Source organism: Bradyrhizobium sp. LA2.1 (genome assembly GCF_040547725.1).
In the GTDB taxonomy this organism is placed as follows: Bacteria; Pseudomonadota; Alphaproteobacteria; order Rhizobiales; family Xanthobacteraceae; genus Bradyrhizobium; species Bradyrhizobium barranii.
Window position 1 is genome coordinate 1 of the sequence record NZ_JBEPQI010000011.1, and the last position, 56761, is coordinate 56761.

The window sequence follows — 56761 nt, forward strand, 5'->3', positions numbered from 1 at the left end:
GGGTTGGGGCGGGGCCCGGCCGGGCCCGTGGTTTGCGCGGCCCGCGCCCGCCCCCCCCGCCGGCCCGGCCCCCCCCCCCCCCGCGGGGGGGGGGGGGGGGCCGCCCGGGGGGGGGGGGGGGGGGGGGCCACCTCTCAACACGGGTGGTGTTCAACGCGGAGAGACCGTCACGCCACCTCGGTCCGCTTTCCGCTTCGCTGCATCCGAACCGATCCTCGACCTCCAGGGGAGGATGGGGACCGCACGTGTGGCAACCATCGGCATGGCAGGCGATGATGGAATATTACCGGTGTTTTGCCCGACGGAGCAAGTCGTTTCGGTAAGACCGAAATTCTTCAAGCCTTTCAACCCCACCTCTACTGTGCATGGGGTTGTTTTTCACTTTTTAGTCTTGGGAAGCGAAGGCGGGCTGGGAAGCGAAGGCGGGCCTACCCCGCCCCCGCGCGCTTCTTCTGCCAGACGAGATGCACCGCGCAGGTGCAGCCGGGCGGATGCGAGGCGAGGTCCTTCGACGTCTCGTCGTTCGCGGGCGTTGCCACGAAGGCCTTGTCGGTCTGCTGCGACGGGATGTAGTTCAGCACCGGCGCGAGCCAGCGCTCGGTTTCCGCCACCGTCATTCCCTTGCGTGCGGCATAGTCCTCGACCTGGTCACGCTCGATCTTGCCGACGCCGAAATAATAGCTCTCGGGGTTCGCGAAATAGAGCCCGGACACGGAGGAGCCCGGCCACATCGCAAAGCTCTCGGTCAGCTTCACGCCGGCAGTGGCTTCCGCATCGAGCAGCTCGAACAGCGTCGCCTTCTCGGTGTGATCGGGTTGCGCGGGATAGCCCGGCGCTGGACGGATGCCCTGGTACTTTTCGAGGATCAGATCGTCGCAGGAGAGTGCTTCGTCCGGCGCGTAGGCCCAGAACTCGCGGCGCGCGCGGGCGTGCATGCGTTCCGCAAAGGCCTCGGCGAGGCGGTCGGCCAGCGCCTTGCACAGGATCGAGGAGTAGTCGTCGTTGGCCATCTTGAAGCGGTCGGCGACCACGTCCTCGCCGATGCCGGTCGTGACGACGAAGCCGCCGACATAGTCGGGCACACCGGCACCAACGGGCGCGACGAAGTCGGCGAGCGCCGCGTTGAACCGGCCCTCGCGCTTCTCGAGCTGCTGCCGCAGCGTGTGCAGCGTCGCGATCGTCTTGGTCCGGCTCTCGTCGGCGTAGAGCACGATGTCGTCGCCCTGCGCATTCGCCGGCCAGAAGCCGACGGTGGCGCGCGCCCTGAACCATTTTTCTTTGACGATCAGGTCGAGCATTTTGCGCGCATCGTCATAGAGCGAGCGCGCGACCTCGCCGACCTTGGCGTCGTCGAGGATGGCGGGGAAGCGGCCGGCGAGCTCCCAGGTCTGGAAGAACGGCGTCCAGTCGATATAGGGCACGAGCTCGGCGAGATCGTATTCGTCAAAGCTGCGGGTGCCCAAGAAGGTCGGCTTCACCGGCTTGTTCTTGGCAAAGTCGACCGGCACGCGGTTGGCGCGCGCGGCCGCGAGCTTCAGGCGCTTCTTGTCCGCCTGCGCGCGCAGATGCGCGTCCGAGATTTTTGCGTATTCGGCGCGCACCTCGGCGGCGTAAGCCTCGCGCTTCTCGGGCGAGAGCAGCGAGGAGGCGACGCCGACGGCGCGACTTGCGTCATTCACATGCACGACGGGACCGGCGCGATAGCTCGGGTCGATCTTGACCGCCGTGTGCACGCGGCTCGTGGTGGCGCCGCCGATCAGCAGCGGCAGCTTCAAACCTTCGCGCTGCAATTCGCCGGCGAAGAACGCCATCTCGTCGAGCGAGGGCGTGATCAGGCCTGATAGCCCGACGATGTCGGCCTTCTCCGCCTTCACGGTCTCGACGATCTTGGCTGCCGGCACCATCACGCCGAGGTCGATGACCTCGAAATTGTTGCACTGGAGCACGATGCCGACGATGTTCTTGCCGATGTCGTGGACGTCGCCCTTGACGGTCGCGAGCACGATCTTGCCGGCGGACGAGGAGCCTTCGGTGCCGATGCCGTTGGCGAGGTTGCGCGCCTTCTCTTCCTCCATGAACGGCATCAGCCACGCCACCGCCTGCTTCATCACGCGGGCGGACTTCACCACCTGCGGCAGGAACATCTTGCCGTCGCCGAAGAGGTCGCCGACCACGTTCATGCCGGCCATCAACGGTCCCTCGATCACGTCGAGCGGACGCTTGGATGCCTTGCGGGCCTCCTCGGTGTCCACTTCGATGAACTCGGTGATCCCATGCACCAGCGAATGCGACAGCCGCTTCGCCACCGGCCATTCGCGCCAGGCGAGATCGGCTTCCTTGGTCTGGGTCTTGTTGCCGCGGAATTTCTCCGCAAGTGCCAGCAGGCGCTCGGACGCACCGGGGTCGCGATTGAGGATGACGTCCTCGCACACCTGGCGCAGCTCGGCGTCGATGTCGTCATAGACGATCATCTGCCCGGCATTGACGATGCCCATGTCCATGCCCGCCTTGATGGCGTGATACAGGAACACCGAGTGCATCGCCTCGCGCACCGGCTCGTTGCCGCGGAACGAGAACGACAGATTGGAGACGCCGCCGGAAATATGCGCGTGCGGTAGGTTCTGGCGGATCCAGCGCGTCGCCTCGATGAAGTCGACGCCGTAATTGTTGTGCTCTTCGATGCCGGTCGCGATCGCGAAGATATTCGGATCGAAGATGATGTCTTCCGGCGGGAAGCCGACGCGGTCCACCAGGATGTCGTAGGCGCGCTTGCAGATCTCGGTCTTGCGCGCGAACGTATCGGCCTGGCCGACTTCGTCGAACGCCATCACCACCACGGCTGCGCCATGGCGCCGGGCGATCTTGGCCTCGTGAATGAACCTCTCCTCGCCTTCCTTCATCGAGATCGAGTTGACGACCGGCTTGCCCTGCACGCATTTCAGGCCGGCCTCGATCACCGAGAATTTCGAGGAATCGACCATCACGGGGACGCGGGCGATGTCAGGTTCGGCGGCGACGAGGTTGAGGAACGTCACCATCGCGGCTTCTGAATCCAGAAGTCCTTCGTCCATGTTGACGTCGATGATCTGCGCACCGTTCTCGACCTGGTCGCGGGCGACCTGCAGCGCGGCGGTGTAGTCGCCGGCGGTGATCAGCTTGCGGAAGCGGGCGGAGCCGGTGACGTTGGTGCGCTCGCCGACGTTCACGAACGGGATGGCGTCCGTCAGGATGAACGGCTCGAGGCCGGAGAGGCGCAGGCGCGGTTCGATCTCCGGCACGATACGCGGCTTGTGCGGGGCGACGGCCGCCGCGATCGCCGCGATATGGTCCGGCGTGGTGCCGCAGCAGCCGCCGACGATGTTGACGAGGCCATCGCGCGCGAATTCGCCGACCAGGCGCGCCATGTATTCCGGGGTCTCGTCGTACTGGCCGAATTCGTTGGGCAGGCCGGCATTCGGATAGGCGCACACCAGCGTGTCGGCGACGCGGCCGATGTCGGCGATGTGCGCGCGCAGATCTTCCGCGCCGAGCGCGCAGTTGAAGCCGATGGTGACGGGTTTTGCGTGCCGCACCGAATTCCAGAACGCTTCCGGCATCTGGCCGGAGAGCAGGCGGCCGGATTTGTCGGTGATGGTGCCCGACACCATCACCGGCACGTCGATGCCGCGCTCTTCGGTGATTTCGGCGATCGCATAGAGCGCCGCCTTGGCGTTCAGCGTGTCGAAGATGGTCTCGACCAGCAGCAGATCGACACCGCCGTCGAGCATGCCGTTGATCTGCTCGCCATAGGATTTGCGCAAATCGTCGAACGTGACGGCCCGGTAGCCGGGATTGGAAACGTCGGGCGAGATCGAGGCGGTGCGGTTGGTCGGGCCGATCGCACCGGCAACGAAGCGCGGCTTGCTGTCCTCGGCCTCGACGCGACGAGCGGCATTGCCGGCGAGGCGGGCGCCTTCGCGCGCCATCTCGTAGACGATGTCGGTGAGGTCGTAATCGGCCTGCGCGATCGAGGTCGTCGAGAAGGTGTTGGTCGCGACGATGTCGGCGCCGGCGCGCAAATAGGCGGCGTGGATGTCCTCGATCGCCTGCGGCTGGGTCAGGATCAACAGATCGTTGTTGCCGCGGAGGTCGCGGTGGAAATTCTTGAAGCGCTCGCCGCGGAAGGCGGCCTCGTCGAACTGCAGGTTCTGGATCATCGTGCCCATGGCGCCGTCGAGCACGAGGATGCGCTCGCGCGCGGCATTGAGCAGGGCAGTTCGCTTGGGAGAAACGGGAGTGGTCATTTTATCTTAAGCCGCCTTCTGCGCGCTCTTGGCGCGGATGCCGAGCAAATGGCTGATCGCGAACACGAGATCGGCGCGGTTCATGGTGTAGAAATGGAAGGTGTCGACGCCGCGCTTCGCCAGCTTCTGCACCTGGCCGGCGGCAACCGTCGCAGCCACCAGCTTGCGGGTCTCGGCGTCGTCGTCGAGGCCGTCGAATTTCTCCGCCAGCCAATCCGGCACGGAGGTGCCGGCGCGGGTGACGAAATTGCGGGCCTGCTTGAAATTGTGCATGGGCATGATGCCGGGCACGATCGGAATGTCGATGCCTTGGGCACGGACGCGATCGAGATAGCGGAAGTAGAGGTCGTTATCGAAGAACACCTGCGTGATCGCGCGCGTCGCACCCGCATCGACCTTGGCCTTCAGCGTGTCGATATCGGCGTCGAAGTCGCGCGCTTCAGGGTGCTTCTCGGGATAAGCGGACACGGACACTTCGATGTCGCCGTGCCGCTTCTTGATGCCCGCAACGAGGTCGGCAGAACTCTGGTAGCCGTCGGGATGGCTGGAATAGGGCGTGCCGATGCCGCCGGCGGGATCGCCGCGCAGGCCGACGATGTGGCGGACGCCGACCTCGTGATAGCGGTCGACGATCTCGTCGATCTCCCCGCGCGAGGCGCCGACGCAGGTCAAATGCGCGGCCGGCAGCAGCGCGGTCTCCTTGAGGATGCGGGTGATGGTTGAATGGGTGCGCTCGCGGGTCGAGCCGCCGGCCCCGTAGGTCACGGAGACGAATTTCGGGTCGAGCGGGGCGAGCCGGTTGATGGTCTCCCAGAGATTGCGCTCCATCTCCTCCGTCTTGGGCGGAAAGAACTCGAAGGAGATCGCAGGCCGCTTCGAGGAGAGGTGCCCGTTTTGGAGGTGCCCGTCTTGCCCTTCGGCTCGGGCAGGCGTCGTCAGATCAGTCATGGCACCACTCACTCCAGGGGCTCGTCCGGCTTTCGGCGGCCGGCAGTCAGGTCTCGATTGGATGTGGGCAAGATAAGCCAAAGCGGTCGCACTCGACAGCCCATCGGGGATGGGAAGTAGCCCACTTTCATCAGTAACGGTGGAAATATTGAACGGATGAGGGTGTGAGTGGGAAGTGCGTAGATCTAACAAAATGTTATATAAATCAACAAATTGAAACGGTTTTGGCGGCGAGCAGAAGCAAGTAAGGGGCGTGGGCAGTGTGAAGATGGTGTTGCCACGACAAGTCTTGTCCCATCGCCTCAACTGGCGCTGCCGTGCGGGTTCGCGGCCCGCACACGCCAGACCTGCGCAGTCTGCCCATTGCCGCCGCGCCGGCCTTCACTACCTTAGCGCGCCATGATCCCGCTCTCAGTTCTCGACCTCTCCGTCGTCACCACAGGTACAAAACCCGCCGCGGCGCTGCGCAACAGCATCGATCTGGCGCGCCATGTCGATGGGCTTGGCTATGTCCGTTACTGGCTCGCCGAGCATCACAACCTCGCTTCGGTGGCGAGCCCGGCGCCCGACGTGATGATCGGGCAGATCGCGGCGGTGACGAAGCACATCCGCGTCGGCTCCGGCGGGGTGATGCTGCCCAACCACGCCCCGCTCGTCGTGGCCGAGCGCTTCAAGATGCTGGAGGCGCTGTTTCCCGGCCGCATCGATCTCGGTCTCGGCCGCGCCCCCGGCACCGACGGCGCCACGGCCTACGCACTGCGCAGCCGGCTCGACCGCCGCGAGGGCGACGACTTCCTGGAGCGGCTGCACGAACTGATTCTGTGGGAGACCCGCGAATTCCCCTCGGGCCACCCCTACCACAACGTCGTCGCGATGCCCGACGACACCAAGCTGCCGCCGATCTGGCTGCTCGGCTCCAGCGACTATTCGTCGGAGCTCGCGGCGCAGGTCGGCATGGGTTTCGCCTTCGCCCATCACTTCGCATCCCATGACGCGATCGATGCGATGGTGCATTACCGCAACCGTTTCCAGCCCTCGGCCTGGAGCGCGAGCCCGCGCGCGATCCTCGCCGTCGCCGTCATCACGGCCGACACGGATGAGGAGGCCGAAAAGCTCGCCACCTCGTTCGATCTCAACCGCCTGCGCCGCGACCGCGGGCAATATCTGCCGCTGCCGAGTGTCGAGGAGGCGCTGGCCTATCCCTATACGGACGCCGAGCGCATTTCGATCTCGCGCAACCGTTCGCGCCTCTTCGTCGGCAATCCGGCGACGGTGCAGAAGAAACTGCAGCCGTTGATCGATGCGAGCAAACCGGACGAGCTGATGGTGATTACGGCCGTGTACGATCACGACGCACGGAAGAAGTCGTATTCGCTGCTGGCGGACGCGTTCGGGCTAAGAGCAGCGGCGTAATGGTCTCGTGCCCCGGACGCTGCGCAGCACGCAGTGATGCGCTGCAGAGCGGGGGCCCATCGAAGTTCTGTGAATTGCGGCCCCTGGGTCCCGGCTCGCGCTTCGCGCGTCCGGGACACGCAATCAATCCTGCTGCGTTTCGCTGAACGTCGCGCGGAAGGGGTGTCCCGGATACACGCCGACGATGCGGAATTCGCGCGAGAAGAACTTCAGCTCCTCGATCGCGAAGGCGAGCCCCTTGTCATCAGGATGGCCGTCGACGTCGGCATAAAACTGCGTGGCGAAGAAATTGCCGTCGACCATGTAGCTTTCGAGCTTGGTCATGTTGACGCCGTTGGTGGCGAAGCCGCCGAGCGCCTTGTAGAGCGCGGCGGGCAAGTTGCGCACGCGAAATACAAAAGTCGTGACCAGCGGGCCGGAGCCTTGCGCTGCCCATTTCGGCTCGCGCGCCAGCACTACGAAGCGCGTGGTGTTGTGCGCCTCGTCCTCGATGTCCTCGGCCAGAATGTCGAGACCGTAGATTTTTGCCGCAAGCCGCGAGGCGATCGCGGCGACGGCCTTGTCGTTGCGCTCGGAAATGTCGCGGGCGCTGCCGGCGGTGTCGGCGTGCACGATCGGCTTGACGCCGAGCTTTCGGATGATGCGCCGGCACTGGCCGAGCGCATGCACGTGGCTCTCGACGCTTTTGATGTCCTCAAGCTTGGTCCCCTTCACCGCCATCAGCTGATGGCGGACCGGCAGAAACCATTCGCCGATGATGAAGAGGCCGGAGGCCGGCAGCAGATGATGGATGTCGGCGACGCGGCCGGCGACCGAATTCTCGATCGGGATCATGCCGAGATCGGCCTCGCCCGACGAGATCGCCGACAGCGCGTCCTCGAAGGTGGCGCAGGGCATCGGCTCGGCGTCGGGATAGGCCTCGACGATGGCGATGTGGGAATTGGCCCCAGGTTCGCCCTGGAATGCGATTTTCAGCTTGCTCATGATCGGCCTTGTAACAGCGGCTCAGGATTTGGAAAGGATGCTGCGGGCGGTCTCCAGGTCCGCCGGCGTGTCGACCCCGCGGGGCACGGTATCGACGATGGTGAAGTCGATCCGCATCCCGGCCTCCAGCGCCCGGAGCTGCTCGAGCTTCTCCTGCAATTCCAGCGGGGATGGCGGCAGCGAGACGTAGCGCTCCAGCGCGGCGCGGCGATAGGCGTAGAGGCCGATATGGTGGTAGCGCGGTCCGTCGCCGGTCGGCGCGGTCGCGCGGGTGAAATAAAGTGCGCGCATGCGTTTCCCGCCGAGCGAGGTTCCGATCGCCTTTACAACGCTCGGCGCGAGGTCCTCCTCCTCGGTAAGGATCTGCGAGGCCAGCGTCGCGATGTCCACGGCCGGATCTTGCAGCGGCGGCAGCACCTCGCGGATGTTGTCGATCGTGATGGTCGGGAAATCGCCCTGGAGATTGACCACGATCTCGGCCTTGCGTGAGGGATCGAGCTTCTGCATCGCCTCGTGGATGCGGTCCGAGCCAGAGGGGTGCTCCGGGCGGGTCATCACGGCTTCGCCGCCATGGGCGGTGACCACGGAGGCGATCTCGTCCGTATCGGTCGCGACCGCGACCCGGCCGATGCCGGCGGCCTCTGCCCGCCGCATCACGTGCACGATCATAGGCAGGCCCGCGATGTCTGCGAGCGGCTTGCCCGGCAGGCGGGTGGCGGCCATGCGGGCGGGGATCAGCACCAGGATGCGGGGATCGATCATCGGGTCAAGGGCCTGGAAACGAGAGGTTTTCCGCGTCGAGAAATGGGGTGGGGACGGGCTGAAAGCCGGGTCGCTTATACGGGTTGCCAGACCCCGGGCAAACCGATATCTCAATGGCAAAACTCGGGGAAACAACAAGGAACGTTTGATTCTCCCGAGGCTCGTCCTGGCGGCCGCTTGGCCGCTATTTCCTTACTGTGGTGTGGGGCCTGGCCGGAAATGGACTCTTTCGAACTGAACAAGATCCTCGGTGCCGTGCTTGGCACCTGTCTCATTCTGCTTGTGACGAGCTTTGCCGCCCAGGCGCTGTTCACACCGAAGCCGCTGGCGAAGCCTGGTTTCGAGATCGCCGTGAAGGAAGATGCCGGCCACGGCAAGGAAGGTGGCGCCGCTGCTGCGCCCTCCGAGCCGATCGAAAAGCTGCTCCAGACCGCTTCCGTCGAAAAGGGCGCTTCGGCTGCCAAGAAGTGCGGCGCCTGCCACACCTTCGAGAAGGGCGGCCCGAATCGCGTCGGTCCGAACCTCTATGGCGTCGTCGGCGAAGCCAGGGGCGAGGGCCGCAACGGCTTCAACTTCTCAGCCGCCATGAAGGCCAAGGGCGGCACCTGGTCGTTCGACGATCTCAACAAGTTCATTGCCAACCCGAAGGGCTTCATCCCGGGCACCGCGATGGGCTTCGCCGGCATCCCGAAGGACTCCGAGCGCGCCGACGTCATCGCCTATCTGAATTCGCTGTCAGAGCATCCTCAGCCGATCCCGACGGCGTCGAAGTAAGGCCGTCAAAAACCGATCTTGAATGTGCGGCCAGGCTGAAAAGCCTGGCCGTTCGCTTATCCGGGCCTCGCGGTGAGTTTATCGGGGCGTTTGGCCGCATCCGCTGGGCCGCCCGGGCTTCCAACATGAGGAAAAAGCAACATATTCCGTCGAAACCTCGCCTATATTGAGCACTTAAAGGGGTAACCTCCTTCAAGACCAGGAATGTTGATTTGGCCATTACCCGACGCGATCTCCTGCTCACCGGCACTGCTGCCGTAGCGCTCCCCGCCCTCGGTTCCGTAGGGGGCCTTCCCGTCATCGGCACGGCCGCGGCGCAATCCGCCAGTGAGGCGCCCTGGCGCCACGCGCTGTCGCTGTTCGGACAGGTCAAATATCCCGCCGACTTCAAGCGCTTCGATTACGTCAATCCGGAAGCGCCCAAAGGCGGTGTCGCGCGCCAGATCGCCGTCGGCACTTTCGATAATTTCAATATCGTAGTGGCGGGAGTGAAGGGGCAGGTCGCCGGTGCCGTCGCGTTCATCTACGAATCCCTCACGACGCCCTCGCTCGACGAAGTCTCGACCGAATACGGCGCGCTGGCCGAGGCCGTCAGCCACCCGGCCGACTTTTCCTTCGTCACCTATCGTTTGCGGCCGCAGGCCAAATGGCATGACGGCAAGCCGGTCACTGCGGACGACGTGATCTTCTCGCTGGATGCCTTCAAGAAGCATCACCCGATGTACTCGGCCTATTACAGCCATGTGGTGAAGGCCGAGAAGGTCGGCGAGCGCGAGGTGAAGTTCGTGTTCGACGCACCGGGCAACCGCGAACTGCCGCAGATCGTCGGGCAGCTCACGGTTTTGCCGAAGCATTGGTGGGAGGGGACCGACGCGCAGGGCCGCAAGCGCGATGTCTCCGCGACCACGCTCGAAATACCGCTCGGTTCCGGCCCCTACAAGGTCAAGGAATTCGTGGCGGGACGGTCGATCGCGCTGGAGCGCGTCAAGGATTATTGGGGGCGCGATTTCGCCACCAATGTGGGCCGCAACAATTTCGACGAGATGCGCTACGAGTATTTCCGCGATGCCACCGTGGCGATCGAGGCTTTCAAGGCCGATCAGGTGGACTGGCGCACCGAGAACAGTGCGAAGAACTGGGCGACAGCCTACGACTTCCCGGCCGTGACCGAAAAGCGGGTGATCCTCGAGGAGTTCGCCAATCGCAGCTCGGGTGTGATGCAGGCTTTCGTGCCGAACCTGCGCCGCGCCAAATTCAAAGATCCTCGCGTCCGTCGCGCGCTCAACTATGCGTTCGACTTCGAGGAAATGAACAAGCAGATCTTCTACGGTCAGTACAAGCGCGTCAGCAGCTATTTCGACGGTATCGACGAGCTCATGGCGACCGGGTTGCCGCAGGGGAAAGAGCTCGAGATCCTCGAGACCGTCCGCGCCGAGGTCCCGCCGGAAGTGTTCACGACGGCCTACACCAATCCGGTCGGCGGCAGTCCGGAAGCCGTGCGCGACAATCTTCGCGAGGCGCTGCGCCTGTTCAAGGAGGCCGGCTACGAGGTGCGCGACCGCAAGCTGGTCGACGTCAAGACCGGTGCGCAGTTCACCCTGGAGCTGCTGAATCAGGATCCGAGCTTCGAGCGGGTCACGCTGTTCTACAAGCCGTCGCTGGAACGACTCGGCATCGCGGTCAGCGTGCGCACGGTCGACCCGACTCAATACGAGAACAGGACTCGGGACTGGGATTTCGACGTCGTCACCAACTCATGGGGCGAGTCGCAGTCGCCCGGCAACGAGCAGCGCGAGTTCTGGTCGTCCAAGACGGCCGACATCGCTGGTTCGCGCAATATTGCCGGCATCAAGAATCCGGCGGTCGACAAGCTGATCGAGCGGCTGATCTACGCCACGGGTCGCGACGATCTCGTCGCGGCAACCAAAGCGCTCGACCGCGTGCTGCTGTGGAATAACTACGTCGTTCCGCAATGGACCTATTCGAAGATCCGCACCGCGCGCTGGGATCGCTTCGGCCGACCGGCGGAATTGCCCAAATACGGTCAGTCCGGCTTCCCGTTCATCTGGTGGTACGACGCAGACAAGGCGGCACGGATCGCAAAGAAGTCGTGAAGGACATCCCCCGCATGACGCAGATGTCACGCCGCCATGTGCTGGTCTTGGGTGTCGGCGGCACTCTCGGTGCGTCCCTCGGCGCGCTGATGTTGCCCGGCGCACGCGCATCGGAGGCGGGGATCGAGGCGCACGGTATCTCGGCGTTCGGCGATCTCAAATATTCCGCCGACTTCCACCATTTCGACTATGTCAATCTCGATGCGCCGAAGGGCGGCACGTTCTCGCTCATTCCCTCGGTGCGGGCCTACAACCAGTCCTACCAGACCTTCAACTCGCTCAACGCCTTCATCCTGAAGGGTGACGGCGCGCAAGGCATGGACATGACGTTTGTGCCGCTGATGGCGCGTGCAAATGACGAGCCTGATGGAATGTACGGCCTTGCCGCCAAATCCGTGCGGATATCGCCTGATAGGCTGGTCTATCGCTTCACCATGCGGCCCGAGGCGAAATTCCACGACGGCAGCAAGCTCACCGCCCACGACGCGGCGTTTTCGCTGACATCGCTGAAGACCAAGGGACATCCGCTGATCATCGTGCAGATGCGCGACATGGTTAGTGCGGAAGCGATCGACGACGCGACGCTCGTTGTGACCTTCGCCAAGGGGCGCGCCCGCGACGTGCCGCTTTATGTCGCGAGCCTGCCGATCTTCTCGAAAACGTATTATGCGTCGCGCGCCTTCGACGAAACGTCACTCGATATCCCGCTCGGCTCGGGTCCGTACAAGGTCGGCAAGTTCGAGGTCAACCGCTATATCGAGTATGAGCGCGTCAAGGACTGGTGGGCCGCCGACCTGCCGGTTTGCCGCGGCAGCTACAATTTCGACGTCGTGCGCTATGAATTCTATCGGGATCGCGATGTCGCGTTCGAGGGGTTCACCGGCAAGAACTATCTTTATCGGGAGGAATTCACCTCGCGCATCTGGGCGACGCGCTACGACTTTCCGGCGGTGAAGGACGGGCGCGTCAAGATGGAGGTGGTCCCCGACGACACGCCGTCCGGTGCACAGGGCTGGTTCATCAACACGCGACGCGACAAGTTCAAAGATCCGCGCGTGCGCGAGGCCTTGATCAATGCCTTCGACTTCGAATGGACCAACAAGACCATCATGTACGGCGCCTATGCCCGCACCGTGTCGCCGTTCCAGAACTCGGACCTCATGGCAAGCAATGGGCCTCCGTCGCCGGAAGAGCTGAAGCTGCTGGAGCCGTTTCGCGGCCAGGTGCCCGACGAAGTGTTCGCCGCACCGTTCACGCCTCCGATCTCGGACGGCTCCGGCCAAGATCGCAGCTTGTTGCGCAGGGCTCAGCAACTTCTGACCGAGGCTGGCATGCCGATCAAGGATGGCAAGCGGGTGCTGCCGAATGGTGAGGTCTTCAGGATCGAGTTCCTGCTGGACGAGCCTTCGTTCCAGCCGCACCACGCGCCCTACATCAAGAACCTGGGCACGCTCGGTATCGAAGCGAGCGTGCGCCTCGTCGATGCCGTGCAACACAAGGCGCGCCAGGAAGATTTCGACTTTGACATGACGATCCAGCGTTTCAGCATGTCGGCGACGCCGGGCGACGCGATGCGATCGTTCTTCTCCTCGCAGGTCGCGGCAACCAAGGGCTCGTACAATCTTGCGGGCGTCGCCAGCCCGGCGATCGATGCCATGATCGAGAAGATCATGGCGGCTGACAACCGCGAGGATTTGACCGTCGCCTGCCGCGCCTTCGACCGCCTGTTCCGCGCCGGCCGTTACTGGGTGCCGCAATGGTATAACAAGACGCACCGGCTCGCTTATTGGGACCAATTCGCTCATCCGCAGAAGCTGCCACGTTACGCCAACGGCGTCGGCGCTCCCGAAATCTGGTGGCACGATAATGCCAAGGCGGCCAAGCTCGAGCAGGCGAAATAATCATGAGCGCCTATATCGCCCGCCGCATCCTCCTGATGATCCCGACCCTGCTCGGGATCCTCTTCGTCTCCTTCGTCGTCGTGCAATTCGCGCCGGGCGGCCCGGTCGAGCGCGTCATCGCGCAGCTCTCGGGCGCCGACACCGGCGGCAGCTCGCGCATCTCGGGCGGCGGTGATTTTGCTCAGCGCGCGCCCGGTCAGCTGGGCGCTGGTGGCGATGCCATCAATTCGAAATATCGCGGCGCGCAGGGCCTGGACCCTGACTTCATCAAGAAGCTGGAGAAGCAATTCGGCTTCGACAAGCCGGCCCCCGAACGCTTCGCGCTGATGGTGTGGAATTTCGCCCGCTTCGATTTCGGCAACAGCTATTTTCGCGATGTCAGCGTGCTCCAGCTGATCAAGGAAAAGCTCCCGGTCTCGATCTCGCTTGGCATCTGGCTGACGCTGCTGACCTACCTGATCTCGATTCCGCTCGGCATCCGCAAGGCGGTCAAGGACGGAACGCGCTTCGATACCTGGACGTCGAGCGTACTCGTGCTCGGCTATGCGATTCCCGGCTTCCTGTTCGCGATCCTCCTGATCATCCTGTTTGCCGGAGGCTCGTTCTTCAACTGGTTTCCATTGCGCGGACTTACGTCGGACGGCTGGTCGCAATTTCCCTGGTACTGGAAGATCATCGATTACTTCTGGCATTTGACGCTGCCGCTGATCGCCATGGGGCTCGGCGCGTTCACCACCATGACGTTCCTGACCAAGAACTCGTTTCTGGACGAGATCCGCAAGCAATACGTGATGACTGCGCGCGCGAAGGGCTGCAGCGAGAATCGGGTGCTCTATGGCCACGTCTTCCGCAACGCGATGCTCATCGTGATCGCGGGCTTTCCCAGCACCTTCATTCACGCTTTCTTCTCGGGCTCGCTTCTGATCGAGACCATCTTCTCACTGGATGGGCTCGGACTGCTCAGTTTCGAGAGCGTTCTCAACCGCGACTATCCCGTGGTGTTCGGCACGCTCTTCATCTTTTCGCTCGTCGGCCTCGTGATCAACCTCATCTCTGACCTGACCTACATGTGGATCGATCCGCGGATCGATTTCGAGGCACGGGAGGTCTGATGACACTGACCGCCCCGACCCCGATCGAAACCACCGCAAAGTCGCCGCTCGGCGATGCTGTGCCGATCACGCGCAAGCCGTTCGTGCCATCGCCGCTCAACCGGCGGCGCTGGCAGAATTTTAGGGCGAACCGGCGCGGTTACTGGTCGTTCTGGATCTTCATGATCCTGTTCGTGGTGTCGCTGTTTGCCGAGCTGATCGCCAATGACCGGCCGTTCCTGATCAAGTACGACGGCCATCTCTACTGGCCGGCCTTCGTCACCTATTCCGAGACGACCTTCGGCGGCGACTTCGAGACGGCGGCCGACTACCGCGATCCCTATTTGCAGAAGCTGATCAAGGACAAGGGCGGCAGCATCGTCTGGCCGCTGATCCGCTATTCCTACGACACCCACAATCTCGACCTGCCGACGCCGGCGCCGTCGCCGCCGACCTGGATGCTGACCGAGGCGCAGTGCAAGCCTGTCGTCGAGAAGAAGGGCCTCAAGAGCTGCCGCGACCTCGAATACAACTGGCTCGGCACCGACGATCAGGGCCGCGACGTCGTTGCGCGCCTGATCTACGGTTTCCGCATCTCGGTGCTGTTCGGCCTGTGCCTGACCATTGTCTCCTCCGTTGTCGGGATCGCTGCCGGCGCGGTGCAGGGCTATTTCGGCGGCTGGGTCGACCTGTTGTTCCAGCGTTTCATCGAGATATGGACTGCGATCCCTTCGCTCTACCTCTTGCTGATCCTCTCGTCGGTGCTCGTGCCTGGCTTCTTCGTGCTGCTCGGCATCCTGCTCCTGTTTTCCTGGGTGTCGCTGGTCGGGCTCGTGCGCGCGGAATTCCTGCGCGGGCGCAATTTCGAGTACATCCAGGCTGCGCGCGCCCTCGGCGTGTCGAACGCCGTGATCATGTTCAAGCATCTGCTGCCGAACGCGATGGTCGCGACGATGACGTTCCTTCCGTTCATCGTCTCCTCGTCGGTCATGACGCTCACGGCCCTCGATTTCCTCGGCTTCGGGCTGCCGCCCGGCTCGCCGTCGCTCGGCGAACTGCTGTCGCAGGGCAAATCCAACGTGCAGGCGCCCTGGCTGGGTTTCTCCGGCTTCTTCTCGGTCGCGATCATGCTGTCGCTCTTGATCTTCATCGGCGAAGCCGTGCGCGACGCCTTCGATCCGCGCAAGACGTTCAAGTGAGGGCGTGATGGACGCGATCAACCAGCCCCTGCTTGCCGTCCGCGACCTCTCGGTGGCCTTCCACCAGGGCGGCGCGACGACACTTGCGGTCGACAAGGTCTCGTTTCAGATCAAGCGCGGCGAGTGCGTCGCGCTGGTCGGCGAGTCCGGCTCCGGCAAGTCGGTCAGCGCGCTCTCGATCCTGAAGCTCCTGCCTTATCCGAATGCCTCGCATCCCTCGGGCAGCATCCGCTTCAAGGGGCGGGAGCTGATCGACCAGTCCGAGCAGCAGATGCGCGAGATTCGCGGCAGCGATATCTCCATCATCTTCCAGGAGCCGATGACCTCGCTTAATCCACTGCACACGATCGAGGCGCAGATCGGCGAGATCATTCAGCTCCACAATCCGACCAGCAATGCCGAGGCACGCAAGCGGACGCTGGAACTGCTGACGCAGGTCGGCATTCCCGAGCCCGAAACGCGGCTCAACAGCTATCCGCACCAGCTCTCCGGCGGCCAGCGTCAGCGCGTCATGATCGCGATGGCGCTCGCCAACGAGCCGGACCTCCTGATCGCGGACGAGCCGACCACGGCGCTCGACGTCACCGTGCAGGCGCAGATCCTGGCGCTGCTCGCCGAGATCCGCTCCCGGCTCGGCATGAGCCTGCTCTTCATCACCCACGATCTCGGCATCGTGCGCCGCATCGCCGACCATGTCTGTGTCATGAAGGGCGGTGAGATCGTCGAGCAGGGGCCGGTCGAGCAGGTCTTCAGGACCCCGAACCATCCCTATACGCGCGACCTGCTCGCGGCGGAGCCGAAGCCCGATCCGGCGCCGCCGCAGCCAAATGCACCGGTGGTGATGTCCGCCGATGATTTGAAGGTCTGGTTTCCGATCAAGCGCGGCCTGATGCGCAAGACGGTCGGCCACATCAAGGCGGTCGACGGCGTCAGCATTGCCGTGCGCAAGGGCGAGACGCTCGGCGTCGTCGGCGAATCCGGCTCGGGCAAGACCACGCTCGGGCTGGCGCTGATGCGGCTGATCTCCTCGAACGGCCGCATCGTGTTCCTCGGCAAGGACATCCAGGGCCTGCGTTTCAAGGAGATGCGCCCCTTCCGGCGCGACATGCAGATCGTGTTCCAGGATCCATTCGGCTCGCTCAGCCCGCGCATGTCGGTCGCCGACATCATCGCCGAGGGCCTCACCGTGCATCAGCCAAAGCTGTCGCGCGAAGAGCGTGAGGCGCGCGTCGTCAAGGCGCTCGAGGACGTCGGGCTGAAGGCGGACACCCGCTACCGCTATCCGCATGAATTCTCCGGCGGCCAGCGCCAGCGCATCAGCATCGCGCGGGCGGTGGTGCTGGAGCCGGATTTCGTGGTGCTGGACGAGCCGACCAGCGCACTCGACATGCTGATTCAAGCGCAGATGGTCGACCTCTTGCGGGAGCTCCAGCGCAGGCGCGATCTCACCTACATGTTCATCTCGCACGATCTGCGCGTCGTCGCCTCGCTCGCCAGCCATCTCATCGTGATGCGCGGCGGCAAGGTGGTCGAGGAGGGACAGGCCGCCGAACTGTTCAAGAGCCCGAAGACGGATTACACGCGCGCGCTGTTCGCGGCGGCGTTCCGGCTGGAGACGGCGGGGAACGGGGCGGTGGCGACGTAGCTCGGGTCAGAGCCGCTTGATCGCGATGATTTCGCTGCCAGCCGCCTTGATCCGCGCGATCGCCGGTTCGGTCGCCTCGATCACAGTTGCCATGTGATGCGCGTTGGCGTGAACCATGGCGCCGCCGTCGCGGACGATGGCGACATGGCCCTTCCAGAAGATCAGATCGCCGCGTTGCAGCTTGCTCCGCTCATGCGGCTCCAGCGCGCGGCCGAGCCCTGCCTGCTGCATGTCGCTGTCGCGCGGGCAGCCGATGCCTGCTGCTGTCAGCGAAACCTGCACGAGGCCGGAGCAGTCGATGCCGAGGCTGCTCTTGCCGCCCCAGAGATAGGGCGTGCCGACGAAGCGCTCGGCGACCGCGACGAAGTCCGGCTCGCGATGACCGAGCGGGGCGAGATGGGCCTTCGGCAGATATTGTCCGTCGCGCGTCACGGCGAAGCTGCCGTCCTCGCGCACCTCCGCAATCTTCGAGCCCAGCGCGAGCGTGCCGGCCGGCGGCAGCTTGATCGAGGGACCGGGGAAGGCGAATGTCCGGAGCGCGCTCACCTTGTGGGTCGGGGCGGCCGATGGCTTCATCAGCGCTGCATCAGGCAGCCAGCCGACATAACCATCGCCACCAAGCTGGCCCCAGGCCCAGCCCTCGCCATTGCGATCGTAGACTGTGACGCGTTCGCCGCGCAGCGCCTCCGTCATCAGCATCGCGTTCGACGACGGCTGCTCGCGCACGGGTGCGATCGCCTCGAAGACCTCGAATTCCTCGCCCGTGACAAAGCGGTCGGCTTGCACCTTGCCTTCGAGATATTTCGCGGCGAGGTCGCCGCGCGCAGGTGTCAGCCTTGGATCGTGTCCTGGATCATGCATAGCGCTCGCTCAGCAATGTGTAGATGGCGCGCGCGGCCTGGCATTCGCCGCCTTCGGGCCGCGCCGGCTTTGCCGACGGGGTCCAGCCGTAAATATCCACATGAAGCCAGCTCTTCGCCTGCTCGACGAACCGTTGCAGGAACAGCGCGCAGGTGATCGAGCCGGCAAAGCCGCCGGAGGGTGCGTTGGTAATGGTGGCGGTCTTGGAGTCTAGCCACGCATCGTAAGGCGGCCACAGCGGCATGCGCCACAACGGATCGTTCTCCTTCGCCGCGCACCGCGCGACGTCGGCGGCCAGCGTCTCATCATTGGTGTAAAAGGGCGGTAAATCCGGCCCCAGCGCGACGCGCGCCGCGCCGGTCAGCGTGCCCAAATCGATCAGAAGGTCCGGCTTTTCCTCGTCGGCCAGCGCCAGCGCGTCGGCGAGCACGAGCCGGCCCTCCGCGTCGGTGTTGCCGATCTCGACCGTGATGCCCTTGCGCGAGGTGAAGATGTCGAGCGGCCGGAAGGCATTGCTGGAGACGGCATTTTCGACCGCAGGAATCAGCACGCGCAGGCGGACCTTGAGCTTCGCATCCATCACCATGCGCGCGAGCGCCAGCACGTTGGCGGCGCCGCCCATGTCCTTCTTCATGATCAGCATGCCGCTCGACGGCTTGAGGTCGAGCCCGCCGGTGTCGAAGCAGACGCCCTTGCCGACCAGCGTCACCTTGGGATGATCAGGATCGCCCCAGCCGATGTCGATCAGCCGCGGCGCGCGGTCGGAGGCCATGCCGACGGCGTGGATCAGTGGAAAATTCGTCCTCAGATCCTCGCCGATGGTGCAGGCAAAGCTCGCACCGAATTCCGTGGCGAGCGCTTGCGCGGCCGCAGCAAGCTCTTCCGGGCCCATGTCGTTGGCCGGCGTGTTGATGAGGTCGCGCGCCAGCATCGCGGCATCCGCCATGCGATTGATCTCGGCCGCGTCGACGCCATCGGGCGGTACCAGCCGGACGGCGGGGCGGTCAGCCTTGCGGTAGCGGGCGAAGCGATAGCACCCCAGTGCAAAGGCAAGCGACGCCAGCCGCGTATCGTGCGGCGCATTGGCAAAGCGATAGATACCGGGCGGCAGCAGGCCGGGCAGGGCGCCCGGCCGGAACAGGTCGCGTGATCTCGCGCCCTCGTCCTCGAGTCCGAACAGCACCTGCGCGATCGCGCCGTCCGGCGCGGGCAGCGCGAGATAGCCGCCCGGCTTGGCGGCAAAGGCGCTCGCGGTGGCGAACTGGCGCTGCACCGGCGGCAATTTCTCGGCGACCTGATCCCAGCTCGACTTGGTGACGAAGGTGATCGGGATGGCGGTGGGCGACGTCTCGAAGACAGAAGGCATTGGCGGGTCCGGATCGTCAGATCAAGCAGGTCATGCGAACGGACGAGACTTCGCAGAGTTTCGCCGCGGCTGCAATCGGCTTTGCTGTCACCGTTCAGCGACCCGCTACTCGCCGCAAGGGGCCCATGCTAGGTTCCGGCAACGGCCGCCGGATCGACTGGGAAAACTATGCAGGAGATGACCGGCGGCCGAAGACGAGGCCTGCCGGGAGGAAACTGCAATGGAATTTGTGTGGAGCGTGGTCACATTCATCGGCCAGGCCGTCGAGGCGATTTTTGGTTATGTCGAGCATCATCACTGGATCTTCGCATTCCTTGCCGGCGGTTACGTCTTCTATCTCCACGACCGTTCCGTCCACGCGCGGTTCGATGCGCTCGACAAGCGCATCGACGAAATCCGCAAGCGGCTTGCCATCGAATATTGATCGGGTGAGCGAAACCATCGCCGGGCGGATCTCGTATCCATGCTGAGAACTGCCGTTCACGAGCGCGCGGCCGCGGGGCTTTACTAGCGCCGCGGTTGTGGCATTATTGATGGATATTTTAGATTGTGCCGTGCGGTTCTGCTGGCATCTTGCGCAGCAACGCGGCGGGCCGGCTTGATATCCGGCCAAACCTGTTCGTCGAAAGCATTCTTCTCATCGTTTGGGCGGCGCAGCATTCGCAAATGAGCGGCGCAAAATGGATAGAGCGTTCGTTATTGCGCAGATTTCCGACCTGCATCTGGACGGGTCAGGCCGGCTGCTGGCGACGATCGAGGCGCTCGGTGCCGCAATCCGCGAGGCGATGGTGGACTTCGCGGACGTTCCCGATCGCATTCTGCTGATCACGGGTGATCTCGTGGACGACCCGACGCCGCGCGCGCTGGACGAAGCGCTCGCCGTCATCGCGTCCTTCCGGCAGACCGGACTGTTCACCGACATCCAGGCGGTCGCGGGCAATCACGACGTCAAGCGCCCGAGCCAGCGCGCAGGCCGCCACGACGTCTATGATTATTTGCATCTGCCGCGGAGCTCCAAGAGCGTCTATTACCGCCAGGCTGGCCTCGATCTGGTGCTGCTGGACTCCAACCGCGCAAGCCTCTCAACGCTCGCGAGCGGCCATATCGACGAGAGCGCCTACAGCGCGCTTGTCGCGGATTCCGCCCGGCTGAGCGTCGAGCTCGCGGGCAGCATGGGATCCGTGGGGCGCGCCGACTATGCCGAGCCGGCGGAAAACCTGGTGCGCGTGCTGGCGTTGCATCATCATCCGCTGCCGCAGGCGACCGGCGAAGGAAAGCGGTTTCTCGGCGTGCCCGACGAACCGCTGATGTATCTAGCGGCGCCCGCAACTTTCCTCGAAGCGGCGACGTCGCTCAACGTCAATCTGGTCCTGCACGGACACCGGCATGTCGAGGGGCTCACCCGCTATTCGATCCCGGATCCGCGTGCCACGCGGAGCGCGAGCGGCGAAGCCTTCTGGCGTACGATCTACGTGCTCTCCTGTCCGTCCTCGACCGGGCAGGCCGGTGACGATGCCGGCTTCAACATCATTCATTTTGGCGCATCGTCCCAGGCCGGCGGCGCGGAGCACCAGTTCGCAATCACACGCTATTCGCGGCCGCGCAACGACGGCACCTTCGGGCTGCTCGACTCGAACCTGCCGGACGGCGTCATCAGGTTGCCGGCAGGACGGGATTTTTCCCGCGATCCCGCCGTCCAGTCGGCCATCGAGATCGCCTCATGTGCGATGCTGAAGCGCGATCAAGTTGTCGCACAGGCCCGCCGGCTGCTGATGCGCCGCGCTTTCTATGCCGACGGCGAGGTGGATTGGCCGAGCGCGCTCCACGCCTATCTCGTCACCTCATGGGTCTGGGCCGATATCGGGGGCAAGTTCGCGAGATCGGAGCGCAGGGATGACGCCGAGGCGCTGGCCGCGGTGAAGTTGTTGCTGCGCCGCTTGATCGAGCACTGCGCCGACGTGCTCGGCATTGACGATGTTCAGCTCGACGAGCTGCTTGCGAAGCGGCTGGTCAATCGCGACGACTTCCGGCGCGAATGGCCCGGGATGCCGAGCGCGGGCGTCGATGTTGCCCAGGCGCGGCGGCTGCAATTGCTGCTGCACGACCTGAACGAGCCGGTGAAGGTGCTCGGTCTCGAGCTGGCCCTCGGTGGCGAGCCGCCGCCGCAGACACCGCCGTGAGGGGCAGCCAGGCTGACGTTAACCGGCCGTTAGGGTTAACAGTCTATTGCTGGCGCGTTCGGCTCGATCAATCGGCTCGTGAGTCAAAAGCGTCATGCGTCAACGGTTCAGTCTTGCCCGGCTTCTCGCGTCCACTTCGCTGGTGGCGGCAGTGGCCATGGGCCTCGGCGGCTGCACGGCCATGTCGAAACTCTCCGACGTCACGGGCTCTGTCGGGCCGCGGACGGAAGCCGCCCCCGCCGATCCCGCGCGCGCCGTCGAGGTCTATGGCGAGCGCTACCGTGCCAATCCCAAGGACGCCGACGCGGCGCTCGGCTACGGCCAGGCCTTGCGCGCCAACGGCCAGCGCGCCCAGGCCGCCGCCGTGCTCGAGCAGGCGACCATCGCCAATCCCGGCAACAAGGCGCTGCTCGCGCAGTATGGCCGCGCGCTCGCCGACAACGGCAATTTTCAGCAAGCCTTCGACGTGCTGTCGAAGGCGCACTCGCCCGACAATCCGGACTGGCGCCTGCTCTCGGTGCAGGGCACGGCGCTCGATCAGATGGGCCGCCACGACGAGGCGCGTTCCTATTATGCGAGCTCGTTGAGGATCGCACCGGGCGATCCCGGCGTGCTCTCCAATCTCGGCCTGTCCTACATGTTGTCGAAGGACCTGCCGAAGGCCGAAGAGGCGTTGCGGCAGGCCTACGCCTCGCCGCGCGCCAGTACGCGGGTGCGGCAGAATCTCGGCCTCGTCGTCGGTCTCCAGGGCCGCTTCGCCGAAGCCGAGACGATCGTGAAGGCCGACCTGCCGCCGGACCAGGCCGCGGCCAATGTCGCTTACCTGAAGGAAATGCTGAGCCGCAGCGACGCTCCGCGTGGGGCACCGAAGCGGACGCCGGTCGCCTCGCTCAGCCAGCCCGACTGATCAGAACCTGATCTTGCAATCCTGAAGCTGCCGGCGGACCGCGCGCGGTCCGCGTCTCGACGTCAGTGCAGCTCGCTGATCTTGATGCCGGTCGGTCCGAGAATGACGACGAACAGCACCGGGAGGAAGAACAGGATCATCGGCACCGTCAACTTCGGCGGCAGCGCGGCGGCCTTCTTCTCGGCCTCGTTCATGCGCATGTCGCGGTTTTCCTGCGCCATGACGCGCAAGGAATGCCCGAGCGGGGTGCCGTAGCGCTCCGCCTGCTGAAGCGCGAGACACACCGACTTGACGCCCTCGAGCCCGGTGCGCCGCGCCAGGTTCTCATAGGCGACTTTGCGATCCTGCAAATAGGACAGCTCGGCCGTGGTCAGGGTGAACTCCTCGGACAGCGCGATCGACTGGCCAACGATTTCGGTAGCGACCTTCCGGAACGCCATTTCGACCGACATGCCGGATTCGATGCAGATCAGGAGCAGGTCGAGCGCATCGGGGAAGGCGCGCTTGATCGATAGCTGGCGCTTGGAGATCGCATTCTTGAGGAACAGCATCGGCGCCTGAAGGCCGAGATAGGCCGCGCCGATGCAGATGCCGATCTTGATCGGCATCGACTGCTGCATATGCGCGATCAGGAACACGTAGATGATCGAGCCGACGAACAGCACGAGCGGAGCCACCATGCGGGCGAAGAGGAAGGTGATGTAGGGCGCCTGGCCGCGATAGCCCGCCATGATAAGCTTGTCGCGCGCGGCTTCCTGCGCGAGCCATTTGGTGAGGTTGAAGTCCTCGACGACCCGGGAGACGACCTGCTTCGGCGTTTGGCGCAGCGAGACCTTCTCGCTCTTGTTGAGGCGCTCGCGCTCGCGCTGGCGGATGCGCTCGCGCTCGCTCGCCACCGCCTTCATGCGCTTGGCGAGGCCTTCGCCGGCGAAAAGCGGCATCACCAGCGTATAGACGGTGGCGCTGGCGGCGATGGCCGCCAGCAGCATGGTCATGAAGCGGACATCATGCAGTTTCGAAACGAGGAATTCGACCATACGGCACCGTTAGAAATCGAAATTGATCATCTTCTTCATCACCATGATGCCAATCGACATCCAGACGACGCAGCCGACCAGCATGAGCTGGCCGGTCGGATGGATCCAAAGCAGCGAGATGTAGTGCGGAGTCGTGAGATAGACGAGGAACATCACGATCGGCGGCAGCGAACCGATGATGCCGGCCGAGGCCTTGGCCTCCATCGACATTGCCTGGATCTTTTCCTTCATCTTCTTGCGGTCGCGCAGCACCTTGGAGAGGTTGCCGAGCGCTTCGGAGAGGTTGCCGCCGGATTTTTGCTGGATCGAGATGACGATGCCGAAGAAGTTGGCTTCCGGCAGCGGCATGCGCTCGTACAGACGCGAGCAGGCCTCGCCGAGCGGCATGCCGATCGCCTGGGTCTCGATGATGGCCAGGAACTCGCTGCGCAGCGGCTCAGGCGAGTCGGCGGCGACGACCTTGATCGATTCAAACAGCGGCAGGCCCGCCTTGATGCCGCGAACGATCACGTCGACCGCATCGGGCAGCGCCGCCAGGAATTTGTTTTCGCGTCGCTTCTTCAGGAAGCCCAGCGCCCAGCGCGGCAGGCCGAAGCCGCCGGCAAAGGCAAGGCCGGCGGCGCCAAGCAGGCCGCCGCCGACGAACATGGCGGCCGCGAACAGCACTCCCGCCACGACGGCGGACACGATCCAGAATTTCTGTGGCGTCCAGTCGAGCCCTGCCTGCGACAGGCGAACACCGAGCGGAACGCTCTTCTCCTGCTGGCGCCGCGCCTCGAGATCCTTGAGCGACGTCTCGACCTGCTCGCGGCGCGACCGCTGGCTCTTTTCGGTCTGCTTGGCCGCGGGCGCATCGGCGCGCGCGATCGAGGCACGGCGGTTTTCCGCCTTCCGTTCTCCGGACAGGAGCGGATAAAGGAACACCCAGGCGATGCCGCCGACGGCGGCAGTGGCGAGGAAGGCGAGGGCAAGGACCTGCATATTCATGGCTGCGCCGATCTGCTCATGTCTTCGGCGCGACTTCCGCCGCATCGAGCGCAGCGGCAAGGCGCTTCTCGTCGCCGTAATAGCGCGCACGCTCCCAGAATTTCGGGCGGCCGATGCCGGTCGAGCGGTGCCGGCCGATGATCTTGCCGTTGGCGTCCTCGCCGACCATGTCGTAGAGGAAGATGTCCTGGGTGATGATGGTGTCGCCTTCCATGCCCATCACCTCGGTGATGTGCGTGATGCGGCGCGAGCCGTCGCGCAGGCGCGCGGCCTGGACGATGACGTCGATCGAAGCGCAGATCATCTCGCGGATGGTGCGCGAGGGCAGTGAGAAGCCGCCCATCGTGATCATGGATTCGCAGCGCGACAGTGCTTCGCGCGGATTGTTGGCGTGGAGCGTGCCCATCGAGCCGTCATGACCGGTGTTCATGGCCTGGAGCAGGTCGAACGCCTCGGGTCCGCGGACTTCGCCGACGATGATGCGTTCGGGGCGCATACGCAGGCAGTTGCGCACCAATTCGCGCATGGTGACCTGGCCTTCGCCCTCGATGTTGGGCGGACGGGTTTCGAGGCGCACCACGTGCGGCTGCTGGAGCTGGAGCTCGGCCGCGTCCTCGCAGGTGATGATGCGCTCGTCGTGCTCGATGTAGTTGGTCAGGCAGTTGAGCAGCGTGGTCTTGCCGGAGCCGGTGCCGCCGGAGATCAGCACGTTGCAGCGGACGCGGCCGATGATCTGGAGGATTTCCGCGCCCTCCGGCGAGATCGCGCCGAACCTGACCAGCTGATCCAGCGTCAGCTTGTCTTTCCTGAATTTTCGAATGGTGAGCGTGGGCCCGTCGATCGACAGCGGCGGCACGATGGCGTTGACGCGGGAGCCGTCGGCGAGGCGCGCGTCGCAGATCGGCGAGGATTCGTCGACGCGCCGGCCGACCTGGCTGACGATGCGCTGGCAGATGTTGAGGAGCTGCTGATTGTCGCGGAAGCGGATGCCGGTGCGCTGGATCTTGCCGGCGACTTCGATGTAGACGGTGTCGGCGCCGTTGACCATGATGTCGGCGATGTCGTCGCGCGACAGCAGAGGCTCCAGCGGGCCGTAGCCGAGAACGTCGTTGCAGATATCGTCGAGCAGCTCTTCCTGCTCGGCGATCGACATCACGATATTCTTGATCGCGATGATCTCGTTGACGATGTCGCGGATTTCCTCGCGCGCGGACTCGGAGTCGAGCTTCGCGAGCTGGGCGAGGTCGATGGCCTCGATCAGCGCACCGAAGATCGTCGCCTTGACCTCGTAGTAATTGTCCGAGCGGCGGGATTCCATGGCCGGCGCCGGCCGGGCGGGGGCAAGCGGCGGCGAGGCGACGGCCGGCGGGGGCGGCGCGCGCGACACCGCGGGCGCCGGAGCCTGGGCAGGCTCTGGCGACACGGCGCCGGGCTTGGGAGCCCGAGTATCGGTGTCTGTTCCGCTACGCTTACCGAACACTTAACAACTCCATGCGGCGGCTTATTTTCCCCGCAACTTGTCAATCAGGGGTGAAAGCAAGGAAGACTTTTGCTTCTTCGTCTCGCTGCGGCCGGTCAGGCGCTGGGCGATTTGAAGGAACATTTCGATCGACTTGTGGTTGGCGGAGATCTCCGCGATCATCTGGCCGTTGTTGGCGGCCGAGCCGAAGATCTGCGGTTCGAACGGGATCGAGACGACCGGCTGGCTCTCGATCGCCTTGGCGAACTCGGCGGCGGCAATTTCGGGCCGTTTCGGGACGCCGACCTGGTTCAGGCAGTAGAGCGGAGGCCGATCGTTGGGCCGCGAGGCCTTCAGCAGATCGAACAGGTTCTTGGTGTTGCGCAGATTGGCGAGATCAGGCGCTGCCACAATCAGGATGTCGTCCGCCCCGATCAGGGCGCGCTTGGTCCAGCCCGACCATTGATGCGGAACGTCGAGCACGATGCACGGCATGGTGGAGCGCAGCGTGTCGAACACGGCATCGAAGGCGTCGGTGCCGAAATCATAGACCCGGTCGAGCGTCGCCGGCGCCGCCAGCAGGCTGAGATGGTCGGTGCATTTCGACAGCAGGCGGTCGATGAAGGCGGTGTCGACGCGATCCGGCGAGAACACGGCATCCGCAATACCTTGCGGCGGGTCCTGGTTGTAGTCGAGCCCGGCGGTGCCGAAGGCGAGGTCGAGATCGGCGACGACCGAGTCCATTGCGAGGTCGCGCGCGATCGCCCAGGCGACGTTGTGGGAGATGGTGGACGCGCCGACGCCGCCCTTGGCGCCGACCACGGCAATGATGCGGCCGACCGCCTTGGCTTCGGGCGCCGAGAACAGGTTGCAGATCGAGCGCACGACGTCGATCGCGCCGACCGGCGCGAGCACGTAGTCGCTGACGCCGCGGCGCACCAGCTCGCGGTAGAGCGTGACGTCGTTGATGCGGCCGATCACGACCACGCGGGTGCCGGCGTCGCAGACCGTGGCGAGATGGTCGAGGCCGGTCAGAAGATCGTTGCGGCCGTCGCTCTCGAGCACGATCACGTTCGGCGTCGGCGCCGAGCGGTAGGCTTCGATCGCGGCCGCCATGCCGCCCATCTGGATCTTCAGATGGGCCTTGCCGAGACGACGGTCTTCGCCGGCCGACTGCACCGCGGCAGCGGTCTCGACGGTCTCGCAGAAAGCCTGGACCGACACGCGCGGTGAGGGAGCAATATGCTCCTCGACCGGCGTCGGCGCCTCGGACTGCTCTTGTTGAGTCTGGCGAGCGTAGCTGATCATTTGCCGGTGTCGCTGAGTTTGGCCTTTTCGGCCTCAGGATAGGTGGTTGCCGTCGTCGTTCCCTTGCGATACTTCTCGAAGGCCGTGATGCGACGCGCCGTATAGGACGGCGTTTCAGGCCGCGGCTGCTCGAGGTCCGACGGATTGTCGATCATCGCCGCCATGTTGCGCTGATAGGCGCAGCCGTAATTGTAATAGTCCTTGTTCTCGAACCAGCTCTTGTTCTTCATCGAGGGGCCGATGTCGTCCGGCCACAGGCCACAGGGACCCGCGACCGCGGCGATCTTGGAATAGGTGAGCCGGATCGGCGGCAGGAAGCGCCTGTCTTCCGGCTGGTAGGGGCGAATGTTGACGCCGCGCGGCGGAACGCCCGCGCCCGCCAGCATCGCCTGGATCTCGCGCATCGTGTCCGCGACCGGACGCGCATTGGGCGTGCCGGACGGCACGTCGATGCGGATGGCGCCGGTGCCTTCGTGCAGCCAGGCCGAGGCGACGCCCATCACGTCGGCGCGCTGGGCGGCGGTCAATCCGCCGCGGGCGTGGCCGACGAAGACGACGATCGAGCGGTTCTGCTCCTCGATCGCGATCGGATGGCGCTGCTTGTAATCGTCGGGGATGGAGGCCGTGACCGCTTCGTTGTGCTGGCAGCCGCCGAGGGCGAGCGCCATGCCGACGAGCGCGCCACCGAAACGGATGGCGCGTTTGCGAATCTGGGGTGGTGCTGTGATCATCGTGAAATCCCCGTTCCGCCTCAGTCGGTAATGAAGCCGTAGGTGCCGCGGTAGTTCTTGGCCGGTTCGGTCCGGCCGGGCACGCCGTAGATGCGGTTGATATTGCCGAGCAGCTCGGCCTGCGGATCTGCAGGCGCGGCGAAGCCGTCATCCGGCCGCGACAGGTCCTTTGGCGACGCCGCGCGAACGACATAGGGCGTCACGATCACCACCAGCTCGGTCGCGTTGTTGACGAAGTCACGGCTGCGGAACAGCGTGCCGAGGATCGGGAGCTGCATCAGTCCCGGCAACCCGCTGACCGCCTGCTTGGTCTGCTGCTGGATCAGGCCGGCCATGGCCATCGCGCCGCCGGAGGGAATTTCGAGCGAGGTTTCGGCGCGGCGGGTCTTGATCGAGGGCACCGTCAGCGAGTTCACCGAGTTCGAGGTCACGGCCTGCGACAGCGTGATCGAATTTTCGTTCGACAGTTCCGAGACCTCGGTCATCACGCGCAGGCTGATCTTGCCCTCGCTCAGCACGATGGGGGTGAAGTTGAGCGAGATACCGAACTTCTTGAAGCTGATCTGGGTGGTACAGACATGCGTGGTGGGATCGCACGCATAGCCCGCCGGTACCGGGAATTCGCCGCCGGCGATGAAGGTCGCGGACTCACCGGAGATCGCGGTCAGGTTCGGCTCGGCCAGCGTCCGGATCACGCCGGCGCTCTCCATCGCGCGCAGGGTCGCCTGCACCGACGGCGTCGCGCCGAACTTCGTGGTCAGAGCGTTGCCGTCCACCAGATTCTTGCCAAGAGCCGTGAAGGGGTTGGAGTTGGTGAAGCTCACCACCGAGGTGCCGTAGTTCAGGTTCGCGGTGAGATCGATGCCAAGCTGCTTGATGATGGTGCGCGCGACTTCGGCGACGGTCACCTTCAGCATGACCTGGTCGCGGCCGCGGACCACGATCGAGTTCACCACCTTTTCGGCACCGCCGGCGAGGCGCGCGGCGAGATCATTGGCCTGCTGCGCTTCCAGCGGGTTCGCCGCCGAGCCTGTCAGGACGACACCGTCGCCGAGGCCGTCGATCTGGATGTCGGAATTGGGCAGGACCTGCTTGAGCGCCGCGCGCAGGCCGTTGAGGTCGCGCTTGACCGCGATGTCATAGGCCGCGATCTGCTGGCCGGCGGAATCGAAGAACACGATGTTGGTCTGGCCGACCGAGGCGCCGATGATGTAGGCGCGCTGCGACGAGCGGACCACCGCATTGGCGATCTTGGGATCGGCGACAAGCACGTCCTTGATGTCGCGCGGCAGGTCGATCACGATCGACTTGCCGACGCCGAGCGAGAGGAAGCGTGCGTTCATCTGACCGTCGGCCGCGACCTGCGCCACGGGGCGGTAGTCGGCGGCGATCGCCGGGGTGAGCACCGGGTTCAGCGTCAGCGCGAAGGCGGCCGAAAACGACAGGGCGCGGACCATTGAGGCTCGCATCGTCGCCAAATCTGCCCTGCATTTCATATCGACAGTCCTCATCGTGCCTTCGCCGTCGCGCTTGGGATGCCGTAGCGAATAATCGAAACGCCATCGCGCTTCGCGGAATCATCGAGCGTGATCTCGCTCATCTTGACGTCGGCGATGCTGCGCAGCGCGAGCGACAGCGTGCCGCTCTGCCGGGCCGCGGAGAGCGTCGCCGTCTGCGCGGGATTGAGCTCGAGCGTGACGGTCTTGCCCACCACGGCGTTCTGGCCGTCCTTTTCCTTCGGCGCCTGGTCGATGGCCAGCACGCGGACGTTGGCCAGGATGATCTCGGACGTGACGATGTCCTGGGCGCCGGCGCCCTGGTCGGCGTTCTTGAGGCGGCGCGTCAGAAGCACGTCGACGCGGTCGTTGGGCAGGATGAAGCCGCCCGCGCCGGTCTCCGGCGAGATCTCGGTCGAGATCGCGCGCATGCCGGTCGGCAGGATCGCCGCCATGAAGCCGGAGCCCTCGGCCCTGACCAGCTTCTGGTCGCGGATCGGCTCACCCTGGATGAAGGGCGCGCGGGCGATCGAGCCGATGACCTGGGTTGCGCCCTCGGGGCGCTCGTTGCGGCGGATGAAGGTGGAGCTCGCGGTCGCAGCCGGCCAGGTCTGCCATTGCACGTCTTCCGGCTTCACGGTCTGGCCGAGGCCGATGTCGTTCTTGGCGACCAGGACGTCGACGGTCGGAAGCTGTGCGACCGGAGCCGCCGGTGGCGGCGCAGAGTCCGAGCCGCTCGCCAGGTACGCGGCGACACCGCCGGCGCAGATGGCGACCGTCAGGACGACAATGCGTGCCCTATTCATACGCTTCACTTTCCACAAAACGCCGCGACGCAGCCGCCGCCGTAATCGGCAGTTGACCAGCTATTCGTCAAAGCATGGTTAATGAGGCGTATCTAAATCGGCTTAACGCCGGCTTACCCGATGCGTTCAGCGCAGTGCGAGGTGAGCGAGGTCGATCGCCTTCACCCATTCGGTCTCCGGATAGACCATCAGCGCGCCGAGCGTGAGCGCGATGCCGTAAGGAATGCCGCTCTCCTTGTCGTGCAGCCGTGCCAGCCAGGCCTGGCCCGCCAGCCCGTAAGGCAATGGCCATTGCCGGAACTGGAGCAGGAGCAGCGTCAGCGCTCCGCCGAACAGCGAGGCGTAGAGCAGGAAATCCATCAATTGCGCGAAGCCGAACCAGAGCGCGACTGAAGCCGCGACCTTGGCGTCGCCGCCGCCCATCCAGCCCATCGCAAAGCAGCCGAAGGCCACGACGAGGAGCAGTGCGCCGGCGCCGACATGGCTCAGCATCTCGTAAGGTGCCATGCCACCGGCGAACGCGAGCGCGAAGAAGCCCGCGATCAGCGCCAGCGACACGCGGTTCGAGATGGTCATCGTGAAGAGATCGCTCGCGGCGGCGAAGGCCATCAGGGCCGGGAAGAGCAGAAGGCGCGCAAGGTCGAGGATCATGGGCGGCGTCTTGAGCTTGGGTTCATCGCGGGATCGGGGTGTCGCCGCATGCTAGCCGCCAGTGCTAAACAAACCGACAACGGCGGCAGCGGCGCTGCGAGCAGGAGCCTGCCGGAGGCGCACTCACCAGATGCTGGCAATGCGCGCGGCGAGGACGGCCGTCGCGAGCAGCAGCGCAAGGCAAACCCAGTACGCTGGCGAAGAGGTCTCGGCCGCCTCCGCCTCGCTCGCCGCAACCGCGGCTTCGGTTCTGTACTCGCGTAACGCCACTGGAACTCGCCGCATTCAGAAAAACAAAGGCCCCGGAGGTCCGGGGCTTTTGCCGTCGTTGGTCGGTCGCTTACTTCAGCGAGGAGCTGATCGAGCCGAACTTGGTGTTCAGCGAGCTGCCGAGGTTGTTGACGACGGTGATGATGGCCAGTGCGATGCCGGCGGCAATCAGGCCGTATTCGATGGCGGTGGCGCCGGATTCATCCTTCGCGAAACGCGCAATCAGGTTCTTCATGAACTAAACTCCGTCTGGGGTGTGATCGCCTCGTTCGGCGCTGTGCTTGACGCGATAAACATGAGATCCGAGCTCTTTCGGTAGAGTTAATTCGATCGGGCAAACCCGCTTCCAGCCCGATGCTTTTGCCCAGAGTGAATTTGGCCTTAAGGACGCAATCGAAATTCTTCCTGTTCCAAATGCGCCCCAAGCGCGCCGTGGACTTCACCCTCCCTTAAATTTCGGGGAGTAGGCCTAAGCGGGATCAGAAGTTTGGAAGAGAGGCGACGATGTCGAGCCTGCCCATGCAAGTCGCCTTGATGCTCGGCGAGACCATCCAGAAGATGGTCCCCGTCACCTTCGTGCTCGCGGCGGTCTTCACCGTGCTCGAGCATTTCTGGGCCTGCAATCCCGGCGCGCCGTGGTGGCGCAAGCGCGAGATCCTCACCGACATCTGCTACTGGTTCTTCGTTCCGGTGTTCGCCCGCACCATGCGGATCGGACTCCTGATCGTCGGTGCCGGTGCAGTCTTCAACATCCACGACGCGGACGACCTGATCGCCTTCTACGACAATGGCCATGGCCCGCTGGCGGCGTTGCCGCTGTGGGTACAGGCCATACTGTTCCTGGTGCTGTCTGACTTCATGCTGTATTGGCTGCACCGGCTGTTCCACGACGGCGGATTCTGGAAGTACCACGCCATCCATCATTCGTCGGAGGAGATCGGGTGGATTTCCGCGGCCCGCTTCCATCCCGTCAATCTCATGCTCGGGACGATCGGCGTCGACGTCGTGCTGCTGATGGCCGGCATCTCCCCGAACGTCATGATCTGGCTCGGTCCGTTCACCACCTTCCATTCGGCCTTCGTGCACGCCAACCTGAACTGGACCTTCGGGCCGTTCAAATATGTGCTGGCGACGCCGGTGTTCCACCGCTGGCACCACACCGCGCTCGAAGAGGGCGGTGACACCAATTTTGCCGGGACGTTTCCGATCTGGGACGTGCTGTTCGGCACCTTCCGCATGCCGGAGGGGAAACTGCCGCAGGACTACGGCAAGGACGAAGCGACCATGCCGAAGGAGATCGGGGGCCAGCTCGCTTATCCGTTCCGCCAGTAAGGGATATTCTGAGGCAGCAAAACGCTCAGTCCGTTCAAACAATAGTCGGCGAGTTTGCGGAACGTTCACGAATTAAGGGCAGGTTAGCCGGGTCGGGCACCGGCTCCGCTGTGTATCGAATCGCTTCTGCCGGTTTGTGACGTCCCGGGGGTAAGAGTATGCGTAAAGAGTTGCTGCGCCGTCATGCGCGCGTTTGTCTTCTGGTTGCGGCTGCGGTGCTGGCATCGCCGGCCGCCAGCCTTGCCGAGGCGACCGCCGATACCATCGCCGTCAATGTCGACCAGGCCAAGCTGGTCAGGCTGCCCGGCAAGGTGGCGACCATCGTGGTCGGCAATCCCCTGATCGCCGACGTCACGCTCCAGCCCGGCGGCATGATCGTCGTGACCGGGAAGGGCTACGGTGCCACCAATTTCATCGCGCTCGACCGGGGCGGTGAGATCCTGGTCGACCGTCAGATCCAGGTCGAAGGTCCGAGCGACCGGCTCGTCACCGTCTATCGCGGGGTCGAGCGCGAGTCCTACAGCTGCATGCCGCTGTGCCAGCGCCGCGTGACGCTCGGCGACAGCGATAACTATTTCAACAACACGATGAGCCAGGCCGGTTCGTTGAACAACAACGCCAGCGGCAATGCCGGCGCGGCCGCCAAAACGAACTAGCAAGACGAGCTCGCAAGACGAACGCGTTGTCCAGTTGCGTCTACGACAGCGCGGATGCGGCCGGTACGACCTGCTGAGTCCATCCGCTCTTTCGGACATGAAAAAAGGCCGTGCGTTGCGCACGGCCTTTTCCTTTTGCTTGCTCGCTAGAGCCGTACGGGCCAAAGGCCCGTGGGCTCAACCGGCGGCGCGGAGGTTGTCCGCTGCCGACTTGCCGGAACGGCGGTCGGCCACGATCTCGTAAGAGACCTTCTGACCTTCACGCAGCGTGCCGAGACCGGCGCGCTCGACGGCGCTGATGTGTACGAAGACGTCCTGGCCGCCATCGTCGGGCTGGATGAAGCCAAAGCCCTTGGTCGCGTTAAACCACTTCACGGTTCCCATGCTCACGGGGTAGTTCCTTCTCAGATGTGCAGTGTCGAAGCCTACTTTCGCAGGCGGGTTAGATCGAGTTTCTGGAAGGGTCGTCAGCGTGTCTGAACCGGCTGTACCGGTGGATGCCAATGTCGTCCGGCCGAAAATCGATGAGTGATTTTATTGGAATTAAGGCACCAAAACAATCCTGACGTGCACGATTTTTTGATCCGCCGCGATCGACACGGCGGATCAGCATACAGGTCAGAATTTTACTTTCGCAGCCGAGATGCTGGAAGCCGATCAACGGCGGCGGAACTGGCCACCACGCTGTCCGGGACGGGGAGGCCCGCCCATGCCACTCGGACGTTCGTCCTTGTGGCGGAAAATCAGCCGGCCCTTCTCGAGGTCGTAGGGCGACATTTCCACGGTCACGCGGTCACCCGCCAGCGTCTTGATGCGGTTCTTCTTCATCTTGCCGGCGGTGTAGGCGACGATCTCGTGCCCGGCGTCGAGCTGCACGCGGTAGCGCGCGTCGGGGAGGATTTCGGTGACCAGTCCTTCGAACTGGATCAGCTCTTCCTTAGCCATGAATTTCTCCAGGTCGTGGACGGCTAGTGCGAATAGGGTTTGCGGGTCGGTTGGCCCATCGGCCGACTCTCGCGGCGTAAAAAGGCCACGCCTTGTATCCCATCGGGCTTGCCGGCGCTATGCGCGGAACGCTGTTCCGGGCGCTCGGTTGGGGAAGAATGCGTCTTACCACCGGACCGTTGGCGGCGAGACCCCTTCGAGACCTTCTGGCTACCACCGGGACGTCCGTCAACATGCCTTCCGTCACCGTGCCGACCTTCGCCGGGCCTTCCGTCGCTATGCTTGCCGGCGCTATGGTGGCGTCCGTCGGCATGCCTTTCGTCGGTGCGTCGTCCGTCAGTGTGACGTCCCTCACCATGCCTTGCGCCTTGCGGACGCTGGCCCGGGCGGCCCGGCCGGCCCTGTCGTTGCTGCGGCGGGGGCGGACCCGCATCGCGGCGCCCGGCATCGGTGCGGAGATCCTCGCGCGGGAGCGCCACCTTGATCAGTCGCTCGATGTCGCGGAGATAGCTCAGTTCCTCGCCGCCGGCGACCAGCGAGATCGCGGTGCCTTCGGCGCCGGCACGCGCGGTGCGACCGATGCGGTGCACATAGGTCTCGGGCACGTTCGGCAGGTCGAAATTGATGACGTGGCTGATGCCGTCGACATCGATGCCGCGGGCGGCGATGTCGGTGGCGACCAGGGTGCGGATCTCGCCGGAACGGAACTGGGCGAGCGTCCGCTCGCGATGGTTCTGTGACTTGTTGCCATGAATGGCGCTGGCGGCGATGCCGGCCTTCTCAAGTGTCTTCACGACCTTGTCGGCACCATGCTTGGTGCGGGTGAAGACCAGCGCGCGATTGACCGGCTCGTCCTTCAGGAGCTTGGTCAGGAAGGCGGGCTTGGCGGAGAAATCAACCTGGACGATGCGCTGGTTGATCCGCTCGGCGGTCGAGGACACCGGGGTGACCGCAACGCGGGCGGGGTCCCGCAGCATCGCGTCGGCGAGCTCGGCGATGTCCTTCGGCATGGTGGCCGAGAAGAACAGCGTCTGCCGCTTGATCGGCAGCTTGGCGACGATTTTACGGATGTCGTTGATGAAGCCCATGTCGAGCATGCGATCGGCCTCGTCGAGCACGAGGAATTCGACGCTTCCAAGCTTCAGCCCGTTGCTCTGTACGAGGTCGAGCAGCCGGCCGGGGGTCGCCACCAAGACCTCGAGGCCAGGCATCAGCGCGCGAACCTGGCGGCCCATCGGCACGCCGCCGATGGCGAGCGTCGAGGACAGCCGGATGTGGCGGCCGTAGGCGTTGAAGCTATCGAGGATCTGGCCGGACAGCTCGCGGGTGGGCGAGAGCACCAGCACGCGGCAGGTCTTCGGCTGCGGCTTGATGCGGTTCTCGAGCAGGCGGTGCAGGATCGGCAGCGCGAAGGACGCGGTCTTGCCGGTGCCGGTCTGGGCGATGCCGACGACGTCGCGGCCGGTCAGTGCCGTGGGAATCGTCTGGGCCTGGATGGGGGTGGGGGTGACGTAATTCTCTTCGGCGAGAGCACGCGCGATGGGTTCGGCAAGGCCGAAGTCCTGAAAGGAAGTCAAAAGATGGGTTCTTTCCATGTCGAAAGCGAGCGCCCAGCGCAATCAGCGGGGCACGCGCAATAAGGGTGTCGAATAGACACCTGCGTGTTTGGGGTGTCGGATGGCTTGATGGGATGGGGCAAGCCAGAGGCCCGGAAAGGGCTTAAGAACACGCGGCTCGCTACGACCCCTTGATTCGCAAGAGGTCTCGAACCTCCATATGGAACATTCAGGGGGCGGTTTCAAGGCAACGCGGCCTCAAACCGTGATTGCAGTGCAGAAATAGTTATGCCGGAAATTTAGACAGGGTTATTGTTTTGCTTAAAAAATAACCTGTCTGCCGCATTGGCATACATTTTATTCGCCCAAGATTTGGGCAATCGGACTGCGGCAAAAGTTGGATTGCAGCGAAATTATATAATCTGACCAATAGGTTGGCATGTGCCCAGCCCATGGCATGGTTCTTGCGATTCCATTAATCGCAGGCGGCCGTGGGGCCGTTTCGCAGCGTCTTTTTCACGTCTGCGTCAGGGAGATGATACATCCATGCTTAACAAATCCACTCACGATATAGCGGCGTCATTTAGCCGCCGTGGCGTTCTCGCCGCGACCGCCGGACTGATGATGGGTCTGGCTTCATTGACTGGCGCCAAGGCCGCGGACGACACCATCAAGGTCGGCGTCCTTCATTCTCTCTCCGGCACCATGGCCATCAGCGAAACCACGCTGAAGGACACCATCCTCTTCCTCATCGACGAGCAGAACAAGAAGGGCGGCGTCAACGGCAAGAAGCTCGAAGCCGTCGTGGTCGATCCTGCCTCGAACTGGCCGCTGTTCGCCGAAAAGGCGCGCGAGCTGATCACCAAGGACAAGGTCGCGGTCGTGTTCGGCTGCTGGACCTCGGTGTCGCGCAAGTCCGTGCTCCCGGTCTTCAAGGAGCTGAACAGCATCCTGTTCTACCCCGTGCAGTACGAGGGCGAGGAGAGCGAGCGCAACGTGTTCTACACGGGTGCTGCGCCGAACCAGCAGGCGATCCCCGCCGTCGACTATCTGATGAAGGACGAGAAGGTGAAGCGCTGGGTGCTCGCGGGCACCGACTACGTCTATCCGCGCACCACCAACAAGATCCTGGAGGCCTACCTGAAGTCGAAGGGTGTCGCCCAGGAAGACATCATGATCAACTACACGCCGTTCGGTCATTCCGACTGGCAGACGATCGTGGCCGACATCAAGAAGTTCGGCTCGGCCGGCAAGAAGACCGCGGTGGTCTCGACCATCAACGGCGACGCCAACGTCCCCTTCTACAAGGAACTCGGCAACCAGGGCATCAAGGCGAAGGACATCCCGGTCGTCGCGTTCTCGGTGGGTGAGGAAGAGCTCGCCGGCATCGACACCAAGCCGCTGCTCGGCCATCTCGCCGCCTGGAACTACTTCCAGTCGATCAAGTCGCCGGAGAACGAGAAGTTCATCAAGGCGTGGCAGACCTACACCAAGAATCCGAAGCGCGTGACCAACGATCCGATGGAAGCGCACGTGATCGGCTTCGACATGTGGGTCAAGGCGGTCGAGAAGGTGAAGTCGACCGATCCGGACAAGGTGATCGACGCGCTGCCCGGCATCGAAGCCAAGAACCTGACCGGCGGCACCTCCAAGATGCTTCCGAACCATCACATCACCAAGCCGGTGTTCATTGGCGAAATCAAAGCCAACGGCCAGTTCGACGTGGTGTGGAAGACCCCGGGTCTTGTCGCAGGCGACGCCTGGTCGAAGGAGCTCGATGGCTCCAAGGACCTGGTCGGCGACTGGGTCGGCAAGAAGTGCGGCAACTTCAACACCAAGACCAACAAGTGCCTCGGCTCGGGCTCCTGATCCCGATCTGTCGGTTCATTGCACGACGGGAGGAGGCGGCTATTCCGCCGCCTTCTCCCCACTTCTGCCGGGGTGATTCAAAGTGCCAACCAATTTGTCCGCTCGTCTCTGTACCTTTGTCCTCTCGTTGTTCCTGATCGCGTTCGCACTGCCGGCCTTTGCCGGTCCGTTCGAGGATGCGGTCGCCAAATTCGCCAATGACGATTTCTCCGACACCGATGAGGCGATCGGCGTGGTCGCGAGCAGCGGCAACAAGCTGGCTTTCCCCATCATCAGCGCGCTCCAGGACGGTCGCCTCATGGCCGACCCTGATAGCAAGAAGGTTTACGTCACCGGTGCCGACGGCAAGTCGATCGATGCCGCGACCGGCGAGCCCGTCGCCAGCGTTCCCGACAGCGCCAGCGCGGTGCGCCTCAACAACCGCCTGCGCCGCAGCGTCGACGCTGCGATCGGCAGCCTGACGCTCCAGTCGCCGGATGTCGGAACGCGCCTCCAGGCGGCGCAATCCGTCTTCAAGTCGCATGAGGAGACCGCGCTCGAGCCGGTCGATGCCGCGCTCGCCAAGGAAACCAGCAAATCGGTCAAGGCCGCACTCGGCGATGCCCGCGCCGCGATCCTGCTGTTCAAGTCCGATGCCACCGAGGTCGAGAAGCTCGAGGCGGTCGCGACCCTCAAGGCGCGCGGCGACCAGGAGGCGATGGCGCTGCTGACAGGCATGGGCGATCAGCCGGCCTCGGTGACCAAGGCCGCTGCGAGCGCAATCAGCTCGATCCAGGGCTCGCTCGCGGTCTGGTCCACGGTGCAGAATGCCTGGTACGGCCTCTCGCTCGGCTCGGTGCTGCTGCTCGCCGCGATCGGGCTCGCCATCACCTTCGGCGTCATGGGCGTCATCAACATGGCCCATGGCGAGATGGTGATGATCGGCGCCTACACCACCTTCGTGGTGCAGGAGGTGATCCGCACCCGCTATCCCGCGCTCTTCGATTATTCGCTCTTGATCGCCGTGCCGCTCGCCTTCCTGGTCGCCGGCGGCATCGGCGTGCTGATCGAGCGCAGCATCATCCGTTTCCTCTATGGCCGTCCGCTGGAGACGCTGCTGGCGACCTGGGGCCTGTCGCTGGTGCTCCAGCAGGCGGTCCGCACCATGTTCGGCCCGACCAACCGCGAGGTGGGAAATCCCTCCTGGATGAGCGGCGCGTTCGAGCTCGGCCAGATCACCATCACCTATAACCGGCTCTGGATCCTCGTCTTCACGCTCGCAGTGTTCGCGATTTTGCTGGCGATGCTTCGCTATACCGCGCTTGGCCTCGAGATGCGCGCGGTGACGCAGAACCGCCGCATGGCGGCCTCGATGGGCATCGCCACCTCGCGCGTCGACGCGCTGACCTTCGGTCTCGGCTCCGGTATTGCCGGCATCGCGGGCGTGGCGCTGTCGCAGATCGACAATGTCAGCCCCAATCTCGGCCAGAGCTACATCATCGACAGCTTCATGGTCGTGGTGTTCGGCGGCGTCGGCAATCTCTGGGGCACGCTGGTCGGCGCCTTCACGCTCGGCATCGCCAACAAATTCCTGGAGCCGGTCGCCGGCGCCGTGCTCGGCAAGATCGCCATCCTCGTTCTCATCATCCTGTTCATTCAAAAGCGGCCGCGCGGCCTGTTCGCGCTCAAGGGCCGTGCGGTGGAAGCATGACCCCCCACATGCTGACCAGGTCGCTGGACCGCGGCGCGACGATCTTTCTCGCCATCGTCGCGGCCTGCGGCATCCTCATCCCGCTCTCCAACCTGCTGCTGCCCGCGGGCTCGTTTCTGCAGGTGCCGACCTATCTGGTCGCGCTCTGGGGCAAATATGTCTGCTACGCGATCCTCGCGCTCTCGATCGACCTGATCTGGGGCTATTGCGGCATCCTCTCGCTCGGCCACGGCGCCTTCTTCGCGCTCGGCGGCTACGCGATGGGAATGTACCTGATGCGGCAGATCGGCACCCGCGGCGTCTACGGCAACCCGATCCTGCCCGACTTCATGGTGTTCCTGAACTATTCGAAGCTGCCCTGGTACTGGTACGGCTTCGACATGTTCTGGTTCGCGGCGCTGATGGTGCTGGTCGTGCCCGGCCTGCTTGCATTCTGCTTCGGCTGGCTCGCCTTCCGCTCCCGCGTCACCGGCGTGTACCTGTCGATCATCACGCAGGCGATGACCTATGCGCTGCTGCTCGCCTTCTTCCGCAATGATTTCGGCTTCGGCGGCAACAACGGCCTGACCGACTTCAAGGACATCCTCGGCTTCAACGTGCAGGCCGAGGGCACCCGCGCCGCGCTGTTTGCGCTGAGCTGCCTGGCGCTGATCCTGAGCTTCCTGATCTGCCGCTCCGTCGTGTCCTCCAAGCTCGGCAAGGTCCTGATCGCAATCCGCGACGCGGAATCGCGCAGCCGGTTCCTCGGCTACCGCGTCGAATCCTACAAGCTGTTCGTCTTCACGTTGTCGGCCTGCATGGCCGGCGTTGCCGGTGCGCTCTATGTGCCCCAGGTCGGCATCATCAACCCGAGCGAATTCGCACCCGGCAATTCGATCGAGGCGGTGATCTGGGTCGCGGTCGGCGGCCGCGGTACGCTGATCGGTGCTGCACTCGGCGCCGTCGTCGTCAACTATGCAAAAACGTTCTTCACCTCGGGCATGCTCGCGCCCTACTGGCTGTTCATGCTGGGCGCGCTGTTCATCCTGGTGACGCTGCTGCTGCCCAAGGGCATCGTCGGCACCTTCAATGCCTGGTGGGAGTCGTCAAAAGAGAAGCGCACCGCCGCGACCAGCGCGAGCGCCGCGGCCGAAGATGGCGTCATCGAACCCAAGATGGCGGAGTAGGCGCAATGAACGTGATGGATACCCGCGCGACCTCCGCGATGCTCTATCTCGACGGCGTGCACGTCTCGTTCGACGGCTTCCACGCCATCAACAATCTGTCGCTGACGCTCGCGCCCGGCGAGATGCGCGCCATCATCGGCCCGAACGGCGCCGGCAAGACCACGATGATGGACATCATCACCGGCAAGACCAAGCCCGACGAGGGCACGGTGCTGTTCGACGGCGTCACCGATTTGACGCGTCTGGACGAGACCCGCATCGCCGAGCTCGGCATCGGCCGGAAATTCCAGAAGCCGACTGTGTTCGAGAGCCAGACCGTGCAGGACAACCTCCTGCTCGCGCTCAATGTCGACCACAGCGTCAAGGGCACGCTGTTCTGGCGCGGCAGCAGGGCGGAGTCCGAGCGCATCGACAAGGTGCTGGAGACGATCCGCCTCACTGATGCCCGTAACCGGCTCGCCGGCAGCCTCAGTCACGGTCAGAAGCAGTGGCTCGAGATCGGCATGCTCCTGGCGCAGGATCCGAAGCTGCTGCTCGTCGACGAGCCCGTCGCGGGCATGACCGACGTCGAGACGCATCTTACCGCTGAGCTGCTGAAAGAGATCAACAAGACCCACACCGTGATGGTCGTCGAGCACGACATGACGTTCGTACGCGAGCTCGGCGTCAAGGTCACCTGCCTGCATGAAGGCACCGTGCTTGCGGAAGGAACCATCGACCAGGTCTCGTCCAACGAGCGGGTCATCGAAGTCTATCTGGGGCGCTGAGCAATGCTTGAGGTCAAGGACATCAACCTGTTTTACGGCGCGGCGCAGGCGCTGCGTGGCGTCTCCATCGCCGCAGAGCCCGGCAAGGTCACCTGCGTGCTCGGGCGCAACGGCGTCGGCAAGACCTCGCTGCTGCGCGCCATGGTCGGGCAGTACCCGATCTCCTCCGGCGCGATCGTGCTCGACGGCAGCGACATCACGGGCCTCAAGCCCTATGAGCGGGCGCGCAAGGGCATCGGCTTCGTGCCGCAGGGCCGCGAGATATTTCCGCTGTTGACGGTCGAGGAGAACCTCAAGACCGGCTTCGGCCCGCTCAAGCGCGAGGACAAGCACATCCCGGACGACGTGTTCTCGCTGTTCCCGGTGCTGCAATCCATGCTCGGCCGGCGCGGCGGCGACCTCTCCGGCGGCCAGCAGCAGCAGCTCGCGATCGGGCGTGCGCTGGTGATGCGGCCAAAGCTGCTCCTGCTCGACGAGCCGACCGAGGGCATCCAGCCATCGATCATCAAGGACATCGGCCGTGCCATCTCCTACCTGCGTAACCTCGGCAACATCGCCATCGTGCTGGTCGAACAATATCTCGACTTTGCCTGCGAACTCGGCGACAGTTTCGCGGTGATGGATCGCGGCGCGGTGAAGTTCTCCTGCGACCGATCCAATCTCGATCCGGCCGAAATCAGCCGCCAGATGGCGCTGTAATCCGAAAATTTCTGCCGCGGCCGGCTGGGGAGACGGATGCGCAGCGACGCTTTGACGACATCTTCGGTTTTCGAGGCGAACCGCGCCCGCGGCGCGGTGCGCTTCGACGTCCATGCCCGCGATGGCGTGACGCGGCGTGGCGTCTTGCATGAGTCCGGCTCCCTGCGCGTGCGCTTTCCCTCGCCGGAGGGCGAGGGGCTCTCCGGCGTGTTCGTCAACACGGCTGGCGGCGTTGCCGGCGGAGACAGTTTTGACATCGAGATCGCAGCAGGCCAGGGGGCACGCCTGACATTGACCACGGCGGCGGCCGAGAAGGTCTATCGCGCGCCAGGGGCGGCGGCGCAGCTCAATATCGCCTTCAAGGTTGCCGCAGGCGCGCATCTCGGCTGGTTGCCCCAGGAGACGATCCTGTTCGATCGCGCCCGGGTCCATCGTCGTTTCGACATCGAGCTGGACGAGGCCGCCTCGCTTCTGCTTTGCGAGATCGTCGTGTTCGGCCGCACCGCCATGGGCGAGCGGATGGAGCAGGGCGAGTTCATTGATCGCTGGCGGCTGCGTCGCGGGGGCAAGCTGGTGTTCGCCGAAACCGTCAGGCTCGACGGCAATATCGGCGCAAAACTTGGGCGATCGGCGGTGGCCAAGGGCGGTGCCGCGATCGGTACGGCGCTGATCGTGCCCGGCGACGAGCCGCTGATCGAGCGTATCCGCGAGGCCTCGGAGTCGTTCGCCGGCGAGGTCGGAATCTCAGCCTGGAATGGCTTTGCAATGGCTCGGTTCTGTGCCCAAGATGCCGCGCGCTTGCGCGCCGACATGATGGCGGTGCTGGCGCGGACCGGCGCGGCGCTGCCGCGGCTGTGGCTGAATTGATAGCTGCTGAATTGATGCATTGAACGGAAGAGATGCTGCATGAACCTGTCTCCCCGCGAAAAGGACAAGCTTCTGATCTCGATGGCGGCGATCGTCGCCCGCCGCCGGCTGGATCGCGGCGTCAAGCTCAACCATCCCGAGGCGATCGCGATCATCTCCGACTTCATCCTGGAAGGCGCGCGCGACGGCCGCACCGTCGCCGAGCTGATGCAATCCGGCGCGCAGGTCCTCACCCGCGACCAGGTGATGCCGGGCATTCCCGAGATGATCCACGACATCCAGGTCGAGGCGACCTTTCCGGACGGCACCAAGCTCGTCACCGTGCACGAGCCGATCAGGTAGGAGCGAGAGCATGATTCCCGGCGAACTCTTCATCCAGGACGGCGAGATCGAGCTCAATGCCGGCCGCAAGACCGTGACGCTGACGGTGGCCAACACCGGCGACCGCCCGATCCAGGTCGGCTCGCACTACCATTTCTTCGAGACCAACCCGGCGCTGAAATTCGACCGCAAGAAAGCCCGCGGCATGCGCCTCGACATCGCCGCCGGCACCGCCGTCCGCTTCGAACCCGGCCAGACCCGCGACGTCCAGCTCGTCGCGGTGGCGGGGAAGAAAACGATCTACGGCTTTCGCGGCGACGTGATGGGGAAGCTGTGAGTCATGCTCCCCGCCGTCCGCCTCGTCTCCGAAGCTGCTGAGCTGGCCGCGCGCCGGCACAACGGCATGGCGCGCAAGGGGCGGGGGAACGAGCCATACATCAACCACCTTGCCGAGGTCGCAAACCTGCTTGCGATAGCGACAGATGGTGCCGATGCCGAGCTGGTCGCGGCCGGGTGGCTGCACGACGTGATCGAGGACACTGAGACGACGCGCGAGGAACTTGCGGAGAGATTTTCTGACCGCGTCGCCTCCCTCGTCGTTGAATGTACCGACGACATGAGCCTGCCCAAACCAGAGCGGCGCCGCCGGCAGATCGTCGATGCACCGAAGAAGACGGCCGGCGCCAAACTGATCAAGATCGCCGACAAGATCAGCAATATCGGCGCGCGCATTCAGTCCGACCCGTCCGCCGAAGAGCGCGACGATCTCGCCGACTACACGGGCTGGGCTGAGCAGGTCGTCGCCGGATGCCGTGGCGGCAATTCGTGGCTCGATACAAAATTCGACGATGCCGTAAGAGCAGCGAGGGCTTCGCTGTGAACAACCAAAAATTCAAACGCAAACGGGGCTTGTGATGTCCGTCAAAATAAAGCGTTCCGTCTATGCCGACATGTTTGGCCCGACCACCGGCGACAAGGTCAGGCTCGCCGATACCGATCTCATCATCGAGGTCGAGAAGGATTTCACCACTTACGGCGAGGAGGTGAAGTTCGGTGGCGGCAAGGTGATCCGCGACGGCATGGGCCAGTCGCAGGTCACCAACAAGCAGGGTGCGGCCGACACTGTCATCACCAATGCGCTGATCGTCGATCACTGGGGCATCGTGAAGGCCGACGTTGCGATCAAGGACGGCATGATCTCCGCGATCGGCAAGGCCGGAAATCCCGACATCCAGCCCGGCGTCACCATCATCATCGGTCCCGGCACCGACGTGATCGCTGGTGAGGGAAAAATCCTCACCGCCGGCGGCTTCGACAGCCACATCCATTTTATCTGCCCGCAGCAGATCGAGCACGCGCTGATGTCTGGCGTCACCTCGATGCTTGGTGGCGGCACCGGTCCCTCGCACGGCACGTTCGCTACCACCTGCACGCCGGGACCGTGGCACATGGGGCGGATGATCCAGTCGTTCGATGCGTTCCCGGTCAATCTCGGCATCTCCGGCAAGGGCAACGCGTCGCGCCCCGCCGCGCTGGTCGAGATGATCAAGGGCGGCGCCTGCGCGCTGAAGCTGCACGAGGACTGGGGCACCACGCCGGCTGCGATCGACAACTGCCTGTCGGTGGCCGACGATTACGACGTCCAGGTCATGCTGCATTCCGACACGCTGAACGAATCCGGCTTCGTCGAGGATACGATCAAGGCCTTCAAGGGCCGTACCATCCACGCCTTCCACACCGAGGGCGCCGGCGGCGGTCACGCCCCCGACATCATCAAGGTCGCGGGGCTGAAGAATGTGCTGCCGTCCTCGACCAACCCGACGCGGCCCTTCACCCGCAACACCATCGACGAGCATCTGGACATGCTGATGGTGTGCCACCATCTCGATCCCTCGATCGCGGAAGACCTCGCGTTTGCGGAGAGCCGTATCCGCAAGGAAACCATCGCCGCCGAAGACATTCTGCACGATCTCGGCGCGCTCTCGATGATGTCCTCGGACTCGCAGGCCATGGGCCGCCTCGGCGAGGTCATCATCCGGACATGGCAAACTGCGGACAAGATGAAGAAGCAGCGCGGGTCGCTCGACCAGGACAAAGGCAAGGACAACGACAATTTCCGCGTCAAACGCTACATCGCCAAGTACACGATCAATCCCGCGATCGCGCACGGCGTGTCGAAACTGATCGGATCGGTCGAGAAGGGCAAGCTCGCCGATCTCGTGCTGTGGTCGCCGGCCTTCTTCGGCGTCAAGCCGGACTGCATCATCAAGGGCGGCTCGATCGTCGCCGCCCCCATGGGCGATCCCAACGCCTCGATCCCGACGCCGCAGCCGGTGCACTATCAGCCGATGTTCGGTGCCTTCGGCAAGGCGCGCACCGCGTCGTCCGTGGTGTTCACCTCGAAGGCGGCGGTCACCGGCGGCCTCGCGCGAAAGCTCGGCATCGACAAGAAGCTCTATGCGGTGCAGAACACCCGCGGAAAAATCTCGAAGAAGAGCATGATCCACAACGACGCCACGCCCAATATCGAGGTCGATCCCGAGACCTACGAGGTGCGCGCCGACGGCGAACTGCTCACCTGCGCGCCCGCCGAGGTGCTGCCGATGGCGCAGCGATATTTCATGTACTGAAATAGCGCCTGGACGCATGCCCCCGGCGCAGGCCCGGGGGGCGGCTTTTCCGGTTTTGCGTTCGACCCCGCCTGGTCTAAGGTCCCGCCCGGTATCTTACCTCAAAAGAAAAGCCGGGAGGATTTCTCGTGATTTACGTCGTTGCCACCTTGACCATCAAGCCCGAGACGCGCGCCGAATTCATTGCGGCCGCCACCGCCTGCATCAAGGAGACGCGGAAGGAGCCCGGCAATATCGCCTATGATTTGCACGAGAGCGTCACCGATCCCGCCAAGATGGTGTTCGTCGAGCAGTGGGAAAGCGCCGAGGCGCTGGTGCCGCATCGCGGCATGGAGCACATGAAGACGTTCGGCCGCGTCGCGGTGAAGTGTTTTACGGCGCCGCCGAAGATTGAAGTGATCACGCCCGAGAAGGTCGAGACACGGTAACGGGGTAAAAGCATGATCCGGGCGACGCAGGTTAAGGGACAGCACGGCTTCACGGAGACGCCGGCGGATACGGTGGTGCTCGATTTCGACGACCGGCACCGCCGCCGCATGGCGATGACGGGGACGCGGGGCCTCGAATTCCTGCTCGACCTGGAGAATGCCGTCGCGCTGCGCGGCGGTGATGCGTTGGTCCTGGAGGACGGCAGGCTGGTCGAAGTGGTCGCGGCGCCCGAGCCGCTGCTGGAGATCCGCGGCCGCGATCCGCACCACCTCATTCGCGTCGGCTGGCATCTCGGCAATCGCCATTTGCCGACGCAGATCATGGCCAAGAGCCTGCGCATCCGCCGCGACCATGTCATCGAGGCCATGGTGAAGGGCCTCGGTGCGCGCGTGATCGAGATCGAGGCGCCATTCGATCCCGAAGGCGGTGCTTACGCCGACGCGAGCCACGCGCATGGTCACGATGATCACGGGCATCACGATCACGACCATCATCACCATGATCATGGTCACGATCACCACGACCACCATGATCATGCCGCGCATGACCATGGCCACGACCATCACCACGACGAGCATTGCGACCACCCCGACCATCACCACGGCCACAAGCATGCTCATGACCACAAATGAGCCGGTGAGTGCCGGTGACCTCGCCGAGCGCGAGGCGGCGGCGCTGTACCGGCTGATGACGTGGCTGTCGCCAGCCTTTCCGGTCGGCGGCTTCTCCTATTCCAGCGGCATCGAATGGGCGGTCGAGGCGGGCGACATCACCGACACCGCGACGCTGGCCGACTGGCTCGACGCCATGCTGGGCGATGGCTCCGGCTTTTGTGATGCGACGTTCCTGGTCCACGCCTATCGCGCCACTGAATTGGGCGAGGACGCCACCTTGAACGACATCGCGGAGCTCGCCGCCGCCTTCGTGCCGTCGCGCGAGCGGCAGCTCGAGACGACCTCGCAGGGCCGCGCCTTCATCGACATCTCCCGCGCCGCGTGGGATGCCGACGGGCTGGATGCCATGGTGGCGGCATGTCGCACGGCACTGGTCTATCCTGTCGCCGTCGGCGTGGTCGCCGCGGTGCACGGCGTGCCGCTGGCGCCGACGCTGCACGCCTTCCTGCATGCGCTGGTCTCGAACTGGATTTCGGCGGCGAGCCGCCTCATTCCGCTCGGCCAGACCGACTGCCAGCGGGTGCTGGTGAAGCTGGAAGCCGCCGTTGCCGCGACCGCCAATCGTGCGTTGAATGCGACATTGGACGACCTCGGCAGCGCGACCTTCCGCGCCGATCTCGCCAGCCTGCGGCACGAGACGCAATATACGCGGCTGTTTCGCTCGTGAGCGATGCGGCCTTTAATCCATCAAGAGAGAGCGAGTGACATGTCGAAATCTCACGGCCCCTTGCGCGTCGGAATAGGCGGCCCGGTCGGATCGGGCAAGACCGCGCTGATGGACCTGCTCTGCAAGACCATGCGCGAGCGCTATGACATCGCGGCGATCACCAACGACATCTACACCAAATGGGATGCGGAATTCCTGGTGCGCTCGGGCTCGCTGACGCCGGACCGCATCGCCGGCGTCGAGACCGGCGGCTGCCCGCACACCGCGATCCGCGAGGACGCTTCGATGAACCTGGCCGCGGTGGCCGACATGCGCGCAAAATTCCCCGGGCTCGACCTCGTGCTGATCGAGTCCGGCGGCGACAATCTGGCTGCCACTTTTTCCCCGGAGCTCGCCGACCTCACCATCTACGTCATCGACGTGGCGGCCGGCGACAAGATCCCGTCCAAGGGCGGCCCCGGCATCACCCGCTCCGACCTCCTGGTCATCAACAAGATCGACCTCGCGCCCCATGTCGGCGCCTCCCTGGAGAAGATGGAGACGGACGCCAGGCGCATGCGCGGGGCGCGCCCCTTCGTCATGACCAACCTGAAAAAGAGCGAGGGGCTCGACCAGATCGTCGGCTTCATCGAGGCCAAAGGCGGCCTGAAACGGGCGAGCTGACGGCGCGACGTCGTGGCGCAGGCGTTTTCGGCCGTTAACGTCTGGGGCAAAAGCCGCATCCGCGGAACAAATTTCGGACACGGCGATTAACTACCTCCGGTGCCCGGAGCAAAGCCTTCATGGCCAGACCATCGGCCGGGCGAATTAAGCTTTTCAGGCGACCGAAGTTGCGTACTGATGCCTCCTCCTTCATTATCTCCGTTACTGGGGTCCACTCTGTTTCGGCACATGGCCGTTCGAGCGGCGTTGATATGCTCCGTGTTTATTGCCGACCTGCTGTTTTCGCCTGAGTAGTCGAAGTGGTCCGGCTGGGTTTTATCATCGGTTTCATCGCCCTGCTCGGAGCCCTGCTCTCCGGGCTCGCGGCCTATCGCGTCCACGACCAGGAGCTGGCACTGGACCGGATCGCGCTGGCGCGCGCGATCGACGTCCACGCGAGCCTGGTCCAGGACCGGCTGACCGAGCGCGAGCTGCTTGCGCGTGTCGCCTCAGGCTTGTTCCGTGCGCCGTCGGTCATCAAGCCGAACATGCTGGAGCCGCTGCGCTCGGCCATCTACGCCTTCAAGACCGATTTCGTGGTCGCCGGGTGGGTCGCCCGGCTGAAGCCGAACGAGCTTCTGCCGGCGGAGGACGCGATCGCGAGCGCCGGCTTCCCCAATCCGCAGATCCGCTCGTATGACGACAAGCCGATCGATCTTGCGAAGGTCACCCAGCCGATCGACGTGCTGATGGACCTCGAGCCGCGCAGCAACGAGACCAAGGCGCTGCCCGGCCGCAGCTACGAGCAGGATCAGGTGCGCAGCGCCATGCTGACGCGTGCGCGTGTCGAGAAGAGGTCGGTCGCCTCGGACCCGGTTCAGTTGCTGCGGGGCGGCGGGCCCATCGGCATCATCGTGGCCGCGCCCGTCATTCCCGAGGGCGCGACCGAGCCGGCCGGCTTCGTCACATTTTCCTACGAGCTCGCCTCCCTGATGCTGACCAATGACGACATGTCGTTGTTCTCGGTCGCGCTGAAGGATCCGCGCAGGGAAGGTGGCGAGCTCGTTGCCAACGACCAGGGCGTGGTCTCGTCACGCATGACGGCCGCGGACGGGCCGGCGCCGTCGGCGACGCGCACGGTGAGCTTTGGCGGGCGCGACTGGCATCTCGGCTACTACGCCAAGACCAATTCGGCGCGGCGCGCCGAGCAGACGGCGATCATCGTGGCGGCGATCGGTTTTGCCATCACCGCGATGGTGTGCGGCCTGTTCGGCTATGTCGCCTACAACAATCTGCGGCTCAGCCGGGAAATCCAGGTGCGGATCGGCTTCGAGCGCCGGCTGACCGCCGTCATCGACGAGCTCAACCACCGGGTCAAGAACATCCTGGCGGTGATCCAGTCGATCGTGACGCGCACGCTGCGCCACGGCTCGGACATCGACGTTGCGCGTGAACTGCTGATCGGCCGTATCCACGCCATGTCCAACGTGGTCTCGCTGCTCAGCGAGAGCCAGTGGCAGGGCGTCAAGCTGAAGGGCCTGTTCGAGGCGCGCGCCATCCCGCATGCCGACCGCATCGCCGTCACCGGCCCCGACATCGCGGTCAGCGCGCGCGCCGCGCAGAGCCTGTCGCTCCTGTTCTTCGAGCTCGCCTCGCACTCCGACGAAGGTCTGTCGCTGGTCGGAAAGCATCCGCACATCACCGCGAATTGGACGGTGACGGGCGAGGGGACCGACGAGGTCTTCCATTTCCGCTGGGAGGAGTTCAACACCAGCGAGGCGACGCGCCGCCCGGATTCCGATTTCGGTCTGATCCTGCTCGACCGTGTCGCGCCCGAAGCGCTCGGCGGCACCGCCAAGCGCTACTTCACCGACGCCTCCTACGTCTATGAATTGACGGCGCCGATGGAGACGGTGGTCGACATGTCCGAGCGCGACCGCACGGACAAGATCTCGGCGCCGGTCAGGCCGGTGCGATAAAGGTCGCGCTTCAGATCGTTGTTTTGAGCATGATCTTTCCGGAAGTCCGCTTCGCACTTTTCCGGATCATGCTCTAACCCTTCGGCCGCAGCACCAGGTCGACCAGATTGCGCGCGTAGGCCGGCGTGATCGGTGCAATGCCGAAGACGTAGCGGTAGAACAGGCTGCCATAGATGGCGTCGTAGAGATCTTCGGGCGCTCCCTCCGCCAGGATGCTGCCATCCGTCTGGCCCGCGGCGATCATCTCGACCAGTGCGTCGCGGCGGAATTGCAGGTAGCGGGCATAGAACAGCTCCGCCGAGCCGGTCTTGGAAATGCATTCGGAGACGACGGCGAGCTGCACCTTGCCGAACTCGCCCTGGAGCGCCTCGGCATAGGCCGCGGCATGGCGGCGTGCGCGCGCCGCGGGGCTGCCGGAGCTCGCAGGCGGCAGCGGCAGCATCTGCGCGGCATGATGAAGGAAGGCGTCGATCAGCAGCGCTTCCCGCGACGGCCACCATTTGTAGATCGTCATCTTGGAGACGCTGGAGTGGCGTGCGACGGCGTCGATGGAGGTGGCGGCAAGGCCGGTGGCGGCCATCAGCGCATAGGCGCTTTCGAGAATGGCGTTGGTGGTCTCGATCGATCGCGGCCGGCCGCGCCGGGGCGCGCTGTCAGCCTCATCACCCCCGCCCTTTGCCATCGCCACGCCCGGTCCCCTCACGTAGAGGCTCCCCGCATAGCGCAGCCACAGGTCTCGGCCTAGCAGAATCGCACGATTATTTGGCTAGTGCGTTTTCGAGCGAAGTGGATACCGGTTCGCGTGAAGAAAACGCGTCAAGACAGGAATCTAGAGCTCCGTTCTGATTAAATCGGAACGGAGCTCTAGGCCTGCTGCCTCAGGGCGGCCGGAAGGTCCTGCCGCCTCGACCACGAGATGTAATAGGCCACGGCCGTCATCGCCGCGAAGCCAACGAGGCTTACCGCGATCTGCATCACCACGAGGTTCGGTCCGGTGATCAGGATGAGATGGCCGGCGAAGGACAGGAACACGGCAACGCAGAACACCGCGAGCCATTCCTCGCCGCATGTGATCACCGCCTGAAGCGGCCGCAACTTCAGGCCGGGGTGGTCGGCCGGAATGAGATGGGTCGCGAGGAAGGCGAGCGCGAGGAAATGCATCACGCGATAGGGCGCGAGGTTTTCCTTGTCTGTCGGCGCGATGCTGTTGACGACGAAGTCCGGCAAATAGACGGCCAGCGCGGGCGAATGCCGCATCAAGGTGACGGCCATCGCCAAGATGAGATAGGCGCCCGCGAGGATCCGCAGCCAGGAGATGCCGTGCAACGCGCGTCCGGAGGCGCCTGTTACGGCGAACCAGCCGCCCAGGACCATCAGCATCTGCCAGCACAGCGGATTGAAGGTCCAGTCCTGGTCCGGATAGACCCGGAAATTCCAGTCGAACCAGCGCGCCGCAACGTACAGCGCGACCGATGCCGCCAGCGTCAGGTTCGGCCGCCGCAACAAACCCCATAGCGCAAACGGAAAGAACGCCATCAGCGGGATCATCAGTTGCAGGAGGTCGAGGTTCAGCGGCTCTTCCTGGAGCACGAGGCCGCGGACCAGGATGCGCAGCGGATGATCGAGAATGCCCGAGATGTTGTATTCGTGGATGATCTCCGGCGCCATCGATTGCGAGGCGACATAGGCGATGGTGTCGATATAGATCACGAAGAGCACGACATAGGCAGCGTAGAGCCGCCAGACGCGGCGGAAGATGCGCGTCGCCGCGACGACGTAGCCGCGCTCCAGCGCCATCCTGCCGTGAATGATGGCGACGCCATAACCCACCACGAACACGAACAGGTCAGCGGCGCCGCTGAAGCCGAAATTTCGCAGCGTCAGGAGATTAACGACGTTGTTCGGGATGTGGTCGACGAACACCGACCAGTTGGCAATGCCGAGCGTCAAATACAATCTGGCATCGTGATGGAATGCGGCGAGGTTCGCCTTGACGGACGGTTTCATCGCGGAAAATGACTTTTGGAATCACGGGCGCTGCTTTTAGCGGCAACCGCCCGCCTATCCGAGTAGCGTTTGCGTGAGGGGGGCCGGAATTGTCCAATCTGGCGCAAAATTGCGCACGATCGCCGGATGGAATTCCCGCAAGCTCGCCCGTTCTGCCGACGACGAAATTATCTTAGCGCTTCGACCGTTATTCGGCCGGTTCAGCCGAGGCTTCGTCGGATGCGCCGGCACGGCTCGCCATGATTCCAAGGGCGACGCCGCCGATCGCCAGGATCGGCAGCAGCCGCTTGATTCCGATGGCGCGAACGATCTGGAGGCCCGTCGCGAGCAGCATGGGGTCGGCGAGCATGCTCGAAGCGGCCGACTTCGCGGCGCGCTCGGCGGCGATCCGGGCGCGCTTCCGCATCTCCCGCTTGTAGCCCCAATAGCTCCCCGCCGCGGCAAGCGTCAGCAGGAAGAAGATGCCGGCGCCGGCGAGGCAGGCCTGCACCGGTCCGTAGGTTTGAAGGACCGAGATGAAGGCGGCCGCGCAGAGAAAGCCCGTGGTGATGAAGAGCGCGAGTGCCGCGCCCGCGGCGAGCGATGTCAGGCGGACGGTCGCGCCCGTCGATGCGCTGATGCCGTCGATGATGCGCTGTAACATGGCCTTGCTCCTCAGATCCCCGCAAGCCGGCAGCGACGGCGCGACAGCGCCGCCGTAACAACGTCAAGGTCCTGCGCCCACGCTACCGGCGCCAGGCGACACCGATCAGGAAGCCGATGCCGAGCGCGAGTCCGACGGTCGCGAGCGGCCGCTGCGTGATGGCGTCTTCCAGCGTTTCCTCGATCGAGCCGTAGGCGTCTTGCGCAGCTTCCATCATGGCGCTGCCGCGATCCGACATGTCGTCGACCGCGGAATCCACGCTCTCGCGGGCCTGGCGATAGCCGCGGCGGGCCTGCTTGCTGGTGGAATTGGCAAAGGTGTTGAGCGCGTCGGTGATCTGATCGGTGAGGGCGGCGATATCGCTTTTCACGGCTGCTACATCCTTCTCGAGGCGTTCTCTGGTGGCTTTGTCGGTCCAGTCTCTCATCCCGGTTTCGCCGTTGGTTGACATCAGGAGCTCCAAAGCTGTTGGCGGCTGAGATAGCCGGAAAACGTTTCGTGCCCGGGTAAGTTCCGTTCGGGGAAACCGGTCATGCCTGCGGCAGCTGCGGCGAATTCTCCGGCAGCAGATGCTCCTTCAGGATCAGTCCGACGATCAGGAGCGGCGACGACAGGAATGCGCCCATCGGTCCCCACAGCCAGGTCCAGAAGGCCAGCGCGATGAAGACGGCAAGCGCATTCAGGGAAAGCCTGCGCCCGATGATGGTCGGTGTGACGAAGTGCCCTTCCAGGAAGGTGATGCCGCCGAAGGCGAGCCCCGCCATTAGTCCGCCGCCGATGGTCGGGAAGGCGACGAGCCCCACCACGACCAGGATGACGAACATCGCGACCGGTCCGATGATCGGGATGAAGTTGAGCGCCGCAGCAAGCGCGCCGAGCCCGGCCGGATTGGGCATGCCGGTGACGGCGCAGATGATGCCGGTTGCGATGCCCACGCCGACATTGATCAGCGTCACCGTCAAAAGATAGTTGCCGAGATGGACCTCGATCTCGTTGAGGATCCGCAGCGTGCGCAGCCGCGCGTCGCGATCGCCGAAATTCATGATCAGCGCCCGCCGCAGGTCGCGCCAGCTCGCGATGAACAGGATCAGGGTGGCGAAGAACAGCAGGAATTCGGCGAAGGTCGGTGACAGGAATTCCAGCGTCGGTTGCACCCATTCGGCTTTCGGCAGCGGAAGGCTTGGCAGCCCCTCGGAGCCGCCCACCATCGTCTGCAACTCCTTCCACAGCGCCAGCGGCCGGTCGAAGACGTGCATCTTCTCCTTCAACTGCGCGCCCAATTCCGGCAGGCGCGAGCTCCACTCCATCGCTGGCACGGCAATCAGCGCGACGACGAAGGCGACCACCGTCGTCACCGCGATCACGATCAGCACGGCGCCGAGGGCGCGCGGCACATGCCGCCGCTCGAGAAAGCTTGCGGCCGGCGACAACATGGTGCCGGCGACGACCGCCATCACGACCGGGAGGAAGAACGCCCTGGCGACGTAGAGCACCGCGACCACGGCAATCAGAAACAGACCGGCGAGCGCAAAGGCGACGAACTCGGTGCGGCGGATCACCGGCGGCAGCTCGATATGGCTGTCGGGAAGCGGAGCGCCCTCGTTGTTGCCGGAAATCAGACGTTCAGTGGGAAGGACGCGCACAATATCTCCTCCCGCACGGAAGCCTCCGCGCGCCCATTGTTGGCAGTAAAACGTCCGGGAGGACGTTCCGGTTCCATCGCGGTTTCGTGAAGTTTTGCTCGCTTGACTGTGACCTCGCTGCCGCAGCGAGCGGTGGAACTTGAGTCGGTCCAGCTGCGTTTGTTGGGAGCCGCATCACCTGATGCACATCCAACGGGGCAGCACATGACAAGGTTCTCTCCAGTCCGTCGCCGCTTCTCGCTGCGCGCCACCACCGCCATTGCCTTCGCGACAGCATTGCTGACCGTGCCCTTCGCGGCACAGGCCCAGACGCTCGGCTACGCGCCGATGCAGCCGCAGGGATATCCGCAGGACCCGACCTATTCGCGGGGTTATGTCAACGCGGCGCCGCAGGCCGCCGACGAGGATGCCGGGCTGCCCGACCGGCTGCGCAAGCAGATCGTCAGCTTCGACCGGAACGAGCCGGCCGGGACCATCGTCATCGATACCGGCAACACTTACCTCTATTACGTGCTCGGCAATGGCCGCGCGATCCGTTACGGCGTCGGCGTCGGCCGACAAGGTTTCACCTGGGCCGGCGTCCAGAGCGTCAGTCGCAAGGCCGAGTGGCCGGACTGGCATCCGCCGGCCGAGATGATCGCGCGTCAGCCTTATCTGCCGCGCTTCGTCGCCGGCGGTCCCGGCAATCCGCTCGGCGCTCGCGCGATGTATCTCGGCTCGAGCGAATACCGCATCCATGGCACCAACGATCCCACCACGATCGGCAAGTTCGTGTCCTCCGGTTGCATTCGCATGACCAACGAGGACGTCACGGACCTGTTCAGCCGTGTCAATGTCGGTGCCAAGGTCGTGGTGCTGCCGAAGAACGCCCCGCTGATGGCCAAGGGGTACGACAAGGGCGGCGACCCCATACGCAAGCGCCCGCCGGTGACGACGCTGCCTTCGGGACGGCAGGCGCTGAACATCACGACATCGGCAGTGAACTGAGAGTTGAGCGAGGTCATATGAAGAGACGTTCGATCGGCAAACTGGCCGGTGGCGCGGCGGCGTGCTTCGCCGTCGCCTCGCTCGGCCTCGCGTTGACGCCGTCGGCGCATGCGGAAGACTTCTTCTCGGCGCTGTTCGGCGGCTTCCGCGCGCGCTCCGCGCCGGAGATCCGCATGCCGTTCCCGACCGATGACATGCCGCGCTACGACACGCCGCGCCAGCGGGCCTCTTATGGCGGCAGCATCGCCTATTGCGTGCGCGGTTGCGATGGCCGCTACTTCCCGGCGCAAGGAAACGACGCCGAAAGCAAGGCGCAATCCTGCAAGAGCTTCTGCCCGACGTCCGAAACCTCGCTGGTCTATGGCAGCAATATCGACGACGCTACGACGGATAAGGGAAAATCCTATTCCGACCTGCCCAACGCGTTCCGCTTCCGCAACGAGATCGTCGCGGGCTGCACGTGCAACGGCAAGGATCCGGTCGGACTCGCCCAGGTCAAGGTCGAGGACGATCCGACCTTGCGCAAGGGTGACATCGTTGCGGGCAGCGATGGCCTGGTGGTCGCCAACCGCAACGCCAACGACCGCCGCGGCGTCGCGATGAATTTTTCGCCGCTGCCGGAATCGGTGCGCGCCAGATTCCGCCAGGTGCCGGTGGTCGCAAAGGAGTAGGGGGGGTGCGGCCTCAAGTAGGTTGCGGCGCTAGCGCCTCGATCTCCACTGTCGTCCCGGACAAGCGGAGCGCAGATCCGGGATCCATAACCACAGGAAGCGGTTTGACGAAGGCACGTGGTTAGCAGTTCGCGCGACAACTTCTCCCTGTGGTTATGGGTCCCGGCGTTCGCCGGGACGACACTGAAGGTGTAGCGGCAGCTTTCTATCCAATCCGCAAGTCCTACGCCGCGCGGATCTTCCCAAGGAAGTCGCTGACCTGCTGGCCAAGCTGGCGGCTCTGCGTCTCCAGCGTTTCCGAGGCTTGCTTGACGTTGTCCGCCGCACCGGCGGCAGCATCGGCGTCGGCCTTCACGCCGGTGATGTTGTCGGAGACGTTCCTGGTGCCCTGCGCCGCAAATTGCGTGCTGCGGGTGATCTCCTGGGTCGCCGCGCCCTGCTCCTGCACGGCGGCGGCGATCGCGGTGGCGACCTCGTTCACTTCGCCGATGATGCCGCCGATGGTCTGGATCGCGTTGATGGCGTCGCTCGCCACCCTCTGGATGTCGGCGATCTGCCCGGAGATTTCCTCGGTGGCTTTTGCGGTCTGGCTGGCCAGCGATTTCACCTCGGAGGCGACGACCGCGAAACCGCGCCCGGCTTCGCCCGCACGTGCGGCCTCGATCGTGGCGTTGAGCGCGAGCAGATTGGTCTGCGCCGCGATGGTGTTGATCAGGCCGACCACCTCGCCGATGCGTCCTGCGGACTG

At 64.4% G+C, this 56761-nt stretch carries 54 protein-coding genes (1 of these 54 cut by a window edge); 29 read left to right on the forward strand and 25 right to left on the reverse strand.

Going from position 1 to position 56761, the window contains the following annotated elements; translation table 11 throughout:
* Positions 1–428 precede the first annotated feature (428 nt).
* Together metH and metF are read right to left on the reverse strand one after the other, a co-directional pair.
* Positions 429–4283 carry a methionine synthase gene (gene metH, locus ABIB95_RS21895; RefSeq protein ID WP_354242077.1) on the reverse strand — a complete coding sequence of 1285 codons (3855 nt, stop codon included), beginning with the start codon at positions 4281–4283 and terminating at the stop codon, positions 429–431.
* 6 nt (positions 4284–4289) lie between these two features.
* Entirely contained in the window at positions 4290–5231 is a 942-nt protein-coding gene (gene metF, locus ABIB95_RS21900; protein ID WP_354242080.1) for a methylenetetrahydrofolate reductase [NAD(P)H], read from the reverse strand.
* A gap of 399 nt (positions 5232–5630) precedes the next feature.
* Between metF and ABIB95_RS21905 the strand changes: the two genes are divergently transcribed.
* Positions 5631–6644 (forward strand): LLM class flavin-dependent oxidoreductase, encoded by a 1014-nt coding sequence (locus tag ABIB95_RS21905; RefSeq protein ID WP_354242083.1) that lies wholly within the window; start codon positions 5631–5633, stop codon positions 6642–6644.
* A gap of 123 nt (positions 6645–6767) precedes the next feature.
* On the opposite strand, the gene ABIB95_RS21910 is transcribed toward ABIB95_RS21905, so the two are convergent.
* The gene (locus ABIB95_RS21910) at positions 6768–7628 is read right to left on the reverse strand and encodes a prephenate dehydratase (protein WP_354242086.1); all 861 of its coding nucleotides are present in this window, start codon (positions 7626–7628) and stop codon (positions 6768–6770) included.
* Positions 7629–7649: 21 nt separating this feature from the next.
* The gene (locus ABIB95_RS21915; RefSeq protein ID WP_354242089.1) at positions 7650–8390 is read right to left on the reverse strand and encodes a 3-deoxy-manno-octulosonate cytidylyltransferase; all 741 of its coding nucleotides are present in this window, start codon (positions 8388–8390) and stop codon (positions 7650–7652) included.
* A gap of 219 nt (positions 8391–8609) precedes the next feature.
* Here ABIB95_RS21915 and ABIB95_RS21920 point away from each other — a divergent pair, with 219 nt between their 5' ends.
* The 6 genes from ABIB95_RS21920 to ABIB95_RS21945 all read left to right on the forward strand — a co-directional run bounded on the left by ABIB95_RS21920 (position 8610) and on the right by ABIB95_RS21945 (position 17114).
* Entirely contained in the window at positions 8610–9164 is a 555-nt protein-coding gene (locus ABIB95_RS21920; RefSeq protein ID WP_071916710.1) for a c-type cytochrome, read from the forward strand.
* Positions 9165–9376: 212 nt separating this feature from the next.
* Positions 9377–11278, forward strand: coding sequence for an extracellular solute-binding protein (locus ABIB95_RS21925; protein ID WP_354242091.1), 1902 nt, complete (start codon positions 9377–9379; stop codon positions 11276–11278).
* Positions 11279–11292: 14 nt separating this feature from the next.
* Positions 11293–13179, forward strand: coding sequence for an extracellular solute-binding protein (locus ABIB95_RS21930; RefSeq protein ID WP_354242094.1), 1887 nt, complete (start codon positions 11293–11295; stop codon positions 13177–13179).
* Between the two features lie 2 nt (positions 13180–13181).
* Positions 13182–14291, forward strand: coding sequence for a microcin C ABC transporter permease YejB (locus ABIB95_RS21935; protein WP_028148358.1), 1110 nt, complete (start codon positions 13182–13184; stop codon positions 14289–14291).
* Positions 14291–15469 (forward strand): ABC transporter permease, encoded by a 1179-nt coding sequence (locus ABIB95_RS21940; RefSeq protein ID WP_063980960.1) that lies wholly within the window; start codon positions 14291–14293, stop codon positions 15467–15469. Before ABIB95_RS21935 ends, ABIB95_RS21940 begins: the two co-directional genes overlap by 1 nt.
* A 7-nt stretch (positions 15470–15476) precedes the next feature.
* A complete protein-coding gene (locus tag ABIB95_RS21945; protein ID WP_354242097.1) occupies positions 15477–17114 on the forward strand; it encodes an ABC transporter ATP-binding protein in 1638 nt (545 codons plus the stop codon).
* 6 nt (positions 17115–17120) lie between these two features.
* On the opposite strand, the gene ABIB95_RS21950 is transcribed toward ABIB95_RS21945, so the two are convergent.
* Together ABIB95_RS21950 and ABIB95_RS21955 are read right to left on the reverse strand one after the other, a co-directional pair.
* Positions 17121–17975: a C40 family peptidase gene (locus ABIB95_RS21950; protein WP_354242100.1), complete on the reverse strand. Its 855-nt coding sequence runs from the start codon at positions 17973–17975 to the stop codon at positions 17121–17123.
* Positions 17968–19341 carry a leucyl aminopeptidase family protein gene (locus ABIB95_RS21955; RefSeq protein WP_354242102.1) on the reverse strand — a complete coding sequence of 458 codons (1374 nt, stop codon included), beginning with the start codon at positions 19339–19341 and terminating at the stop codon, positions 17968–17970. Before ABIB95_RS21955 ends, ABIB95_RS21950 begins: the two co-directional genes overlap by 8 nt.
* Positions 19342–19561: 220 nt before the next feature.
* Between ABIB95_RS21955 and ABIB95_RS21960 the strand changes: the two genes are divergently transcribed.
* The 3 genes from ABIB95_RS21960 to ABIB95_RS21970 all read left to right on the forward strand — a co-directional run bounded on the left by ABIB95_RS21960 (position 19562) and on the right by ABIB95_RS21970 (position 22428).
* A complete protein-coding gene (locus ABIB95_RS21960; RefSeq protein ID WP_018454690.1) occupies positions 19562–19765 on the forward strand; it encodes a hypothetical protein in 204 nt (67 codons plus the stop codon).
* A 256-nt stretch (positions 19766–20021) separates the two neighbouring features.
* Positions 20022–21521: a metallophosphoesterase family protein gene (locus ABIB95_RS21965; RefSeq protein ID WP_354242105.1), complete on the forward strand. Its 1500-nt coding sequence runs from the start codon at positions 20022–20024 to the stop codon at positions 21519–21521.
* 94 nt (positions 21522–21615) lie between these two features.
* A complete protein-coding gene (locus tag ABIB95_RS21970) occupies positions 21616–22428 on the forward strand; it encodes a tetratricopeptide repeat protein (RefSeq protein ID WP_354242108.1) in 813 nt (270 codons plus the stop codon).
* 62 nt (positions 22429–22490) lie between these two features.
* Here the strand turns inward: ABIB95_RS21970 and ABIB95_RS21975 are convergent, their stop codons facing one another.
* From ABIB95_RS21975 to ABIB95_RS22020, 10 genes are all read right to left on the reverse strand, one after another.
* Entirely contained in the window at positions 22491–23465 is a 975-nt protein-coding gene (locus ABIB95_RS21975) for a type II secretion system F family protein (RefSeq protein ID WP_063980966.1), read from the reverse strand.
* A gap of 9 nt (positions 23466–23474) precedes the next feature.
* A complete protein-coding gene (locus ABIB95_RS21980) occupies positions 23475–24452 on the reverse strand; it encodes a type II secretion system F family protein (protein ID WP_354242111.1) in 978 nt (325 codons plus the stop codon).
* 16 nt (positions 24453–24468) lie between these two features.
* A complete protein-coding gene (locus ABIB95_RS21985; protein WP_071916702.1) occupies positions 24469–25932 on the reverse strand; it encodes a TadA family conjugal transfer-associated ATPase in 1464 nt (487 codons plus the stop codon).
* A gap of 21 nt (positions 25933–25953) precedes the next feature.
* Positions 25954–27219 carry a CpaE/TadZ family protein gene (locus ABIB95_RS21990; RefSeq protein WP_063980969.1) on the reverse strand — a complete coding sequence of 422 codons (1266 nt, stop codon included), beginning with the start codon at positions 27217–27219 and terminating at the stop codon, positions 25954–25956.
* Entirely contained in the window at positions 27216–27950 is a 735-nt protein-coding gene (locus ABIB95_RS21995) for a CpaD family pilus assembly protein (RefSeq protein WP_071916701.1), read from the reverse strand. Before ABIB95_RS21995 ends, ABIB95_RS21990 begins: the two co-directional genes overlap by 4 nt.
* Positions 27951–27970: 20 nt before the next feature.
* On the reverse strand, positions 27971–29446 hold the full coding sequence (locus ABIB95_RS22000; RefSeq protein WP_354242114.1) for a type II and III secretion system protein family protein: 1476 nt from the start codon (positions 29444–29446) through the stop codon (positions 27971–27973).
* 11 nt (positions 29447–29457) lie between these two features.
* Positions 29458–30252, reverse strand: a complete 795-nt coding sequence (gene cpaB / locus ABIB95_RS22005) for a Flp pilus assembly protein CpaB (protein WP_063980971.1) — start codon at positions 30250–30252, stop codon at positions 29458–29460.
* A gap of 126 nt (positions 30253–30378) precedes the next feature.
* The gene (locus ABIB95_RS22010) at positions 30379–30903 is read right to left on the reverse strand and encodes an A24 family peptidase (protein ID WP_208088838.1); all 525 of its coding nucleotides are present in this window, start codon (positions 30901–30903) and stop codon (positions 30379–30381) included.
* A gap of 123 nt (positions 30904–31026) precedes the next feature.
* Positions 31027–31173, reverse strand: a complete 147-nt coding sequence (locus tag ABIB95_RS22015; protein WP_167768029.1) for a hypothetical protein — start codon at positions 31171–31173, stop codon at positions 31027–31029.
* A 70-nt stretch (positions 31174–31243) separates the two neighbouring features.
* Positions 31244–31408, reverse strand: a complete 165-nt coding sequence (locus tag ABIB95_RS22020; RefSeq protein WP_014498224.1) for a Flp family type IVb pilin — start codon at positions 31406–31408, stop codon at positions 31244–31246.
* 269 nt (positions 31409–31677) lie between these two features.
* Here ABIB95_RS22020 and ABIB95_RS22025 point away from each other — a divergent pair, with 269 nt between their 5' ends.
* Together ABIB95_RS22025 and ABIB95_RS22030 are read left to right on the forward strand one after the other, a co-directional pair.
* Positions 31678–32505 (forward strand): sterol desaturase family protein, encoded by an 828-nt coding sequence (locus tag ABIB95_RS22025; RefSeq protein WP_071916699.1) that lies wholly within the window; start codon positions 31678–31680, stop codon positions 32503–32505.
* A 158-nt stretch (positions 32506–32663) separates the two neighbouring features.
* Positions 32664–33161, forward strand: a complete 498-nt coding sequence (locus ABIB95_RS22030; protein ID WP_354242118.1) for a pilus assembly protein N-terminal domain-containing protein — start codon at positions 32664–32666, stop codon at positions 33159–33161.
* Between the two features lie 177 nt (positions 33162–33338).
* Here ABIB95_RS22030 and ABIB95_RS22035 read toward each other — a convergent pair whose 3' ends face one another.
* From ABIB95_RS22035 to ABIB95_RS22045, 3 genes are all read right to left on the reverse strand, one after another.
* On the reverse strand, positions 33339–33551 hold the full coding sequence (locus ABIB95_RS22035) for a cold-shock protein (protein WP_028148374.1): 213 nt from the start codon (positions 33549–33551) through the stop codon (positions 33339–33341).
* A 267-nt stretch (positions 33552–33818) separates the two neighbouring features.
* Positions 33819–34106, reverse strand: a complete 288-nt coding sequence (infA, locus tag ABIB95_RS22040) for a translation initiation factor IF-1 (protein ID WP_007599789.1) — start codon at positions 34104–34106, stop codon at positions 33819–33821.
* 23 nt (positions 34107–34129) lie between these two features.
* Positions 34130–35701: a DEAD/DEAH box helicase gene (locus ABIB95_RS22045; protein ID WP_354242121.1), complete on the reverse strand. Its 1572-nt coding sequence runs from the start codon at positions 35699–35701 to the stop codon at positions 34130–34132.
* Between the two features lie 507 nt (positions 35702–36208).
* Between ABIB95_RS22045 and urtA the strand changes: the two genes are divergently transcribed.
* From urtA to ABIB95_RS22120, 15 genes are all read left to right on the forward strand, one after another.
* On the forward strand, positions 36209–37531 hold the full coding sequence (gene urtA, locus ABIB95_RS22050) for an urea ABC transporter substrate-binding protein (RefSeq protein ID WP_063980975.1): 1323 nt from the start codon (positions 36209–36211) through the stop codon (positions 37529–37531).
* Positions 37532–37613: 82 nt separating this feature from the next.
* Entirely contained in the window at positions 37614–39221 is a 1608-nt protein-coding gene (gene urtB, locus ABIB95_RS22055; RefSeq protein WP_354242124.1) for an urea ABC transporter permease subunit UrtB, read from the forward strand.
* Positions 39218–40387 (forward strand): urea ABC transporter permease subunit UrtC, encoded by a 1170-nt coding sequence (gene urtC / locus ABIB95_RS22060; protein ID WP_354242127.1) that lies wholly within the window; start codon positions 39218–39220, stop codon positions 40385–40387. The genes urtB and urtC overlap by 4 nt, the downstream gene beginning before the upstream one ends.
* Positions 40388–40392: 5 nt before the next feature.
* A complete protein-coding gene (gene urtD / locus ABIB95_RS22065) occupies positions 40393–41154 on the forward strand; it encodes an urea ABC transporter ATP-binding protein UrtD (protein ID WP_014498216.1) in 762 nt (253 codons plus the stop codon).
* A 3-nt stretch (positions 41155–41157) separates the two neighbouring features.
* Positions 41158–41853 (forward strand): urea ABC transporter ATP-binding subunit UrtE, encoded by a 696-nt coding sequence (gene urtE, locus ABIB95_RS22070; RefSeq protein ID WP_008131878.1) that lies wholly within the window; start codon positions 41158–41160, stop codon positions 41851–41853.
* 36 nt (positions 41854–41889) lie between these two features.
* Positions 41890–42720, forward strand: coding sequence for an urease accessory protein UreD (locus ABIB95_RS22075; RefSeq protein WP_354242131.1), 831 nt, complete (start codon positions 41890–41892; stop codon positions 42718–42720).
* A 39-nt stretch (positions 42721–42759) separates the two neighbouring features.
* Complete coding sequence (locus ABIB95_RS22080) at positions 42760–43062, forward strand: urease subunit gamma (RefSeq protein WP_007605424.1); 303 nt, start codon at positions 42760–42762, stop codon at positions 43060–43062.
* Positions 43063–43072: 10 nt separating this feature from the next.
* Positions 43073–43378: an urease subunit beta gene (locus ABIB95_RS22085; RefSeq protein WP_007599812.1), complete on the forward strand. Its 306-nt coding sequence runs from the start codon at positions 43073–43075 to the stop codon at positions 43376–43378.
* A gap of 3 nt (positions 43379–43381) precedes the next feature.
* Complete coding sequence (locus ABIB95_RS22090) at positions 43382–43921, forward strand: HD domain-containing protein (RefSeq protein ID WP_354242134.1); 540 nt, start codon at positions 43382–43384, stop codon at positions 43919–43921.
* Positions 43922–43955: 34 nt separating this feature from the next.
* Positions 43956–45671, forward strand: a complete 1716-nt coding sequence (gene ureC, locus ABIB95_RS22095; RefSeq protein ID WP_354242137.1) for an urease subunit alpha — start codon at positions 43956–43958, stop codon at positions 45669–45671.
* Between the two features lie 128 nt (positions 45672–45799).
* Positions 45800–46099: a putative quinol monooxygenase gene (locus ABIB95_RS22100; RefSeq protein ID WP_028138516.1), complete on the forward strand. Its 300-nt coding sequence runs from the start codon at positions 45800–45802 to the stop codon at positions 46097–46099.
* A 12-nt stretch (positions 46100–46111) separates the two neighbouring features.
* Positions 46112–46732 carry an urease accessory protein UreE gene (ureE, locus tag ABIB95_RS22105; RefSeq protein WP_354242140.1) on the forward strand — a complete coding sequence of 207 codons (621 nt, stop codon included), beginning with the start codon at positions 46112–46114 and terminating at the stop codon, positions 46730–46732.
* Entirely contained in the window at positions 46713–47441 is a 729-nt protein-coding gene (locus ABIB95_RS22110; RefSeq protein ID WP_354242461.1) for an urease accessory protein UreF, read from the forward strand. The genes ureE and ABIB95_RS22110 overlap by 20 nt, the downstream gene beginning before the upstream one ends.
* A 39-nt stretch (positions 47442–47480) precedes the next feature.
* Positions 47481–48104 (forward strand): urease accessory protein UreG, encoded by a 624-nt coding sequence (ureG, locus tag ABIB95_RS22115; RefSeq protein WP_014498207.1) that lies wholly within the window; start codon positions 47481–47483, stop codon positions 48102–48104.
* A gap of 299 nt (positions 48105–48403) precedes the next feature.
* Positions 48404–50062: a CHASE domain-containing protein gene (locus ABIB95_RS22120; protein WP_014498206.1), complete on the forward strand. Its 1659-nt coding sequence runs from the start codon at positions 48404–48406 to the stop codon at positions 50060–50062.
* 73 nt (positions 50063–50135) lie between these two features.
* Here the strand turns inward: ABIB95_RS22120 and ABIB95_RS22125 are convergent, their stop codons facing one another.
* The 5 genes from ABIB95_RS22125 to ABIB95_RS22145 form a co-directional block, all read right to left on the reverse strand.
* On the reverse strand, positions 50136–50744 hold the full coding sequence (locus ABIB95_RS22125; RefSeq protein ID WP_038959396.1) for a TetR/AcrR family transcriptional regulator: 609 nt from the start codon (positions 50742–50744) through the stop codon (positions 50136–50138).
* 182 nt (positions 50745–50926) lie between these two features.
* Complete coding sequence (locus tag ABIB95_RS22130; protein WP_354242144.1) at positions 50927–52069, reverse strand: OpgC domain-containing protein; 1143 nt, start codon at positions 52067–52069, stop codon at positions 50927–50929.
* 187 nt (positions 52070–52256) lie between these two features.
* Positions 52257–52712 (reverse strand): hypothetical protein, encoded by a 456-nt coding sequence (locus ABIB95_RS22135; RefSeq protein WP_028148388.1) that lies wholly within the window; start codon positions 52710–52712, stop codon positions 52257–52259.
* A gap of 82 nt (positions 52713–52794) precedes the next feature.
* Entirely contained in the window at positions 52795–53166 is a 372-nt protein-coding gene (locus ABIB95_RS22140; protein WP_028148389.1) for an ElaB/YgaM/YqjD family protein, read from the reverse strand.
* A 76-nt stretch (positions 53167–53242) separates the two neighbouring features.
* Positions 53243–54355 carry an AI-2E family transporter gene (locus ABIB95_RS22145; RefSeq protein WP_354242147.1) on the reverse strand — a complete coding sequence of 371 codons (1113 nt, stop codon included), beginning with the start codon at positions 54353–54355 and terminating at the stop codon, positions 53243–53245.
* 204 nt (positions 54356–54559) lie between these two features.
* Between ABIB95_RS22145 and ABIB95_RS22150 the strand changes: the two genes are divergently transcribed.
* Positions 54560–55342, forward strand: a complete 783-nt coding sequence (locus ABIB95_RS22150; RefSeq protein ID WP_354242150.1) for a L,D-transpeptidase — start codon at positions 54560–54562, stop codon at positions 55340–55342.
* Positions 55343–55359: 17 nt separating this feature from the next.
* Positions 55360–56013 (forward strand): DUF2865 domain-containing protein, encoded by a 654-nt coding sequence (locus ABIB95_RS22155; RefSeq protein WP_166078905.1) that lies wholly within the window; start codon positions 55360–55362, stop codon positions 56011–56013.
* A gap of 223 nt (positions 56014–56236) precedes the next feature.
* Here ABIB95_RS22155 and ABIB95_RS22160 read toward each other — a convergent pair whose 3' ends face one another.
* On the reverse strand, positions 56237–56761 hold the end of the coding sequence (locus ABIB95_RS22160) for a methyl-accepting chemotaxis protein (protein ID WP_354242154.1). The gene runs 1569 nt beyond the window's last position; the window shows 525 of its 2094 coding nt (coding positions 1570–2094); its start codon lies off the right edge, out of view — the gene reads right to left on this strand; it ends in the stop codon at positions 56237–56239.

Bases quoted from the DNA above. Each gene is read 5' to 3' on its own strand.
- metH (WP_354242077.1), bottom strand. From the start codon at position 4,283: ATGACCACTCCCGTTTCTCCCAAGCGAACTGCCCTGCTCAATGCCGCG.
- metF (WP_354242080.1), bottom strand. From the start codon at position 5,231: ATGACTGATCTGACGACGCCTGCCCGAGCCGAAGGGCAAGACGGGCAC.
- ABIB95_RS21905 (WP_354242083.1), top strand. From the start codon at position 5,631: ATGATCCCGCTCTCAGTTCTCGACCTCTCCGTCGTCACCACAGGTACA.
- ABIB95_RS21910 (WP_354242086.1), bottom strand. From the start codon at position 7,628: ATGAGCAAGCTGAAAATCGCATTCCAGGGCGAACCTGGGGCCAATTCC.
- ABIB95_RS21915 (WP_354242089.1), bottom strand. From the start codon at position 8,390: ATGATCGATCCCCGCATCCTGGTGCTGATCCCCGCCCGCATGGCCGCC.
- ABIB95_RS21920 (WP_071916710.1), top strand. From the start codon at position 8,610: ATGGACTCTTTCGAACTGAACAAGATCCTCGGTGCCGTGCTTGGCACC.
- ABIB95_RS21930 (WP_354242094.1), top strand. From the start codon at position 11,293: ATGACGCAGATGTCACGCCGCCATGTGCTGGTCTTGGGTGTCGGCGGC.
- ABIB95_RS21935 (WP_028148358.1), top strand. From the start codon at position 13,182: ATGAGCGCCTATATCGCCCGCCGCATCCTCCTGATGATCCCGACCCTG.
- ABIB95_RS21940 (WP_063980960.1), top strand. From the start codon at position 14,291: ATGACACTGACCGCCCCGACCCCGATCGAAACCACCGCAAAGTCGCCG.
- ABIB95_RS21945 (WP_354242097.1), top strand. From the start codon at position 15,477: ATGGACGCGATCAACCAGCCCCTGCTTGCCGTCCGCGACCTCTCGGTG.
- ABIB95_RS21950 (WP_354242100.1), bottom strand. From the start codon at position 17,975: ATGCATGATCCAGGACACGATCCAAGGCTGACACCTGCGCGCGGCGAC.
- ABIB95_RS21955 (WP_354242102.1), bottom strand. From the start codon at position 19,341: ATGCCTTCTGTCTTCGAGACGTCGCCCACCGCCATCCCGATCACCTTC.
- ABIB95_RS21960 (WP_018454690.1), top strand. From the start codon at position 19,562: ATGGAATTTGTGTGGAGCGTGGTCACATTCATCGGCCAGGCCGTCGAG.
- ABIB95_RS21965 (WP_354242105.1), top strand. From the start codon at position 20,022: ATGGATAGAGCGTTCGTTATTGCGCAGATTTCCGACCTGCATCTGGAC.
- ABIB95_RS21970 (WP_354242108.1), top strand. From the start codon at position 21,616: ATGCGTCAACGGTTCAGTCTTGCCCGGCTTCTCGCGTCCACTTCGCTG.
- ABIB95_RS21975 (WP_063980966.1), bottom strand. From the start codon at position 23,465: ATGGTCGAATTCCTCGTTTCGAAACTGCATGATGTCCGCTTCATGACC.
- ABIB95_RS21980 (WP_354242111.1), bottom strand. From the start codon at position 24,452: ATGAATATGCAGGTCCTTGCCCTCGCCTTCCTCGCCACTGCCGCCGTC.
- ABIB95_RS21990 (WP_063980969.1), bottom strand. From the start codon at position 27,219: ATGATCAGCTACGCTCGCCAGACTCAACAAGAGCAGTCCGAGGCGCCG.
- ABIB95_RS21995 (WP_071916701.1), bottom strand. From the start codon at position 27,950: ATGATCACAGCACCACCCCAGATTCGCAAACGCGCCATCCGTTTCGGT.
- ABIB95_RS22000 (WP_354242114.1), bottom strand. From the start codon at position 29,446: ATGAAATGCAGGGCAGATTTGGCGACGATGCGAGCCTCAATGGTCCGC.
- cpaB (WP_063980971.1), bottom strand. From the start codon at position 30,252: ATGAATAGGGCACGCATTGTCGTCCTGACGGTCGCCATCTGCGCCGGC.
- ABIB95_RS22010 (WP_208088838.1), bottom strand. From the start codon at position 30,903: ATGATCCTCGACCTTGCGCGCCTTCTGCTCTTCCCGGCCCTGATGGCC.
- ABIB95_RS22020 (WP_014498224.1), bottom strand. From the start codon at position 31,408: ATGAAGAACCTGATTGCGCGTTTCGCGAAGGATGAATCCGGCGCCACC.
- ABIB95_RS22025 (WP_071916699.1), top strand. From the start codon at position 31,678: ATGTCGAGCCTGCCCATGCAAGTCGCCTTGATGCTCGGCGAGACCATC.
- ABIB95_RS22030 (WP_354242118.1), top strand. From the start codon at position 32,664: ATGCGTAAAGAGTTGCTGCGCCGTCATGCGCGCGTTTGTCTTCTGGTT.
- infA (WP_007599789.1), bottom strand. From the start codon at position 34,106: ATGGCTAAGGAAGAGCTGATCCAGTTCGAAGGACTGGTCACCGAAATC.
- ABIB95_RS22045 (WP_354242121.1), bottom strand. From the start codon at position 35,701: ATGGAAAGAACCCATCTTTTGACTTCCTTTCAGGACTTCGGCCTTGCC.
- urtA (WP_063980975.1), top strand. From the start codon at position 36,209: ATGCTTAACAAATCCACTCACGATATAGCGGCGTCATTTAGCCGCCGT.
- urtC (WP_354242127.1), top strand. From the start codon at position 39,218: ATGACCCCCCACATGCTGACCAGGTCGCTGGACCGCGGCGCGACGATC.
- urtD (WP_014498216.1), top strand. From the start codon at position 40,393: ATGAACGTGATGGATACCCGCGCGACCTCCGCGATGCTCTATCTCGAC.
- urtE (WP_008131878.1), top strand. From the start codon at position 41,158: ATGCTTGAGGTCAAGGACATCAACCTGTTTTACGGCGCGGCGCAGGCG.
- ABIB95_RS22075 (WP_354242131.1), top strand. From the start codon at position 41,890: ATGCGCAGCGACGCTTTGACGACATCTTCGGTTTTCGAGGCGAACCGC.
- ABIB95_RS22080 (WP_007605424.1), top strand. From the start codon at position 42,760: ATGAACCTGTCTCCCCGCGAAAAGGACAAGCTTCTGATCTCGATGGCG.
- ABIB95_RS22085 (WP_007599812.1), top strand. From the start codon at position 43,073: ATGATTCCCGGCGAACTCTTCATCCAGGACGGCGAGATCGAGCTCAAT.
- ABIB95_RS22090 (WP_354242134.1), top strand. From the start codon at position 43,382: ATGCTCCCCGCCGTCCGCCTCGTCTCCGAAGCTGCTGAGCTGGCCGCG.
- ureC (WP_354242137.1), top strand. From the start codon at position 43,956: ATGTCCGTCAAAATAAAGCGTTCCGTCTATGCCGACATGTTTGGCCCG.
- ureE (WP_354242140.1), top strand. From the start codon at position 46,112: ATGATCCGGGCGACGCAGGTTAAGGGACAGCACGGCTTCACGGAGACG.
- ABIB95_RS22110 (WP_354242461.1), top strand. From the start codon at position 46,713: ATGCTCATGACCACAAATGAGCCGGTGAGTGCCGGTGACCTCGCCGAG.
- ureG (WP_014498207.1), top strand. From the start codon at position 47,481: ATGTCGAAATCTCACGGCCCCTTGCGCGTCGGAATAGGCGGCCCGGTC.
- ABIB95_RS22125 (WP_038959396.1), bottom strand. From the start codon at position 50,744: ATGGCAAAGGGCGGGGGTGATGAGGCTGACAGCGCGCCCCGGCGCGGC.
- ABIB95_RS22130 (WP_354242144.1), bottom strand. From the start codon at position 52,069: ATGAAACCGTCCGTCAAGGCGAACCTCGCCGCATTCCATCACGATGCC.
- ABIB95_RS22135 (WP_028148388.1), bottom strand. From the start codon at position 52,712: ATGTTACAGCGCATCATCGACGGCATCAGCGCATCGACGGGCGCGACC.
- ABIB95_RS22150 (WP_354242150.1), top strand. From the start codon at position 54,560: ATGACAAGGTTCTCTCCAGTCCGTCGCCGCTTCTCGCTGCGCGCCACC.
- ABIB95_RS22155 (WP_166078905.1), top strand. From the start codon at position 55,360: ATGAAGAGACGTTCGATCGGCAAACTGGCCGGTGGCGCGGCGGCGTGC.